At 71.8% G+C, this 53,966-nt stretch carries 61 protein-coding genes and 1 riboswitch (1 of these 62 running past the window's edge); of the genes, 41 read left to right on the top strand and 20 right to left on the bottom strand.

From position 1 onward, the window contains the following. From ACZYRU_RS24705 to ACZYRU_RS24665, 9 genes are all read left to right on the top strand, one after another. Positions 1-1,536 carry the end of a molybdopterin cofactor-binding domain-containing protein gene (locus tag ACZYRU_RS24705; protein WP_488959764.1) on the top strand. Its footprint begins 1,821 nt before the window's first position, so only the last 1,536 of its 3,357 coding nucleotides appear in the window; the start codon falls outside the window, past its left edge; the stop codon is at positions 1,534-1,536. Further along, complete coding sequence (locus tag ACZYRU_RS24700; RefSeq protein ID WP_488959763.1) at positions 1,533-2,039, top strand: (2Fe-2S)-binding protein; 507 nt, start codon at positions 1,533-1,535, stop codon at positions 2,037-2,039. The genes ACZYRU_RS24705 and ACZYRU_RS24700 overlap by 4 nt, the downstream gene beginning before the upstream one ends. Next, positions 2,029-2,868 (top strand): amino acid ABC transporter ATP-binding protein, encoded by an 840-nt coding sequence (locus ACZYRU_RS24695; RefSeq protein WP_488959762.1) that lies wholly within the window; start codon positions 2,029-2,031, stop codon positions 2,866-2,868. Before ACZYRU_RS24700 ends, ACZYRU_RS24695 begins: the two co-directional genes overlap by 11 nt. Continuing rightward, entirely contained in the window at positions 2,865-3,365 is a 501-nt protein-coding gene (locus ACZYRU_RS24690) for a MarR family winged helix-turn-helix transcriptional regulator (RefSeq protein ID WP_488959761.1), read from the top strand. Before ACZYRU_RS24695 ends, ACZYRU_RS24690 begins: the two co-directional genes overlap by 4 nt. Next, positions 3,365-4,516 (top strand): pyridoxal phosphate-dependent aminotransferase, encoded by a 1,152-nt coding sequence (locus ACZYRU_RS24685; protein WP_488959760.1) that lies wholly within the window; start codon positions 3,365-3,367, stop codon positions 4,514-4,516. Before ACZYRU_RS24690 ends, ACZYRU_RS24685 begins: the two co-directional genes overlap by 1 nt. Positions 4,517-4,548: 32 nt before the next feature. Then, positions 4,549-5,106 (top strand): thiamine pyrophosphate-binding protein, encoded by a 558-nt coding sequence (locus tag ACZYRU_RS24680; protein ID WP_488959759.1) that lies wholly within the window; start codon positions 4,549-4,551, stop codon positions 5,104-5,106. Then, positions 5,103-5,702 carry a thiamine pyrophosphate-dependent enzyme gene (locus ACZYRU_RS24675; RefSeq protein WP_488959758.1) on the top strand — a complete coding sequence of 200 codons (600 nt, stop codon included), beginning with the start codon at positions 5,103-5,105 and terminating at the stop codon, positions 5,700-5,702. The genes ACZYRU_RS24680 and ACZYRU_RS24675 overlap by 4 nt, the downstream gene beginning before the upstream one ends. Before the next feature lie 128 nt (positions 5,703-5,830). Next, positions 5,831-6,748: an ABC transporter substrate-binding protein gene (locus tag ACZYRU_RS24670; protein WP_488959757.1), complete on the top strand. Its 918-nt coding sequence runs from the start codon at positions 5,831-5,833 to the stop codon at positions 6,746-6,748. Between the two features lie 91 nt (positions 6,749-6,839). Next, positions 6,840-7,391, top strand: a complete 552-nt coding sequence (locus tag ACZYRU_RS24665) for a hypothetical protein (protein WP_488959756.1) — start codon at positions 6,840-6,842, stop codon at positions 7,389-7,391. Between the two features lie 14 nt (positions 7,392-7,405). Here the strand turns inward: ACZYRU_RS24665 and nthA are convergent, their stop codons facing one another. Together nthA and ACZYRU_RS24655 are read right to left on the bottom strand one after the other, a co-directional pair. Next, positions 7,406-8,059 (bottom strand): nitrile hydratase subunit alpha, encoded by a 654-nt coding sequence (nthA, locus tag ACZYRU_RS24660; RefSeq protein ID WP_488959755.1) that lies wholly within the window; start codon positions 8,057-8,059, stop codon positions 7,406-7,408. Beyond that, positions 8,052-8,702: an SH3-like domain-containing protein gene (locus tag ACZYRU_RS24655; RefSeq protein ID WP_488959754.1), complete on the bottom strand. Its 651-nt coding sequence runs from the start codon at positions 8,700-8,702 to the stop codon at positions 8,052-8,054. The genes nthA and ACZYRU_RS24655 overlap by 8 nt, the downstream gene beginning before the upstream one ends. A 44-nt stretch (positions 8,703-8,746) precedes the next feature. Here ACZYRU_RS24655 and ACZYRU_RS24650 point away from each other — a divergent pair, with 44 nt between their 5' ends. The 3 genes from ACZYRU_RS24650 (at position 8,747) to ACZYRU_RS24640 (ending at position 11,895) form a co-directional block, all read left to right on the top strand. Further along, positions 8,747-10,324 carry an asparaginase domain-containing protein gene (locus ACZYRU_RS24650; RefSeq protein WP_488959753.1) on the top strand — a complete coding sequence of 526 codons (1,578 nt, stop codon included), beginning with the start codon at positions 8,747-8,749 and terminating at the stop codon, positions 10,322-10,324. A gap of 25 nt (positions 10,325-10,349) precedes the next feature. After that, on the top strand, positions 10,350-10,754 hold the full coding sequence (locus ACZYRU_RS24645) for a RidA family protein (RefSeq protein ID WP_488959752.1): 405 nt from the start codon (positions 10,350-10,352) through the stop codon (positions 10,752-10,754). A 190-nt stretch (positions 10,755-10,944) separates the two neighbouring features. Further along, on the top strand, positions 10,945-11,895 hold the full coding sequence (locus tag ACZYRU_RS24640) for an amino acid ABC transporter permease (protein ID WP_488959751.1): 951 nt from the start codon (positions 10,945-10,947) through the stop codon (positions 11,893-11,895). Here the strand turns inward: ACZYRU_RS24640 and ACZYRU_RS24635 are convergent. Then, complete coding sequence (locus ACZYRU_RS24635; protein ID WP_488959750.1) at positions 11,846-12,325, bottom strand: MarR family winged helix-turn-helix transcriptional regulator; 480 nt, start codon at positions 12,323-12,325, stop codon at positions 11,846-11,848. The genes ACZYRU_RS24640 and ACZYRU_RS24635 overlap by 50 nt on opposite strands. A gap of 167 nt (positions 12,326-12,492) precedes the next feature. Between ACZYRU_RS24635 and ACZYRU_RS24630 the strand changes: the two genes are divergently transcribed. Further along, entirely contained in the window at positions 12,493-12,804 is a 312-nt protein-coding gene (locus tag ACZYRU_RS24630) for a GlsB/YeaQ/YmgE family stress response membrane protein (RefSeq protein ID WP_488959749.1), read from the top strand. Positions 12,805-12,820: 16 nt separating this feature from the next. Here ACZYRU_RS24630 and ACZYRU_RS24625 read toward each other — a convergent pair whose 3' ends face one another. Further along, entirely contained in the window at positions 12,821-14,212 is a 1,392-nt protein-coding gene (locus tag ACZYRU_RS24625) for a class II fumarate hydratase (protein ID WP_488959748.1), read from the bottom strand. A gap of 79 nt (positions 14,213-14,291) precedes the next feature. On the opposite strand from ACZYRU_RS24625, the gene ACZYRU_RS24620 reads away from it, so the two are divergent. Together ACZYRU_RS24620 and ACZYRU_RS24615 are read left to right on the top strand one after the other, a co-directional pair. Then, positions 14,292-14,654 carry a GntR family transcriptional regulator gene (locus ACZYRU_RS24620; protein ID WP_488959747.1) on the top strand — a complete coding sequence of 121 codons (363 nt, stop codon included), beginning with the start codon at positions 14,292-14,294 and terminating at the stop codon, positions 14,652-14,654. Further along, the gene (locus ACZYRU_RS24615; protein WP_488959746.1) at positions 14,651-15,601 is read left to right on the top strand and encodes a DUF1648 domain-containing protein; all 951 of its coding nucleotides are present in this window, start codon (positions 14,651-14,653) and stop codon (positions 15,599-15,601) included. The genes ACZYRU_RS24620 and ACZYRU_RS24615 overlap by 4 nt, the downstream gene beginning before the upstream one ends. Here ACZYRU_RS24615 and ACZYRU_RS24610 read toward each other — a convergent pair. The 3 genes from ACZYRU_RS24610 to ACZYRU_RS24600 all read right to left on the bottom strand — a co-directional run bounded on the left by ACZYRU_RS24610 (position 15,582) and on the right by ACZYRU_RS24600 (position 18,985). Then, on the bottom strand, positions 15,582-15,851 hold the full coding sequence (locus tag ACZYRU_RS24610; RefSeq protein ID WP_488959745.1) for a TFIIB-type zinc ribbon-containing protein: 270 nt from the start codon (positions 15,849-15,851) through the stop codon (positions 15,582-15,584). The genes ACZYRU_RS24615 and ACZYRU_RS24610 overlap by 20 nt on opposite strands. A gap of 45 nt (positions 15,852-15,896) precedes the next feature. Next, positions 15,897-17,585 (bottom strand): fumarate hydratase, encoded by a 1,689-nt coding sequence (locus ACZYRU_RS24605; RefSeq protein WP_488959744.1) that lies wholly within the window; start codon positions 17,583-17,585, stop codon positions 15,897-15,899. Between the two features lie 89 nt (positions 17,586-17,674). Then, entirely contained in the window at positions 17,675-18,985 is a 1,311-nt protein-coding gene (locus ACZYRU_RS24600; protein ID WP_488959743.1) for a choice-of-anchor P family protein, read from the bottom strand. Positions 18,986-19,164: 179 nt separating this feature from the next. Here ACZYRU_RS24600 and ACZYRU_RS24595 point away from each other — a divergent pair, with 179 nt between their 5' ends. From ACZYRU_RS24595 to ACZYRU_RS24555, 9 genes are all read left to right on the top strand, one after another. Further along, positions 19,165-20,274, top strand: a complete 1,110-nt coding sequence (locus ACZYRU_RS24595; RefSeq protein WP_488959742.1) for an NAD(P)-binding domain-containing protein — start codon at positions 19,165-19,167, stop codon at positions 20,272-20,274. Continuing rightward, positions 20,240-20,349: riboswitch (TPP riboswitch) on the top strand. (Overlaps the previous gene by 35 nt.) Continuing rightward, positions 20,340-20,930 carry a thiamine phosphate synthase gene (gene thiE, locus ACZYRU_RS24590; RefSeq protein ID WP_488959741.1) on the top strand — a complete coding sequence of 197 codons (591 nt, stop codon included), beginning with the start codon at positions 20,340-20,342 and terminating at the stop codon, positions 20,928-20,930. It overlaps the preceding riboswitch by 10 nt. 10 nt (positions 20,931-20,940) lie before the next feature. After that, positions 20,941-21,939, top strand: coding sequence for an FAD-dependent oxidoreductase (locus ACZYRU_RS24585; RefSeq protein ID WP_488959740.1), 999 nt, complete (start codon positions 20,941-20,943; stop codon positions 21,937-21,939). After that, the gene (gene thiS / locus ACZYRU_RS24580) at positions 21,936-22,133 is read left to right on the top strand and encodes a sulfur carrier protein ThiS (protein ID WP_488959739.1); all 198 of its coding nucleotides are present in this window, start codon (positions 21,936-21,938) and stop codon (positions 22,131-22,133) included. Before ACZYRU_RS24585 ends, thiS begins: the two co-directional genes overlap by 4 nt. Next, on the top strand, positions 22,130-22,894 hold the full coding sequence (locus ACZYRU_RS24575; RefSeq protein WP_488959738.1) for a thiazole synthase: 765 nt from the start codon (positions 22,130-22,132) through the stop codon (positions 22,892-22,894). Before thiS ends, ACZYRU_RS24575 begins: the two co-directional genes overlap by 4 nt. Continuing rightward, entirely contained in the window at positions 22,891-23,451 is a 561-nt protein-coding gene (locus ACZYRU_RS24570) for a thiamine phosphate synthase (protein ID WP_488959737.1), read from the top strand. The genes ACZYRU_RS24575 and ACZYRU_RS24570 overlap by 4 nt, the downstream gene beginning before the upstream one ends. Beyond that, the gene (locus ACZYRU_RS24565) at positions 23,448-24,131 is read left to right on the top strand and encodes a bifunctional hydroxymethylpyrimidine kinase/phosphomethylpyrimidine kinase (RefSeq protein ID WP_488959736.1); all 684 of its coding nucleotides are present in this window, start codon (positions 23,448-23,450) and stop codon (positions 24,129-24,131) included. The genes ACZYRU_RS24570 and ACZYRU_RS24565 overlap by 4 nt, the downstream gene beginning before the upstream one ends. Next, the gene (gene thiC, locus ACZYRU_RS24560) at positions 24,128-25,825 is read left to right on the top strand and encodes a phosphomethylpyrimidine synthase ThiC (RefSeq protein WP_488959735.1); all 1,698 of its coding nucleotides are present in this window, start codon (positions 24,128-24,130) and stop codon (positions 25,823-25,825) included. Before ACZYRU_RS24565 ends, thiC begins: the two co-directional genes overlap by 4 nt. Before the next feature lie 479 nt (positions 25,826-26,304). Further along, positions 26,305-27,606, top strand: a complete 1,302-nt coding sequence (locus ACZYRU_RS24555) for an HNH endonuclease signature motif containing protein (RefSeq protein ID WP_488959734.1) — start codon at positions 26,305-26,307, stop codon at positions 27,604-27,606. 50 nt (positions 27,607-27,656) lie between these two features. On the opposite strand, the gene ACZYRU_RS24550 is transcribed toward ACZYRU_RS24555, so the two are convergent. Beyond that, on the bottom strand, positions 27,657-28,133 hold the full coding sequence (locus ACZYRU_RS24550; RefSeq protein WP_488959733.1) for a DUF6194 family protein: 477 nt from the start codon (positions 28,131-28,133) through the stop codon (positions 27,657-27,659). A gap of 20 nt (positions 28,134-28,153) precedes the next feature. Between ACZYRU_RS24550 and ACZYRU_RS24545 the strand changes: the two genes are divergently transcribed. After that, the gene (locus ACZYRU_RS24545) at positions 28,154-28,930 is read left to right on the top strand and encodes a MerR family transcriptional regulator (protein ID WP_488959732.1); all 777 of its coding nucleotides are present in this window, start codon (positions 28,154-28,156) and stop codon (positions 28,928-28,930) included. Here the strand turns inward: ACZYRU_RS24545 and ACZYRU_RS24540 are convergent. After that, the gene (locus ACZYRU_RS24540) at positions 28,854-29,522 is read right to left on the bottom strand and encodes a YdeI/OmpD-associated family protein (RefSeq protein WP_488959731.1); all 669 of its coding nucleotides are present in this window, start codon (positions 29,520-29,522) and stop codon (positions 28,854-28,856) included. The genes ACZYRU_RS24545 and ACZYRU_RS24540 overlap by 77 nt on opposite strands. Positions 29,523-29,571: 49 nt before the next feature. Between ACZYRU_RS24540 and ACZYRU_RS24535 the strand changes: the two genes are divergently transcribed. The 6 genes from ACZYRU_RS24535 to ACZYRU_RS24510 all read left to right on the top strand — a co-directional run bounded on the left by ACZYRU_RS24535 (position 29,572) and on the right by ACZYRU_RS24510 (position 35,821). Continuing rightward, positions 29,572-30,573, top strand: coding sequence for an asparaginase (locus ACZYRU_RS24535; RefSeq protein ID WP_488959730.1), 1,002 nt, complete (start codon positions 29,572-29,574; stop codon positions 30,571-30,573). A gap of 195 nt (positions 30,574-30,768) precedes the next feature. Then, positions 30,769-31,875: an ABC transporter substrate-binding protein gene (locus ACZYRU_RS24530; RefSeq protein ID WP_488959729.1), complete on the top strand. Its 1,107-nt coding sequence runs from the start codon at positions 30,769-30,771 to the stop codon at positions 31,873-31,875. An 11-nt stretch (positions 31,876-31,886) separates the two neighbouring features. Next, a complete protein-coding gene (locus ACZYRU_RS24525; RefSeq protein WP_488959728.1) occupies positions 31,887-32,684 on the top strand; it encodes an ABC transporter ATP-binding protein in 798 nt (265 codons plus the stop codon). Then, positions 32,677-33,540 carry an ABC transporter permease gene (locus ACZYRU_RS24520; protein ID WP_488959727.1) on the top strand — a complete coding sequence of 288 codons (864 nt, stop codon included), beginning with the start codon at positions 32,677-32,679 and terminating at the stop codon, positions 33,538-33,540. Before ACZYRU_RS24525 ends, ACZYRU_RS24520 begins: the two co-directional genes overlap by 8 nt. A gap of 32 nt (positions 33,541-33,572) precedes the next feature. Then, positions 33,573-34,937: an NtaA/DmoA family FMN-dependent monooxygenase gene (locus ACZYRU_RS24515; RefSeq protein WP_488959726.1), complete on the top strand. Its 1,365-nt coding sequence runs from the start codon at positions 33,573-33,575 to the stop codon at positions 34,935-34,937. After that, the gene (locus ACZYRU_RS24510; protein ID WP_488959725.1) at positions 34,934-35,821 is read left to right on the top strand and encodes a ribokinase; all 888 of its coding nucleotides are present in this window, start codon (positions 34,934-34,936) and stop codon (positions 35,819-35,821) included. The genes ACZYRU_RS24515 and ACZYRU_RS24510 overlap by 4 nt, the downstream gene beginning before the upstream one ends. Here ACZYRU_RS24510 and ACZYRU_RS24505 read toward each other — a convergent pair. Then, positions 35,818-36,423 carry a PadR family transcriptional regulator gene (locus ACZYRU_RS24505; protein ID WP_488959724.1) on the bottom strand — a complete coding sequence of 202 codons (606 nt, stop codon included), beginning with the start codon at positions 36,421-36,423 and terminating at the stop codon, positions 35,818-35,820. The genes ACZYRU_RS24510 and ACZYRU_RS24505 overlap by 4 nt on opposite strands. Before the next feature lie 93 nt (positions 36,424-36,516). Here ACZYRU_RS24505 and ACZYRU_RS24500 point away from each other — a divergent pair, with 93 nt between their 5' ends. Together ACZYRU_RS24500 and ACZYRU_RS24495 are read left to right on the top strand one after the other, a co-directional pair. Then, positions 36,517-37,020 carry a flavin reductase family protein gene (locus ACZYRU_RS24500; protein WP_488959723.1) on the top strand — a complete coding sequence of 168 codons (504 nt, stop codon included), beginning with the start codon at positions 36,517-36,519 and terminating at the stop codon, positions 37,018-37,020. Between the two features lie 7 nt (positions 37,021-37,027). Next, a complete protein-coding gene (locus ACZYRU_RS24495; RefSeq protein ID WP_488959722.1) occupies positions 37,028-37,456 on the top strand; it encodes a riboflavin kinase in 429 nt (142 codons plus the stop codon). Here ACZYRU_RS24495 and ACZYRU_RS24490 read toward each other — a convergent pair. Next, the gene (locus tag ACZYRU_RS24490) at positions 37,408-38,601 is read right to left on the bottom strand and encodes a DUF4032 domain-containing protein (protein ID WP_488959721.1); all 1,194 of its coding nucleotides are present in this window, start codon (positions 38,599-38,601) and stop codon (positions 37,408-37,410) included. The two genes, ACZYRU_RS24495 and ACZYRU_RS24490, sit on opposite strands and share 49 nt — an antisense overlap. A gap of 163 nt (positions 38,602-38,764) precedes the next feature. On the opposite strand from ACZYRU_RS24490, the gene ACZYRU_RS24485 reads away from it, so the two are divergent. The 4 genes from ACZYRU_RS24485 to ACZYRU_RS24470 are packed head-to-tail and all read left to right on the top strand — an operon-like array spanning position 38,765 to position 43,079. Further along, a complete protein-coding gene (locus ACZYRU_RS24485) occupies positions 38,765-40,102 on the top strand; it encodes an extracellular solute-binding protein (protein WP_488959720.1) in 1,338 nt (445 codons plus the stop codon). 5 nt (positions 40,103-40,107) lie between these two features. Continuing rightward, on the top strand, positions 40,108-41,034 hold the full coding sequence (locus ACZYRU_RS24480) for a carbohydrate ABC transporter permease (protein ID WP_488959719.1): 927 nt from the start codon (positions 40,108-40,110) through the stop codon (positions 41,032-41,034). Position 41,035: 1 nt separating this feature from the next. Next, complete coding sequence (locus ACZYRU_RS24475; RefSeq protein WP_488959718.1) at positions 41,036-41,869, top strand: carbohydrate ABC transporter permease; 834 nt, start codon at positions 41,036-41,038, stop codon at positions 41,867-41,869. Between the two features lie 7 nt (positions 41,870-41,876). Continuing rightward, positions 41,877-43,079 carry an ABC transporter ATP-binding protein gene (locus tag ACZYRU_RS24470; protein WP_488959717.1) on the top strand — a complete coding sequence of 401 codons (1,203 nt, stop codon included), beginning with the start codon at positions 41,877-41,879 and terminating at the stop codon, positions 43,077-43,079. Here the strand turns inward: ACZYRU_RS24470 and ACZYRU_RS24465 are convergent. Further along, positions 43,076-43,981, bottom strand: coding sequence for an alpha/beta fold hydrolase (locus tag ACZYRU_RS24465; protein ID WP_488959716.1), 906 nt, complete (start codon positions 43,979-43,981; stop codon positions 43,076-43,078). The genes ACZYRU_RS24470 and ACZYRU_RS24465 overlap by 4 nt on opposite strands. Before the next feature lie 58 nt (positions 43,982-44,039). On the opposite strand from ACZYRU_RS24465, the gene ACZYRU_RS24460 reads away from it, so the two are divergent. Further along, the gene (locus ACZYRU_RS24460; RefSeq protein ID WP_488959715.1) at positions 44,040-44,870 is read left to right on the top strand and encodes an esterase/lipase family protein; all 831 of its coding nucleotides are present in this window, start codon (positions 44,040-44,042) and stop codon (positions 44,868-44,870) included. A gap of 46 nt (positions 44,871-44,916) precedes the next feature. On the opposite strand, the gene ACZYRU_RS24455 is transcribed toward ACZYRU_RS24460, so the two are convergent. After that, positions 44,917-45,648, bottom strand: a complete 732-nt coding sequence (locus ACZYRU_RS24455; RefSeq protein WP_488959714.1) for a DUF981 family protein — start codon at positions 45,646-45,648, stop codon at positions 44,917-44,919. Between the two features lie 109 nt (positions 45,649-45,757). Between ACZYRU_RS24455 and ACZYRU_RS24450 the strand changes: the two genes are divergently transcribed. Next, positions 45,758-46,396, top strand: coding sequence for a TetR family transcriptional regulator (locus ACZYRU_RS24450; protein ID WP_488959713.1), 639 nt, complete (start codon positions 45,758-45,760; stop codon positions 46,394-46,396). Positions 46,397-46,457: 61 nt separating this feature from the next. Here the strand turns inward: ACZYRU_RS24450 and glpX are convergent, their stop codons facing one another. From glpX to ACZYRU_RS24425, 5 genes are all read right to left on the bottom strand, one after another. Next, entirely contained in the window at positions 46,458-47,471 is a 1,014-nt protein-coding gene (gene glpX / locus ACZYRU_RS24445; RefSeq protein WP_488959712.1) for a class II fructose-bisphosphatase, read from the bottom strand. 25 nt (positions 47,472-47,496) lie between these two features. After that, positions 47,497-48,537 carry a sulfate/molybdate ABC transporter ATP-binding protein gene (locus tag ACZYRU_RS24440; protein ID WP_488959711.1) on the bottom strand — a complete coding sequence of 347 codons (1,041 nt, stop codon included), beginning with the start codon at positions 48,535-48,537 and terminating at the stop codon, positions 47,497-47,499. Next, the gene (locus ACZYRU_RS24435) at positions 48,534-49,319 is read right to left on the bottom strand and encodes an ABC transporter permease (protein WP_488959710.1); all 786 of its coding nucleotides are present in this window, start codon (positions 49,317-49,319) and stop codon (positions 48,534-48,536) included. Before ACZYRU_RS24435 ends, ACZYRU_RS24440 begins: the two co-directional genes overlap by 4 nt. A 176-nt stretch (positions 49,320-49,495) precedes the next feature. Then, complete coding sequence (gene modA / locus ACZYRU_RS24430) at positions 49,496-50,296, bottom strand: molybdate ABC transporter substrate-binding protein (RefSeq protein WP_488959709.1); 801 nt, start codon at positions 50,294-50,296, stop codon at positions 49,496-49,498. Positions 50,297-50,315: 19 nt separating this feature from the next. Next, a complete protein-coding gene (locus ACZYRU_RS24425; protein ID WP_488959708.1) occupies positions 50,316-50,729 on the bottom strand; it encodes a TOBE domain-containing protein in 414 nt (137 codons plus the stop codon). 110 nt (positions 50,730-50,839) lie between these two features. Here ACZYRU_RS24425 and ACZYRU_RS24420 point away from each other — a divergent pair, with 110 nt between their 5' ends. Beyond that, entirely contained in the window at positions 50,840-51,421 is a 582-nt protein-coding gene (locus tag ACZYRU_RS24420) for a DUF4245 family protein (protein WP_488959707.1), read from the top strand. Here ACZYRU_RS24420 and ACZYRU_RS24415 read toward each other — a convergent pair. Continuing rightward, positions 51,418-51,648, bottom strand: coding sequence for an exodeoxyribonuclease VII small subunit (locus ACZYRU_RS24415; protein WP_488959706.1), 231 nt, complete (start codon positions 51,646-51,648; stop codon positions 51,418-51,420). The two genes, ACZYRU_RS24420 and ACZYRU_RS24415, sit on opposite strands and share 4 nt — an antisense overlap. After that, on the bottom strand, positions 51,641-52,867 hold the full coding sequence (xseA, locus tag ACZYRU_RS24410) for an exodeoxyribonuclease VII large subunit (protein ID WP_488959705.1): 1,227 nt from the start codon (positions 52,865-52,867) through the stop codon (positions 51,641-51,643). Before xseA ends, ACZYRU_RS24415 begins: the two co-directional genes overlap by 8 nt. A 28-nt stretch (positions 52,868-52,895) precedes the next feature. Between xseA and ACZYRU_RS24405 the strand changes: the two genes are divergently transcribed. Continuing rightward, positions 52,896-53,807, top strand: a complete 912-nt coding sequence (locus tag ACZYRU_RS24405) for a PfkB family carbohydrate kinase (RefSeq protein WP_488959704.1) — start codon at positions 52,896-52,898, stop codon at positions 53,805-53,807. The last annotated feature ends 159 nt before the right edge of the window (positions 53,808-53,966 follow it).

The raw sequence follows: 53,966 nt of genomic DNA, 5'->3' as shown, positions 1-53,966 counted from the left end.
TTCGCCGCGCACGCCGTGGAGGTGGAGGTCGACCAGGCGACCGGCCTGGTCCGGGTGCTGAAGGTCGTCGCCGCCCACGACTCCGGCACCGTGCTCAACCCTCTCTCCGCCCGCGGCCAGGTCGAGGGCGGCGTGGTGATGGGCATGGGTGCGGTGCTGAGCGAGTCCCTCGTCAGCGAGGGCGGCCGGGTCGTCAACGGCAGCTACGTCGACTACGACGTGCCGCGTGCCGCCGAGTCGCCGGAGATCATCACCCGGTTCCTCGACAGCGATGACGAGGTCGGCCCGTTCGGCGCCAAGGGGCTGGGGGAGATCCCGCTCCTCGCCATCGGGCCGGCCGTGACCAACGCGATCAGCCACGCGATCGGTGTCCGGCTCGACGCGGCGCCGCACAGCCCGGACCAGGTGCTGGCGGCCATCCGTGAGCGGGACGGGCTCCCGCGTCGTACCGGATCGGTCGGGTGGTCGCCGCGGCGCTGGTGGATCCACGCGATGCGCTGGCTCTACCCCCGCGGCCTGCACCGGGCTCTGCGCACGTGGGGACCACTGCTGGCGCCCTCGGTCCCGGCGACCAGGATCCGTGAGGTGACGGTGCCCGCGTCGGAGACGGACGCGCTCGCCCGGCTCGGGGCGGCCGACGCCCGACCGCTGGGCGGCGGCACCGACCTGCTCGCCCGCGAGACCCAGGGCCTGCCCGTCCCGGAGGTGCTCGTCGACCTGACCGGGCTGCCCGGACTGACCCGGATCGTCGAGCAGGCCGACGGTGCACTGTCGATCGGCGGTGCGGTCACGCTCGCCGACCTCGCCCGCCACACGCTGGTCGACGAGGTGCTCCGGGCGAGCGCCGGATCGATCGCGACCGAGCAGGTCCGCAGCACCGCGACCGTCGCCGGCAACCTGTGCCAGGCCAAGCGCTGCTGGTTCTTCCGCAACGGCTTCGACTGCTACAAGCGGGGCGGCGCGACCCGCCCCTGCTACGCCGTCCTCGGCGACCACCGCTTCCACCACGCCGTCGACGACGGGCACCGTTGCCAGGCGGTCACGCCCTCCGACCTCGCCACGCCGCTGGTCGCCCTCGACGCGACGGCGACCCTCCGCTCGGCCCGCGGGGACCGGGTGATCGGTGTCGGCGAGCTCTACACCGGGCCGGGCGAGACCGTGCTGGCCGGCGACGAGCTGGTCGTGTCGGTCGACGTCCCGGCACCGGCGCGGGCCCGGACGACGCTCGCCCGACGCCTTGCGCTGTGGCAGGGCGCGTTCGCGGTCGCCAGCGTCGCGGTCTCCGCCCGCGCCCCCGAGTCCGGCGTCGCGGAGGACCTGCGCATCGTGCTCGGCGGCGTCGCGCCCACCCCGCGGCGGGTCCCGGTCCTCGAGCAGCTCCTCGACGGCCAGCGGTACGACGCCCGCCGGGTCGCGCGGGCCTGCGCGGAGTGGGAGCGCAGCACGCACCCGCTCCCCGGCAACCACTGGAAGGTCTTCGCCACCTCGGGACTCGTGCAACGCGCGGTCGACGAGCTGTTCGGGGGTGCCCGATGAGGGTGGGGCTGCGCGTCAACGGCGACCTGCACGAGCTGGACCTCGCCGGCTCCGAGCGGCTGCTCGACGTCCTGCGCGACCGGCTCGGGCTGACCGGGGCCAAGGCGGCCTGCCGTCTCGGTGAGTGCGGGGCGTGCACGGTGCTGGTCGACGGACGCCCCGTGCTCGCCTGCGTCACGCTGGCGGCCGTCGTACGCGGCGAGGTGAGGACGGTCGAGGGCCTGGCCGAGGACGCCGAGCCGCTGCGCCGGGCGTTCGCCGACGAGGGCGGGTTCCAGTGCGGCTTCTGCACGCCCGGCCAGGTCGTGCGTGCGCTGGCCCTGCTCGAGGGGGCCACGGCCGAGCAGCTGGCCGACGAGGCCTGGGTGCGCCGCGCCCTGGCCGGGAACGTGTGCCGGTGCACCGGCTATGCCGGCATCGTGCGGGCGCTGCAGGCGAGCGGATCGTCGTACCAACCCCATCGGAGTCGCGAGAAGGATCGGGAGGCAACCGATGTCCAGTGAGAGCACGACCCTGACCCAGCCCATGGTGTGTGCCGAGAACGTGCGCAAGGCGTTCGGCAGCCACGAGGTGCTCAAGGGCATCGACCTGACGGTGCAACCACGCGAGGTCGTCTGCCTGCTCGGGCCCTCGGGCTCGGGCAAGACCACACTGCTGCGCTGCATCAACCGGCTCGAACGCTTCGACAGCGGCCGGATCGCCGTCGACGGCGACCACGTCGGCTACCGGATGCGCGCCGACGGGCGACTGCAGGAGATCGCCGAGTCGGCGATCTGCAAGCAGCGTTCATCGATCGGCATGGTCTTCCAGCGCTTCAACCTCTTCCCCCACATGACGGCGCTGGAGAACGTCGTGAAGGCTCCGGTCGGCGTCCTGCGCCGCGACCGGCGTCAGGTGGCCGAGGAGGCCCGTGCGCTGCTCGCCCGGGTGGGCCTGGCCGACAAGGCCGACGCGTACCCGAACAGCCTCTCGGGCGGCCAGCAGCAGCGGGTCGCCATCGCCCGGGCCCTCGCGATGAAGCCGAAGCTGATGCTCTTCGACGAGCCGACCTCGGCGCTCGACCCCGAGCTGGTCGAGGAGGTGCTCGAGGTGATGCACGCGCTGGCGGAGGACGGGGTCACGATGGTGATCGTCACCCACGAGATCGGCTTCGCCCGTGAGGTCGCCGACCAGGTCGTCTTCATGGACGGCGGCGTGGTCGTCGAGCGTGGGACGCCCGAGGAGATCCTGGAGCACCCCCAGCACGTCCGCACCCAGCGCTTCCTCGCCAGCGTGCTCCGAGACCCCGACGCAGCCCGGTCGCCGCGCTCGAGGCGGGGCGCGGCCCGATGAACGAGCCCGAGGTCGCCGGACCGACCGGCTTCGACCTGAGCCACAACGTCAACTTCCTGCTGCGCCTGGCCCATGCGCGCGGTGACCTGCTGTTCAACGAGGCGATGGGCGATCTCGACCTGACCCCGCGCCAGGCCGCGCTCCTGCACGCCGTCGACCGCTGCGCGGGGGGCAACATCAGCGCCCTCACCGTCGCCACCGGGATGGACCGCGGCACGCTCTCGGAGATGACCCCGCGCCTGGTGAGGCGCGGGCTGATCGACCGTCGTCCCGCGCCCGGAGACGGTCGCGCGAAGGCGCTCTACCTCACCGACGAGGGCGTTGCGCTCCTCGCCCTCGCTCGCCAGCGCACCGAGAGCCTGCGCGAGCAGGTCCTCGGCACGATGCCGGCCGAGTACCACGACCTCTTCGTGAAGATGCTCGCCCAGCTGGTGGGCCTCGAGTCCGAGACCCGGATCGTCCACGACCTCCCCGTCGCCACCCGAAGGAGAACCTGATGAAGCTGACCGAGGCCGCCCTCAACCGTCCACAGTCCGGGGTGCGCAAGATGATGGAGCTGGCGTGGGGACGCGAGGACGTCGTCCACCTGGAGGTGGGGGAGCCGGGCTTCGAGACCGCCGACCACGTGCTCGAAGCGGCCCACCGCGCGGCCGCGATCGACCACCGCACCCGCTACTCGCCGACCCCGGGCCTGCCCGAGCTCCGCGCGGCGCTCGCGGACAAGGTCGGCCGGGTGAACGGCATCACCGCGTCGCCCGACCAGGTGCTGGTGACCAACGGCGGCGCCAACGCCCTGTTCGTCACGCTGGGCTCGTTGCTCGACGCCAGTACGTCGGTGCTGCTGCCGAATCCCGGCTGGTCGAACTTCACGATGATGACGCTCGCCTTCGGAGCGCGTCCGGTCTACTACGACCTCGACGCCACGAACGGCTATCTGCCCGATCTCGACCAGCTCGCCACCCTGGTCGACGACAGCACCCGTGCGATCGTGCTCAACTCGCCGTCCAACCCGCTCGGCAGCGTGATCGGCCGCGAGCTCTCCGAGCGACTCTTCGAGTTCGCTGCTGCTCACGACCTCTGGATCGTCTCCGACGAGTGCTACGACGGCGTGGACTTCTCCGGTGACTTCGTGAGCATGGGCTCGCTGGAGGGCGCGCCGGAGCGGGTGATCTCGGTGTACTCGTTCTCGAAGGTCTACGCGATGACCGGCTGGCGCGTCGGCTACCTCGTCGCGCCGCCACCGGTCGTGGCGCCCGTGCTCGGCCTTCTCCAGCCGAGCGTCATGTGCGTCAACACCCCCGCGCAGTACGCCGCGCTCGCGGCGGTCACCGGGCCGCAGGACTACCTCGTCGACTGGCGCGAGCAGTACCGCAGCAACCGCGACCTGGTGCTCGACGGCATTGCCGGATCGCGGTACGGCGCCCTGCGCCCGGACGGCGGCTTCTACATCTGGCTCGATGTGCGTGACTTCCGCACGACCAGCGAGGAGTTCGCCACGCGGCTGCTGCTCGACCACGGTGTCGCGACCACGCCCGGCACCGCCTTCGGCACGAACGGCGAGGGCTTCCTGCGGCTCTCGCTGGCCACCACCGCCGACCAGCTGACGACCGGTGTCGAGCGGCTGCTCGACATGGGCGCCTCGACCTGATCCAGCACCCCCGAGCAACAGGAGTCCCATCCGTGAACGTGAGAACCGCACCGCCGGGCCGAGCCGGCTTCGTGCATGACCCCGAGGCGATCGACGCCGTGCACCGCTCCCTGCGGCAGGCAGGCGTGGACTTCGCGGCCTACCTGCCGGAGACGATCCTCTACCCGGTCATGCGGGCCCTCGAGGAGGATCCCGAGGTGGTCAGCGTCTCGGTCGCGCGCGAGGACGAGGGGGTGGCCATCGCTGCCGGCGCCTTCCTCGGCGGCCGGTGGCCGGTCCTGCTGACCGAGGCCTCCGGGCTCGGGCTGAGCGGACTGATCCTCGCCCGCGCGATCGTGCAGCGCACCCCGCTGCTCATCCTCGCCGGGCACAACGAGGCACTGGGGGAGCGGCACGACTACACCGCCGCCGCCCGGCGGGTGAGCGAACCGCTGCTGCGCGCGCTCAACATCCCCTTCGTGGTCGTGCGCGACAAGCGCGAGATCCCGACCCTGGTCCGCGAGGCCCAGCTGACCGTCCGGGGCGACCGACGCCCGGTGGCCGTGCTGTTCCCGCGACACAGCCTGCACGTCGAGGAGGACCACGCATGAACAGGCGCGAGGCGCTGGAGGTCTTCGCCCGCTACCGGGGTGACGCCCCGGCGGTCACGGGACCGAGCTTCGGTGGTCGGGTGCTGCACGAGGTGGCGCACGAGCCGGCCACGATCTACAACATGGAGCTCGCGTACCCGACGGCGATGTGCCTCGGGCTGGCGCTCGCGCTCCCGGACCAGCACGTGTTCGCGATCGAGGGCGACGGCTCCATGGTCGCCGGGATGGCCACGCTGACCACGGTCGCGCGCTGTGCCCCGCCCAACCTCGTCGTGCTGGTCATCAACAATCGCTCCTTCGCCAGCACCGGCGGACAGCCGACGGCTGAGGCCGGTGCCACCGACCTCGTGCAGATCGCCCGTGGTTCGGGCATCGCGGAGGCCGTGCGGGTCGGGGACGTGTCGGGTGTCGACGCCGCGCTCCGGCACGCCACGACGGCGCCGGGCCCGCACTTCGTGGTCGTCGACGTCGAGGACGAGGACGTACGCACGGCGGGCACCTCGCAGGCCTACCCGTTCGACATCGTCGAGGCCGCCGTGGTCTTCCGCCGCGCGCTCGAGGACCGCGGGCTGGTGCCGACGATCTGGGCGGTATGAGCAGTATGCGACTCAATTTGGCATCCCGCTCTCCCGAAAGTTCGGGAGCCGTGCTGGACGAATACGAAGTACTATGCATGAATTTCGTGAGACCTGACATCCGGACACAGGTGGAAGTGGAGACTCGCGTGAACAAGCAACTCATCGGCCGCGGCCGACTGCGTGCGGCCCTGGCCGGCGTGGCCGTCGTCCTGGTGGCCACCTCGATGGCGGGGTGCTCCTCCGACGACGCGAAGGGCTCGAAGGGCAAGCAGGAGGCGGAGAACGCTGCGGCGGCCGACCTCCTGCCTGATGCCGTCAAGTCGGCGGGCGTCGTGCGCGTCGCCTCGACCTTCGGCTACCCGCCCGAGCAGTTCTACGAGGAGGACGGCAAGACGCCCACCGGCTTCTCCGTCGAGATCGGTGCTGCGCTCGGCAAGCAGCTGGGCGTCGACTTCAAGTTCGAGAACGTCAGCTTCGATGCGATCCTCCCGGGCATCGAGGCCAAGCGTTACGACATCGCCATCTCCTCGATGAGCATCACGCCCGAGCGCTCGCAGCAGGTGAACTTCGTGAAGTACATGGACGCGGGCGGCTCGCTGCTCGTCGCCGGCGACAACCCGAAGAGCATCGAGGGACTCGACGACCTGTGCGGCAAGACGGCGGCCAACACCACGGGCTCGCTGCACGGCGCCTACCTCGAGGACTACAGCAAGACGCACTGCGTCGCTGAGGGCAAGGATCCGATCAAGGTGGTCAACTTCTCCGACGCGGCCGCGCCCAACCAGGCGGTCGCGACCGGCCGGGCCGACGTCTGCTACCGCGACTTCACGGCGAACGCCTACATGGCGCAGAACTCCGACGGCCAGTTCAAGGTCGTCGGCGACATCGTGAAGACCAGTCCCTACGGCATCGCCGTCGGGAAGGATGACCTCGCTCTCGCCGAGGCCATCAACGAGGCGCTCAACGCCATCATCAAGGACGGCACGTACGACAAGATCCTCTCCAAGTGGGACGTGGACCAGGCTGCCGTCACCCAGTCCGAGGTCGTCAAGGTGACCTCCTGACCGACACCTCCCGGGCCACACCCGGGTGCCGTCGACTCCGTTGGGGCGACGGCACCCGGGTGGACCCGTCTCGGGGTGAGAGGAGCCACCCGTGCCTGACGAGGTCTGTTCGTGGGACGACGCAGAGCTGGTCTTCGCCGAGCCCTGGCAGGGGCGCGCGGCGGCACTGGCCCGGGCCTGGGTCGAGGCGGCGGACGTGCCGGGCGGCGACGGCTTCCGGGCGGGCCTTGCGGCCACGCTGTCCGCGGACCCGACGGCACGCTACTTCGAGTCGGTGATCGCAGCCCTGGAGGCGGCCCTCCTGGGCAGCGGGCGCGCGGACACCGACGACCTCGACCGGGCGCGGCTGACGGCGGCGACGTACGCCGTCACGGATCCCGCGCATGGCCCGATCCGGGTCCTGGCGCTCCAGGTCGATGACGGCAACCGGGTCTGGGCAACGCCGCTCTTCGGGCTGGTCGACTGGCGCCGCGTGCACCACCTGGAGGCCTACTGGTCCGACGACCCGTCGGTGCCCCAGGGCGGGGTACGGGCATTCGACCGGGGCGAGCGGCCGCTGGTCGACGTCCCGGTCGACCGGGTCAGGCTCGAGAACCTGCTCACCGACGTGCTGTTCCCCCCGCTGTTCCCCGCACTGGACTGACGGGGATCGGCGACTCAGGCCGACGCGGGGAGGGCGCGTCCCGCGCCGATCATCGCGTCGCGCGACACGAGCCCGGCAAGCGCTTCCTCGGTCCAGCCCTCGGTGCCCGTGGGCCGTTCGGGGAGCACGAGGTAGCGGGTCTCGGACGTCGAGTCCCAGACCTTGATCTCGACCTCCGGGGCCAGCTCCACGCCGAGCTCGCCCAGCACGGCGCGCGGCTCGGCCACTGCGCGGGAGCGGTAGGCGAAGCTCTTGTACCAGAGCGGCGGCGCCCCGAGGAGCGACCACGGGTAGCAGGAGCAGAGCGTGCAGACCACCAGGTTGTGGACGGTGGCGCTGTTCGCGACCACCCGGACCCGGGCGCCCTCGATCCCGCTGATGCCGAGCTCGGCCGCTGCAGCGGTGCCGTCGTCCAGCAGGCGGGACCGGAACTCGGGGTCGACCCAGGCCCGCGCCACGACCTGGGCGCCGTGGTGGGGGCCGAGCCGATTTTCGACGTACTCGACATAGTTGTCGATGGCATCGGTCGATGCGAGGCCGCGCTCCACGAGCAGCGCCTCGAGTGCCGTCGTGCGCAGCTCGAACTCGGAGCGGGCTCGTCGCGACCGTGGACTGGCGTAGTGGTCGTGCCCGTGCTGGTGGTCGTGCTGGTGGTCGTGCTCAGTCATGACCAGCTCCTGTCAGGTCGTGCTCGGTGAGGTCGACGTGCACGGTGAACACGGGCTCGTCGCCCGTGCCCCACAGCTCCGTGGACGTGAACGCGACGGTGTAGACGGTCTCGGCCGGACTGCCGTCGGTCCGGTCGAGGGGATGCTCTGCGCCGCAGATGCGCTCGACCCGGCCGACGGCTCCGCGCGCGTACCGGGGACAGCGCGAGATGCCCACCGTGGGACGATCGCGCACCACTCGCACGCGATCTCCCACCTGGAAGGCGGCGTCCGCGTGGTCCGGCAGGACCTGCGGCGAGGTCATGAGGGCGGTCATGGCGAGGCTCAGCTCGGCGGACCGCGCCGTCGGTACCGGGCGTCCGTCGCTCAGGTCGGCTCGCCATTGGGCGAGCTCCTCGCGGAGCACGGTTCCGCGCTCCACGAGCAGGTTCTCGGCCGCGAGCAGCCACCGTGCGAAGTAGGGCGTGGACAGGTAGGTGGCCGGCGGGAGGCGTTCGATCCACGGCCGCAGCGACTCGCCGGCAGCGAGGAGGGCCAGCGCGTGCGCACGCAGCTCCCACGGCTCGGTGGCCACCGCGTCGTCCCCGTCGTGGCGCACCGGACCGAAGCGACCGAGGCCGCCGAGATCGTGTACGCCGTCCACAAATGCATCGTACACTGCGTATATTGATCCGACGAGGAGATCGCATGACCAAGCCCCGCATCGCCGTGTTCACCGGCCCGATGCCCACGATCACCAACACGCCTCCCCTTGTCGCGGACCCGCGGGTGCTGCGCCCCCAGCGTCTGGCGGCGCCGGTCACGGTGCTCGTCGAGGCGTTCTCCGCGCACCCGCTCGAGGCGCAGGCCGCCCATCTCTACGGGCCGCCCGACGGCTGGCTCGACGGAGCCGGCCGGTTCGTCACGGACGAGCCGGGTGGCGGCGGCACCCCGGTGTTCGAGGTCGAGCTCGATCCTGCCGACGGCCTGTTCCTGCTGCCGTACGTCGCGCGGCGGGCGGACGGACAGCCGTGGGGGCCGTCCGCCGAAGCCGCGCCAGCGGCGGACACGCGCCAGACGTTCCTGCCCGATGCGCGGCGCCTCTACGAGGAGATCGAGCGTTTCGAGGTGGGGGGAGACGGGCGGCCCGTCGCGCTCTCCGCGTTGGCCGACTTCGACTTCTTCCGCACTGCGCCGGGCGGCGGATATCCCCACGGGACGGCCGACCTGCCTCCCGAGCAGCTCGGCATCGACTACTTCCCCTACGAGCCGCCGCACCTGGTCCGCGAACCCGACCTCGCGGCGCTCGCGAGGATCACCAACGAGGTGCAGGCGGCCGCCTCGAGTGGTCGGTACGACGCCATCCAGTGGCTGGAGAGCAGTGCCACCATCGAGGAGACCCTCTACTGGCTCAACCTGCTCATCGACACCACGTTGCCCATCGTCGGTCACGCAGCGCAGCGCAGCCACCGGGCCATCGGCGAGGACGGCGCGAAGAACGTCCTCGACGGCGTCCGTTTCATCCTCTCGGGCGTGTGGCGGGACGGCGACGGTGTCGATCGTCTCGGTGCCGTGCTGGTGGTCGACGAGATGGTGTTCGCCAGCCGCGAGGTGGCCAAGGTCGACGCCCGTCCGGGCGGGTACGTCGCCGTCGGCGGGCACGGTGGCGTGGTCGCCGACCTCGGTGCGCACTGGTCGCCTCGCGTGACCTTCGTCCCCGAGCGGTGCCACACGGCAACCTCGATGGTGCGGCTCGGGGAGATCCCGCACCAGGTGGCCGGTATGACGGGAGCGGTCACGACCCGCGACGACGACGGTCGGCTCCGGGGCGAGGCCGTGCCGACGGTCTGGATGGTGCCCTTCGGTCACTTCGCCGACACTGCGCTCGGCCCGGACGAGGAGGCCGTGCCCGATCCTGCCGTGCTGCAGCGGGTGGACCAGGCTCGCGCCCGGGGCGGCCTCGCCGGACTGGTCGTCGAGGGTCTCGTTCCCTACGGCTCGACGGATCCGGCGGTCGACCGGGCACTGCAGATCGCGACCTTCGCGGGGATCCCGGTCGTCCGCGTCGGACGAGGACATCCCGCCGGGATGGTCTTCCGGCGAGACCCCTGGGCGATCGCCGGCGACAACCTCACCGGCCCCAAGGCCCGGCTGCTGCTGACTGCCGCGCTGCTCCGGCACGGCGCGCTCCCGCCGGCGCTCGACCCCCTCGCTCCGACGGACGCCGAGCGTGAGGCGACCCGGGCACGGCTGCGTGACTTCCAGCAGATCTTCGACACGCACTGACCACCGACCATCCGAGGAGGCCGCCATGCCGGTCGAGCACGTCAACCCGCCGACCCTTGCCCCGCCGAACGGCTACAGCCACGTCACCGTCGCGACCGGGAGCCGGATCGCGTTCCTGGCCGGCAAGATCTCCGTCGATGTCGACGGGCGCCTCGTGGGCGCCGGCAACCACCGGACGCAGGGCCGGGTCGCGGCCGAGAACCTGGCGCTGGCACTCGCTGCCGTCGGCGGCCGACCGGAGCACCTCGCGCGGCTCAACATCTACATCGTCGACCTCACGCCGGCGCACGAGGACGAGGTGCTCGCCGGCGTGGCCGAGGCCGCGGTGGTGTCCGGGATCGGTCCGACGGCGGGGATCCTGATCGGCGTCTCGGCGGTGGGCATACCGGGTGCGCTGGTCGAGATCGATGCGGTGGCGGTCCTCGACTGACGGGCAGTTCCAACGTAGACGGCGCTTTGTCCGCGCGTCCTTCGTTCCATCTCCCGCAATGAGTGGGGGAACCCTTGACGCCCTCCGGCAACTATGTCGTACTAGTCATATCTGACCAAGGGCGAAGAAGAGGCGGACAGGGATGGGTGATCAGGCACCAGCAGCCGAGTCGGTCCCGGCGGTGTCGGCAGTGTCTGCCGACAGTGACGACCGGCCGGAGCTCCCGGCCCCGGTCCGGCTGAGGCACCCGTGGCGCTGGGTCGCGGTGCTCGTCCTCGGCTACGTCGCCGTGCGCATCGTGCTCGCCTTCGCCCGCAACGACAAGATGCACTGGGACGTCGTCGGCCACTACCTCTTTGCGCCCGCCGTGCTCCGGGGACTGCTGCTGACGGTCGAGCTGACCGCGGCCGCGATGGGGCTGGCGATCGCCATCGGCGTCACGATCGCGCTGATGCGGCTCTCGCCCAACCCGGTGCTGTCCAGCTTCGCCGCGGGCTACGTGTGGTTCGTGCGGGCCACGCCGGTCGTCGTCCAGCTGCTGTTCTGGTTCTTCCTCGCCGCCGTGTTCCCCACGGTCAGCGTCGACATCCCGTTCGGTCCCACGGTGATCGAGCTCGAGACCAACACCCTCATCGGTCAGTTCGTGGCCGGGATGCTGGGCCTCGGGGTGAGCGAGAGTGCCTACATCGCAGAGATCGTCAGGGCCGGCATCGGCTCGGTCGACCGCGGACAGACCGAGGCATCACAGAGCCTGGGCATGTCCCGGATGCGGATGATGCACTGGGTGATCCTGCCCCAGGCGATGCGGGTGATCATCCCGCCGGTCGGCAACGCGGTGATCAACATGACGAAGATGACCGCGGTGGTGCTGATCATCGGGCTGCCGGACCTGATGACCTCGGTGCAGCTGATCTACTCCCGCAACTTCTTCCAGATCCCGCTGCTGACCGTGGCCTGCGTCTGGTACGTGCTGCTGGTCACCGTGCTCACACTGCTGCAGCTGCGCCTCGAACGGCGGTTCGGACGCGGCACCCTGGGTGTGCCCACCACCCGGCGGGCCGGGCGTCTCCGCACGGCGCCGCAGCGGACGGTCAGGAGTCCGCGGGTCCCGTCCGCACTTCGGTCTCCATCCCGACCATGAGCGACAACATCTTCACGAACAGTGCGTGGTACTCGGTCGGAAGCGTCGAGAGCACTGCCTCGCGAACGCCGGCGGAGCGCTCGACGACCGCGTCGATGAGGGCCGCTCCCTCGGCGGTGATCGTCAGCGCCTTGGCGCGCCCGTCGTTGGCGGAGCGACTCTCGGCGATGAGCCCACGCCGGACCATTCGCGGCACCATCTCGGACGCCGTACCGCGGTCGATCCCGCCACGCTCGGTCACCTCCGCCAGGCTGGCCCCCGGGTGGTGCAGGACGACGTAGAGCAGCGTCGCCTGGCGCGGCGTCACGTCGAGGTCGGCCATCGCGTCGGTGAAGATCGCCTCGGCGCGCTGGTGGGCTCGGCGCAGCAGGTGGTTGACGTTGGCGAAGAGGTCGAACGGGTGCGATGTCGCCGGTTCTGCTCGCTTCACGGTCACCTCGAGTCGGGTCGGGCTGGGGGAGACGGCCCTAGGGTACGGCCAGCCGGTGCGCCACGCCGACGCACGGAGCACGCGGGTGCACGCTCACGTGCTCCGGCGGGTGCATGATGCCCTCAGTGACGGGACGCGGGTGTCCCGTGCGACGTGAGGAGCCCGCCATGCTGTGGACCATCATCGTGACGATCGTGGGTGGCGCGATCATCGGAGTCATCGGCAAGGCCGTGGCGCCGGGGGACCGCACGAAGTTCCCGTTCTGGCTGACCGTGCTGTGCGGCATCGTCGGCATGCTCGCCGGCAGCTTCCTCTACTGGGGCGTCGCGGGCCACAACAACGGTTCGTTCGACGGGCACGAGGCCGCGTGGGACAACGCGACCAACGGCGTCGACTGGATGCGGCACCTGTGGCAGGTCGTCGTCGCCGCGGTCGCCGTGATCGTCGCTGCGGGCGTCACGGGGCGCAAGCGGTCCTAGTGTCGAGGCCCCTTCCTCAGGGGTGGGTCATGGACGCCAGGTCCAGGGCGGCGTCCAGCTCCTCGAGGGTCAGCTCGCCGCGGTCGACGTAGCCCATCGCCAGCACGGTCTCCCGGATCGTGCTGCCGGTGGCGAGCGCCTGCTTGGCGACCTTGGCGGCCGCCTCGTAGCCGATGTGCTTGTTGAGCGGTGTGACGACCGACGGTGAGGACGCGGCGTAGCGCAGCATCCGGTCGGCGTCGGCGGTGATGCCGTCGATGCAGCGCTCGGCCAGCGTGACCGAGGCGTTCGCGAGCAGGCGGATCGACTCGAGCACGTTGCGGGCCAGGACCGGCATGGCGACGTTGAGCTCGAAGCTGCCGCTGGCGCCTGCGGCGGTGACGGCGGCGTCGTTGCCGATCACCTGCATGCAGACCATCAGTGTCGCCTCGGGCAGCACCGGGTTCACCTTGCCCGGCATGATCGACGAGCCCGGCTGCAGGTCGGGCAGGTGGATCTCGGCGAGGCCGGTGGTCGGCCCGGAGCCCATCCAGCGCAGGTCGTTGCAGATCTTGGTCAGGCCGACCGCGATCGTCTTCAGGACGCCGCTCAGCTCGACGAGCGAGTCCCGGGTGCCCTGGGCCTCGAAGTGGTTGCGGGCCTCGGTGAACACCTGCCCGGTCGCCACGCTGAGCGCCTCGATCGCCGCGTCGGCGAAGCCGTGGGGGGTGTTGATGCCGGTGCCGACTGCCGTGCCGCCGAGGGGAAGCTCCCGGACCCGGGGGAGTACGCCGCCGAGCCGCTCCACGCCGTACCGGACCGTCGCGGCGTAGCCACCCAGCTCCTGGCCGAGGGTGACGGGGGTGGCGTCCATCAGGTGGGTCCGGCCGGACTTCACCAGCCCGTGGAACTCCGCCGACTTCGTGGCCAGCGAGGCCGTGAGCCGCTCGAGGGCCGGTACCAGCTCGTCGGCGACGGCCAGCGCGGCGGCGACGTGGATCGCCGTCGGGAACGTGTCGTTGCTCGACTGGCTGGCGTTGACGTGGTCGTTGGGGTGCGCGGTCACGCCCTCGCGCGCGCACAGCGAGGCGATCACCTCGTTGGCGTTCATGTTGGAGCTGGTGCCCGACCCGGTCTGGAAGACGTCGATCGGGAACTGGTCGTCGTACCCGCCCGCGGCGACAGCTTCCGCTGCCGTCGTGATCGCGGTCGCCACCTCGGGGTCGAGGACGCCCAGGGCGAGGTTCGCGCGCGCCGCCGCCGCTTTGACGTGGCCCAGGGCGTGGATCAGCGCCGGCTCGATCGGCGTACCGCTGATGGGGAAGTTCTCGACCGCCCGCTGGGTCTGCGCCCGCCACAGGGCGGCGGCCGGGACGAGGACCTCGCCCATGGAGTCGTGCTCGGTGCGGAAGCCGTTGGGAGTACTCACGTGACCGACGCTACTCGGCGCCGGCGCAGGAAGCGCGGGCTGAATCGCCTTGATCGAATTGTTCTAGTACGATGCAAACATGTTGCTGAGAGTCGATCCCGCCAGCCCGCTCGGGCTCGCCGAGCAGATCGCCGCCCAGGTGCGGGCGGCGATCATCGACGGCAGCCTGCACGGCGGCGACAAGCTGCCGCCAGCGCGCGAGCTGGCGGCCGGGCTCGACGTCAACATGCACACCGTGCTCCGTGCCTATGCCGTGCTGCGCGACGAGGGGCTCGTCGAGCTGCGCCGCGGCCGCGGCGCACACGTGCGCAGCGACCTCGCCGAGCCCGACCGGGAGCGCGTCGCGCTGCGCGACGAGATCCGGGCGCTCGTCGAGCGCGCCGCCCGGATCGGCCTCACCCCCGACCAGCTCGCCGACGAGATCCGAAAGGCCACCCCATGACCGTCCGCCTCCGCCAGCTCCTCGCCGCCCTCGTGGTCCTGCAGGCACCCGTCTGGGCTGCCGCGGCCGCCCTGCTGCTGCGCGACGACGTGCCCGACCCGCTGCCGACCCACTGGGACCTGTCCGGAGACGTCGACGGCACCGTCGGGTTCGCCGCGTTCACCGCGGTCGTGCTGGCCGTGGTCGTGGTCGCCTCGGTCCTCGCGCTCGCCTGCGTCGCCCGCGCCGCCCGACGTACGACGCCCGCGGGGCTGGGGGCCGCGGCAGCGACCTGGGTCGCGGGCCTGCCCGCCTCGCTCTATGTCGCGACACTGATGGCCTCCGCAGGTGCCGGACACGCGGCAGAGGTGCGCCTGCCGCTCGCGGGCGTCGCCCTGGCGACCCTGCTGCCGCTCGTTGCGGCCTTCGTCGTGCTCCGCCTGCTGCCCGCGGAGCGTGCGGCCGGTCTGCAGCTCGCCCCGCCGGCGACGACCATGAGCCTCGCCGAGGGCGAGCGCGTGGTGTGGGTCGGACAGGCGTCGTCCCGGCGACTGCTCGTCGGGGGCGTGGTGCTCGCGCTGGGCGCGGTGCCGCTGTGGTTCGTCATGTGGCCGGCCGGGCTCGTCGTCGCGCTGTGCGCGATCCTGCTCGCATGGACGCACGTGGTCACGGTGCGGGTCGACGACGCCGGCATGGCGGTCTCGTGGGGACCGGCCCAGTGGCCGCGGATCCGGGTCGCGCTGTCCGACATCTCGGCCGCCGAGGCCGCCGAGATCGAGCCGCTGCGCTGGGGCGGGTGGGGCTACCGCCTCACCGCCCGCGGGCGGGCCGCCGTCGCCCGTCGAGGCCCGGGCATCGTGCTCACGCTGCGCAACGGCCGTCAGTTCGCCGCGACCGTCGACCGGCCGGAGCGGGCGGCCGACCTCGTCAACGCGCTCGTGGCGCGGCTCAGTCGAACAGCTCGCTGAGCCAGGACTCGCGCTTGCGCTTCTTGTCGTGCTTGTCGTCGTAGCGCCGGCGGTCGTCGTACGACTGCTGCGGGGCGCGGTACCCGTCGTACTGCGGGGCAGCCGGCGGGGGCATGCCGACGGAGCGGTCGATGATCTTGTCGAGCTCACCTCGGTCGAGCCACACGCCCCGGCACTGGGGGCAGTAGTCGATCTCGATGCCGTTCCGCTCGCTCATCACCAGCGTGGACTCGTCAACAGGGCAACGCATACCCCGACAACGGACCGTGCTGCGGCAGGGTTCCCTGCCCCCGGTTCACTCCGCCGAGCGGACCCGGATCCCGGAGACGGGCACGGTGACCGCGCCGCTCGGGTCGGTGAAGAAGTCGTTGCCCTTGTCGTCGACCACGATGAAGGCGGGGAAGTCCTCGACCTCGATCTTCCAGACCGCCTCCATGCCGAGCTCGGGGTACTCGATGACCTCCTGGCTCTTGATGCAGTCCTGGGCCAGGCGCGCGGCCGGGCCGCCGATCGAGCCGAGGTAGAAGCCGCCGTACTCGTTGCACGCCTCGGTGACCTGCTTGGAGCGGTTGCCCTTGGCGAGCATGACCATCGAGCCGCCGGCGGCCTGGAAGGACTTCACGTAGGAGTCCATCCGCCCGGCCGTGGTCGGGCCGAAGGAGCCGGAGGCCATGCCCTCGGGGGTCTTGGCCGGACCGGCGTAGTAGACCGGGTGGTTCTTGAGGTAGTCGGGCATCTCCTCGCCGGCGTCCAGGCGCTCCTGGATCTTGGCGTGCGCGATGTCGCGGGCCACCACCAGCGGACCGGTGAGGGAGAGCCGGGTCTTGACCGGGTACGACGACAGCTGGGCGAGGATCTCGCTCATCGGCTGGTTGAGGTCGACCTTGACGACCTCGCCACCCGAGATGTCCTCGGCGACGCCGGCGTCGGGCATGTACTGCGCCGGGTCGGTCTCGAGCTGCTCGAGGAAGACACCCTCGGACGTGATCTTGCCGAGCGCCTGGCGGTCGGCGGAGCAGGAGACCGCGATCGCGACGGGGCACGAGGCGCCGTGGCGGGGGAGACGGACCACGCGCACGTCGTGGCAGAAGTACTTGCCGCCGAACTGGGCGCCGATGCCGAAGGACTGGGTCAGCTTGAAGACCTCCTCCTCCAGTTCGAGGTCGCGGAAGCCGTGGGCGTCCATCGAGCCCTCGGTGGGGAGGTTGTCGAGGTAGTGGGCGCTGGCGTACTTCGCGGTCTTCAGTGCGAACTCCGCGCTGGTGCCGCCGATGACGACCGCCAGGTGGTACGGCGGGCAGGCGGCCGTGCCGAGCGAGCGGATCTTCTCGTCGAGGAACTCCAGCATCCGCTTCGGGTTGAGGATCGCCTTCGTCTCCTGGAACAGGAACGACTTGTTGGCAGAGCCGCCGCCCTTGGCCATGAAGAGGAACTTGTACTCCGGCTTCCCGTCCTTGCCGGGGGTGGAGTACAGCTCGATCTGGGCCGGCAGGTTGGAGCCGGTGTTCTTCTCGTCGTACGTCGTCAGCGGGGCGAGCTGGCTGTAGCGCAGGTTGAGCTTGGTGTAGGCGTCGTAGACGCCCTTGCTGATCCACTCGGCGTCGTCGGCGCCGGTGAGCACGCCCTCGGACTTCTTGCCCATCACGATCGCGGTGCCGGTGTCCTGGCACATCGGCAGCACGCCGCCGGCGGAGATGTTGACGTTCTTGAGGAGGTCGAGCGCGACGAAGCGGTCGTTGCCGGAGGCCTCGGGGTCGTCGATGATCTTGCGCAGCTGCTCGAGGTGCGCGGGCCGCAGGTAGTGGCTGATGTCGTGCATCGCCTCGGCGGTCAGCTGCTGGATCGCCTCGGGGGAGACCTTGAGGAAGGTGCGCCCGTCGGGGCCTTCGACGGTCTCGACGCCCTCCTTGGTGATCAACCGGTAGGGAGTGTCGTCCTTGCCGGTCGGGAGGAGGTCGGAGTAACGGAACTCAGCTTCAGCCACGGCTACCGAGGATATCCCGGTCCGGGAACGGCCGAGGGGCCGGCCCGCCTGCTGGCGGACCGGCCCCTCGGGCGGTGCTGCGTGCTGCGTCAGGCAGCCGGCGGGGCGATGGCCGTGTAGGCCATGCCCAGCTCGATGACCGCGCCGATCGGGAGACCGGCCTGTGCGGTGTCGAGCGTGACCCGGACCGCCGTGATGGCGTTCTGGAAGGCACCGGCCGTGCTGGTCTGCTGCAGGTTGAGTGCGACCTGGCCGAGACCGGCGATGTTGAGGATGGTGTTGGGCGCCACGTCGATCGGGATCGTCTGGCCCGCGATGACGAGGTTGACCAGCTCCATCTTCATGGTGCTGGTGTAGGCGCCGTCCTGCAGCTTGCCGGCGGCGGTGACCTTGACGGCCGTGGCCTTCACCAGACCGCCGAGCAGGTTGATGCCCGCGGTGCGGTTGGTGTTGGTGATCTCGCCGTTGCCGAAGGCGTCCTTCTTCGAGGTCGTGGTCGAGGTGATCGCGCCGGTGGTGAGGATGCCGGGCACCTTGACCGAGAGGGTCGAGTTGGTCAGCGTGCGGCCGTTGCTGCCGCCGACGGGCGTGCCGACGCGGGCGGTCGGGTCGCTGACCACGGTGATGTCGTCGCCGACGTGGGCCTGGATCCGCGAGCCGTAGGCGGTGCCGCCGAAGGAGGCGCCGGAGGACGGCGCGACCTCGGACAGGTACTGGTTGACCGGGTTGACCAGCAGGGTGACGCCGGCCGAGTAGCCGCCGAGCGGCTGCAGCAGGGTGACGCCGACGGCCCAGCCCATGGTGCCGATCAGGTCGCCCTCGGGCTGGTCGTACTTGCCGTGCAGCGTGTAGTTGAGGGTCACGCTGGCGACGCCGGGGATGGTGACGGCGTAGTTCTTGGGGATGTTCAGCGGCAGCTTGACGCCGGCGATCTTGATGTTCGCCAGCTTGCTGTTGGCGGTGTACGAGCCGTTGCCGTCGGCGCGACCGGTGGTCGTCACGTTGGTCTCGAGCGCGTCCGCGGTGATCAGGCCGCCGAGCAGGCTGACGTTGGCGACCCGCGCCCACGACTTCAGCGTGGTCTGCGGCTGCCCCAGGACCTGCGACACGACGGCGTCGGTCTTGGTCTCCACCGCACCGACCTGGGCGAGGTTGAGCACGTTGACCGCAGCGGTGCTGTTCTTGGAGCTGCTGGACTTCGCGCCGCCGGTGACGCCCGACTGGGCGGTCAGGTCGGACTGGACGACACCGTCCAGGACCTTGATGTACGTCGCGCCGGTGCTGGCCGAGTAGGACCAGTAGACCGGGTCCGCAGCCTGGGCTGCGGGTGCCGGAACGGCGACAAGACCTGCACCCGCCAGGGTGAAGGCGACAAAGGAGACGAACTTCCGCACGTTCACGGGACCCCATTCCCATCCGTGTGTTGACTGCTTATGAATGTGTCGATCCCCCCAAGCAAACCATCACCAAGGCACGCCAAGCGAGCCGAGGCAGGGTTTTGCGCGAGGTTTTAACGAAGAATCACTCACAATGTCACGTCACGGGGCATATCCGGGCCGGAACGGCTGTTTTGCCCGCCGTGCACGTGTACGACGCAGTGGTCATCGGGGCCGGCCAGGCCGGCCTCTCGGCGTCCTTCCACCTGACCCGGCTCAGCATCGACCACGTCGTGCTCGACGCGAACGAGCGACCGGGCGGCGCGTGGCAGCACCGGTGGGACTCGCTGTCGATGCACGACGTGCACGGCGTGGCCGACCTGCCCGACGCCCCGGCCCCCGGCCACTCGCGGGAACGGGCCAATGCCGTGGTGCCGGCGTGGTTCGGCCGCTACGAGGACGACCACCGGCTGCCCGTCGTACGCCCGGTGCGGGTGGACCGGGTGACCGACGACGGCGAACTGCTGGTGGTCCACGCCGGGGAGCGGTCCTGGGCCACGCGGACCCTGGTCAACGCCACCGGAACCTGGACGCAGCCGTTCGTGCCGTCCTACCCCGGCGCCGAGACCTTCCTCGGCGAGCAGCTGCACACCGCCGACTACCCGGGCCCGGAGCACTTCCGCGGCAAGCGGGTGGTCGTGGTCGGTGGCGGTGCCTCGGCAGTCCAGTTCCTCGGCGAGCTGGCGCCACGGACCGACGTGCTGTGGGTGACCCGGCGCCCGCCGGTGTGGCGCGACGACTTCGACGAGAACGTCGGCCGACACGCGATCGGCCTGGTCCAGGAGCGGGTCCGCGCGGGCCTGCCGCCCGCGAGCGTCGTCAGTGTCACCGGGCTGGCGCTGCGTCCGCAGGAGCAGCAGGCGGCGCGGCTCGGCGTCTACGAGCAGCGCCGCGACATGTTCGCGCGGATCGAGCCGGACGGCGTGCGCTGGGCCGACGGCTCCTTCGAGCGTGCCGACGTGATCCTGTGGGCCACGGGGTTCCGGCCAGCCGTCGGCCACCTCGCGCCGCTCCACCTGCGCAGCGAGCGCGGCGGGATCGCCCTGCTGCAGAGCGGGGCCGACGTGCAGACCGCGACCACCGCCGCCCGCGACCCGCGGGTGCAGCTGGTCGGCTACGGCCCGTCCGCGAGCACGATCGGCGGCAACCGGGCGGGGCGGGCGGCTGCATTGGCGGTACGCCGGTTCCTCTCGTCGCACGATGCTGCTAACGTCGCCGGCGACAACCCACGGGAGTCCGCGGCAGCGGGCTGAGAGGGAGCTGGAGCCGCTCCGACCGTCACACCTGATCCGGATCATGCCGGCGAAGGAACGGAACGATGACGCCTCACCTTTTCTGCCTGGTCTCCGATTGCGACGACCTCTCCCTGCTGCCTGCCCTGGCTGACGCCGGGGTGGACGGCTTCCAGGTCCGGGCCAAGTCCCTGGCCACCGGCGCGCTGGTCGCGCTCACCCGGGCCGTGGTGACCGCGGTGCGCCCGGCGGGCGCGCTGGTCGTGGTCAACGACCGGCTCGACGTGGCGCTGGCCGCGGACGCCGACGGCGTGCACCTGGGGGCGGACGACCTCGCCGTCGCCGACGCCCGGCGGCTGGCCCCCGGCCTGGTGCTCGGCGCGACCTGCCGGTCGCGGGCCGAGGTCGTGGCGGCGACCACCGCGGGCGCGGACTACGCCGGCTTCGGGCCGGTCTTCGCATCGGCCTCGAAGGCCGGTCTGCCCCTGCCGCTGGGCGTTCCTGGCGTCGCCGAGGCGGCCGGCGTGCTGCCGCTGGTCGCGATCGGCGGGATCACCGCAGCGACCGCGGGCGAGGTCCGGGCCGCCGGAGCCACCGGCGTCGCCGTGATCGGCGCGATCTGGCGACATCCCGATCCCGTGGGTGCAGCGAAGGAGCTCATCGCGGCAGTGGCCTGAGGTGGCCGGGATGCGGGTCGACGTGCTGGGCGCGGGGATCGTCGGGCTGACGGTCGCCGAGGAGCTGGCACGACGCGGCCACTGCGTTGCCGTGGTCGATCGACGGCCGGCCGGCGGGGCGTCGTACGCCGCCGCGGGGATGCTCAGTCCGGCGGCCGAGGTCTGGCACGGCGAGGAGGAGATACTCCGGCTGGGCGTGGCGTCGCTGGCGATGTGGCCGGCATTGGCCGGTCGTCTGGGGGTGGCGCTGCGGCGCAGCGGCACCCTCCTCGTCGGGTACGACGCCGGCGACCTCCAGCAGGTCGAGCGGCAGGCCGCGCTCCTGCACCGGCACGGGCACCCGGTCGAGCTGCTCGGCCGCGCCGGGGTCCGGTCTGCCGAGCCCGCCCTGGCCCGGATCTGCGGCGGTGCGCTGCTGCCGTCCGAGGCGAGCGTCGACCCGCGGGCGGTCTGCGACGCCCTGCTGGACCGGGTGGTGCTGCGCGGCACGCCGCGACCGGACGCCGAGGTCACCGTCGTGGCGACCGGCTCAGCACTGCCGGAACCCTGGTCCGGCCTGGTCTCCGGCGTCCGCGGCGAGATCCTGCGGCTGCGCTCGGACGACCCGCCCCGTCGTACCGTCCGCGGCTGGGTGGGCGGCGAGGCCGTCTACCTGGTGCCGCGCGGCGACGGCCGGGTGGTGCTCGGCGCGACGTCGGAGGCGCACGCGGCTCCGCCCGTGGTGACCGCCGGCGGGGCGCTCCGGCTGCTGGCGGCCGCGCGGGCGCTGTGGCCCGCCCTCGACCGGGCCGAGCTCGTCGAGGGCACCGCCCGCGACCGCCCGGCCACCGTCGACGGTCTGCCGCTCGTCGGTCCCAGCGGCGTCGACGGCGTCGTCCTCGCTGCGGGCCACTACCGGCACGGCGTGCTGCTGGCGCCGCTCACCGCGCAGCTCGTGGCCGACCACCTCCAGACCGGACGGGTCGACCCCGTCCTCGACCCCCGCCGCACGATGGAAGGAGCACGATGATCACCTGCAACGGGGAGACGGTCACCGACACGGCGACCGTCGCCGACCTGCTGGAGCGCCGTCTCGGCGACGCCCGCCCCCACGGCGTCGCGGTCGCGGTCAACGAGGAGGTCGTGCCGCGCGGCGAGTGGGCGTCGTGGCGGTTGGCCGACGGTGACGTCGTCGAGGTCGTGACGGCGGTGCAGGGCGGATGACCACCCTCTCGATCGCCGGCGTGCAGCTGTCGTCGCGGCTGTTCCTCGGCACGGGCGGCCTGCCCCGGACCTCCCTCGTCGCGCCGGTTCTCGAGGCCGCGCGGCCGGGACTGGTGACGGTCTCGATCCGGCGTACGTCGACCCTCGCGGACGGCGGCCTGCTCGCGGCGCTCCGCGTCGCCGGCGTCCGGCTGCTGCCCAACACCGCCGGCTGCCTGTCCGCCCGGGAGGCGGTGCTGACCGCCGAGCTGGCCCGCGAGGCGCTCGGCACCGACTGGGTGAAGCTCGAGGTGATCGGCGACGAGCGCTCGTTGCTGCCCGACGCGATCGAGCTCCTCGACGCCGCGGAACAGCTGGTGCGGCGCGGGTTCGTGGTGCTGCCCTACACGACCGACGACCCCGTCCTCGCGCGTCGACTGGTCGACGCCGGGTGCGCGGCGGTGATGCCGCTCGGCTCGCCGATCGGCTCGGGCCTGGGTGTCCTCAACCCCCATGCGATCGCCGCGGTCCGCGCCGCGGTCGACGTACCCGTGGTCCTCGACGCCGGCGTGGGTACGGCGAGCGACGCCGCCCTGGCCATGGAGCTCGGGTGCGACGCGGTCCTCGCCGCGACCGCGGTGACGCGGGCCGACGACCCGGTCGCGATGGCCGCTGCGCTGCGGATGGCGGTCGAGGCCGGTCGCCTGGCGTACGGCGCCGGCCGGGTCCCGCGCCGCACCGAGGCCCGCGCCTCCAGCCCGGTCCTGGGGCTGATCTCGTGAGCCGCCGGGTCGTGGTGCTGACCGACCGCATCCAGGTGCCCGACGGCCGTTCGCTGCGCGACGTGCTGGCCGCGGCCGCCGACGGCGGGCTGACCACCGTGCTGCTGCGCGAGGTGGACCTGCCCGACGACGAGCGCGCCAAGATCGCCGACCACGCGCGGACCTGCGGGTTGGAGGTGATCGCCGCCCACCGCGCCGTTCCTGGCTGCAGCGGTGTGCACCTGCCGGCCGACGCGTCGCTCCCCGAGGTGGCCACCCGGTGGGGACGCTCCTGCCACGACCGGGCCGACCTGCTCCGCGCCGCGGCCGACGGCGCGTGGTGGGCCACGCTGTCGCCGTACGCGACGACGGCGAGCAAGCCCGGCCACGGCCCGCCGCTCCCGGAATCGGCCTTCGCGCAGGCACCGCTGCCGGTCTTCGCGCTCGGCGGGATCACGCCGGACAACGCTGCCGCGGCGCGGGCGGCGGGCGCGTGGGGCGTCGCGGTGATGGGTGCGGTGATGCGTGCGCCCGACCCGGCGGCGACGGTCGCCGCACTGCTGCGAGCAGTCGGATGACCCCGCCCGTCGTCGTCACCGTCGCCGGCACCGACTCCAGCGGAGGCGCGGGCATCGCCGCCGACCTCGCCACCTTCGCGGCCCTCGGCGTGCACGGCGCGTGCGTCGTCACCGCGGTCACCGCCCAGGACACCACCGGGGTGCGGGCCGTCCACCCGGTCCCGTACGACGTCGTGGCCGCCCAGCTCGACGCGGTGCTCGAGGACCTCGACCCGGTCGCGGTGAAGACCGGGATGCTGGCGACGCCGGAGGTGGTCCGGCTGGTCGCGGACAGGTGTGCGGATCGGCTGCTGGTGGTCGATCCCGTCCAGGTGGCGACCTCCGGCGCGGTGCTGGCCGGCGACGACGTGCGGCAGGCCTACCGCGAGCACCTGCTCCCCGTCGCCACCGTCGCCACCCCCAACGAGGAGGAGGCACGGGCGCTCGACCTGGCCGACGGGCCGGGCGTGATCGTCACCCGCGGCGGCGCCATCGCGACCACCAACGACCACGGCACCGGCTGCACGTTCAGCAGTGCTCTCGCCGCCCACCTCGCCCACGGCGCCGACGTCGCGACGGCGGCGGCCCGCGCGGCGTCGTACGTCACCGGACAGCTGACCCTCGGCAACGACTGGACCCTCGGCCGCGGCCGCGGACCGGTCGCCCACATCCACGCCCCCACGCAAGGAGAGATCGCATGACCGTCCACCCCGCCCACACCCGCATCCTCAAGACGGACGGGGCCGGCGACCTGGCCGTCCCCTTCACCCGGGTCGCGCTGACCAACGGCGAGACCTTCGACCGCTACTGCACCGAGGGCCCCGGCTCGGACCCCGAGGTCGGCCTGGCGCCGCTGCGGGCGGGCTGGGTCGAGGGGCGTGGCGACGTGTCGTCGTACGACGGCCGCGAGACGCAGCTCCTCGACAACGGCCGTTCGGCGGTCCGCCGCGGCGCGGCCCAGGGGGAGTGGCGCGGCGAACGGCGTCGCCCGCTGCGCGGGAAGAACGTCACGCAGATGGCGTACGCGCGGGCGGGGATCGTCACCGAGGAGATGCGGTACGTCGCAGTCCGCGAGGGCTGCGACGTCGAGCTGGTGCGCAGCGAGGTCGCCGCCGGGCGCGCGATCATCCCGGTCAACGTGAACCACCCCGAGTCCGAGCCGATGATCATCGGCCGCCGGTTCCTGGTGAAGGTCAACGCCAACATCGGCAACTCCGCCGTCACGTCCTCGATCGCCGAGGAGGTCGACAAGCTCACCCACGCGATCACGTGGGGCGCCGACACCGTGATGGACCTCAGCACCGGCGAGGACATCCACACCACGCGCGAGTGGATCATCCGCAACTCGCCGGTCCCGATCGGCACCGTGCCGATCTACCAGGCACTCGAGAAGGTCAACGGCGAGGCGGACAAGCTGTCGTGGGAGGTGTTCCGCGACACCGTCATCGAGCAGTGCGAGCAGGGCGTCGACTACATGACCATCCACGCCGGCGTCCTGCTGCGCTACGTGCCGCTCACGGCTCAGCGAGTGACGGGAATCGTCAGCCGCGGCGGGTCGATCATGGCCGGCTGGTGCCTGGCCCACCACGAGGAGAACTTCCTCTACACGCACTTCGACGAGCTGTGCGAGATCTTCCGCCAGTACGACGTCTCGTTCTCGCTCGGCGACGGCCTGCGCCCGGGCGCCACCGCCGACGCCAACGACGAGGCCCAGCTCTCCGAGCTGCGCACGCTCGCCGAGTTGACCTCGCGTGCCTGGGAGTACGACGTCCAGGTGATGGTCGAGGGGCCCGGGCACGTGCCGCTCAACCTGGTCGAGGAGAACGTCCGGCTGCAGCAGGAGTGGTGCCACGGCGCGCCGTTCTACACGCTCGGGCCGCTGGCGACCGACATCGCACCGGGCTACGACCACATCACCTCGGCCATCGGTGCGGCCACGATCGCGATGCACGGCACCGCCATGCTCTGCTACGTCACGCCCAAGGAGCACCTCGGCCTGCCCAACCGGGACGACGTGAAGACCGGCGTCATCACCTACAAGCTCGCCGCCCACTCCGCCGACGTCGCCAAGGGCCACCCCGGTGCGCGGGACTGGGACGACGCGCTGTCGAAGGCCCGCTTCGAGTTCCGCTGGCACGACCAGTTCGCGCTGTCCCTCGACCCGGTCACGGCCGAGTCCTTCCATGACGAGACGCTGCCGGCCGAGAACGCCAAGACCGCGCACTTCTGCTCGATGTGCGGCCCGAAGTTCTGCTCGATGCGGATCAGCCAGGACGTGCGGGAGCGGTTCGGGTCGGAGCTCTCGACCGAGGACGCCGTGCTCGGGATGAAGGAGAAGTCGGCCGAGTTCCTCGAGCTGGGAGCGTCGGTGTACGTCGAGCCGCCCGCCGGCTGAGGCGACCGGAGGTCGAGGAGGTCGCGCAGGACCCCGGAGGTCGAGGAGGTCGCGCAGGACCCCGGAGGTCGAGGAGGTCGCGCAGCGACCGTCACGAGACCACCCGGGATGCTGCCGGAACTGTCGGTTGGCTTCGGTCGCGTCGTGGGTGGGTTCGGAAGGCGCTGACGAGGAAAGGCCGTAGGTGGCTGGGTTCGGCGCTCCGGAGGTCGAGGAGGTCGCGCAGCGACCGTCACGAGACCACCCGAGATGCTGCCGGAACTGTCCGCACGCTTCGGTCGCGTCGTGGTTGGGTTCGGAAAGGCGCTGGCGAGGAAGGGCCGTAGGTGGCTGGGTTCGGCGGTCGGGCTACGGCCCGCGACGACACTTGAGATGCACCGGGTGACGTCGATTCTCCACACCCAATGATCGAGTTTCCCCTGTCCACAGGCGGGTTTCCGGCGTTCGGTTGCGTCGGAGGCGGGTGGGAGAATCCAGTCATGGATCTCGGAACCCGGCCCCGTTCGACAGCAGCACTGCTGTCCGGGCTGCGCGCCGAGGTCGAAGGCCGACAGGCCTCCCTGGTCCGCGAATGGGCAGCGATCGTGGAGTGGGCCAGCGAGCACATCGTGTCGTCGCCTGAGGGTGCCGCGACGATCACCGAGGGCTACCTGGACACCGGTATCCCGATCGCCGGTCCCGGCGCCCCGCTCGTGTCGGAGTTCGCGTTGATGGAGCTCGTCGCCGTCCTCGGCCGCACCCCCGATGGCGGCAAGGCCTATGTCGGGCGAGTGATCGAGTGCGCCTGGCGGCTCCCCAACGTCTACGACGCTGTGGTCGCCGGGCGGTTGGCGCCATGGCGGGCGGAGCGGATCGCAGGCCTCACCCACGGGTTGAACGCGGAGGCGGCGGGTTTCGTCGACCAGCAGCTGTTCAACGCCTCCGGTGTCGGCTGGGCCCAGCTCGAGCGGCTCGTCGCCGAGGCAGTGCTGCGGTTCGACCCCGAACGCGCGGAGGCCGAACGCAAGAACGCCGCCGACCAGCGGTACTTCGACATCGGGGAGGTCGACGACCACGGGCTGGTCCACCTCGACGGGATCCTGGATGCGGCCGACGGGCACGACCTCGACCAGGCCGTCGCCCGACGGGCCGAGGTCCTCGGCCGGCTCGGCGACGAGTCCTCCCTCGACGTACGCCGGTCCAAGGCCGCCGCCGAGCTCGCCCGCCAGGACCTCTCACTCGACCTGTTGATCCCCGACCGCGACACCGGCGAGGTCGTCGCGACCGTCCCGGGCCGCAAGGTGGTGTTGAACGTCCACGTCACCGACACCACCCTGACCGGCCAGAACCCGGTCGGCCGGTGGGAAGAGGGCCGCTGCCCTATCACCAGCGCCCAGATCCGGGAGTGGCTGCAGTCGAAGGACACCGCCATCATCGTGCGCCCGGTCATCGACCTCGCCGATCACGTCCCCGTCGACTCCTACGAGATCCCCGACCGCCACAGGACCCGGGTCCAGCTGCGGGACCACACCTGCCGGTTCCCGCACTGCACCCGCCCCGCCACCAGGTGCGACATCGACCACCACCAACCCCACGGTGACGGTGGTCCGACCTGCCCGTGCAACCTCGTCCCACTGTGTCGGCGCCACCACCGCGCCAAGACCCACTCGACCTGGCACTACGCGATCCCGATGCCCGCGACCTACCTGTGGACCAGCCCCACCGGGTTCCGGTTCCGCGTCGACCACCGCGGCACCCACCCCATCCACGCCACCGGCGACCTGAGCCCGCCCGACCGGTAGCGATCCCGCCCCACCCCGCAGGACCCTGCAGGACCCTGCACGGCGGGGCTTCAGGCGCGTCGTCGAGCCCGGCGTCGTCGTGCAGCCTCGTGCGCCTCGCGGAGCAGGAGCAGCGCCGGTGCAAGGGTCTCCGGTCCGGGACTGACGATCGCGATCCAGCCCTGGGCGCGGTGCACGGGGTGGGGGAGCACCGCGTCGGTGGCGGCGAGGTCGACGTCCGCGCCGGTCCGTGCTCCGGGTTCCTCGCCGAGCAGATCGACGTACCGCGCCCTCCCGACGTGGATGTTGAGCCGCCATCGTCCCGGTGCGTCCAGGTGGCTGGCGGTGTCGTCGGGGTAGTTCTTGGTCACGATGGTGGCGTACGGCTGCTCGTTTCCCGGCACCTCGCCGTCGGGTGCGTAGTAGAAGAAGTGGTCGCCCCAGGCGATCTCGGGGTAGGCGCTGCCGGCGGTCGGCGCGAGCTCCAGCACGTCGGGGAACGACCGGATCGTGGCGAGGACCTGCTCCATACTCGGGTCTGTGGTCATGGTTCGAGTGTGGAGTTGAAGTGCTTGTGGAGGGTTCGACCGCGGACGTCGCTGCTGCGACCGGCTACTCGTCCCAGCAGGTGCGCAACCTGGAGGCGCTCGGGGTGATCCCGCCGGCGGCCCGGACCGCCAGTGGCTACCGGCAGTTCTCCGCCGTCCACGTGCGCGACCTCGTCGCCTACCGCGACCTGGCGCTGGCCGTCGGACCGGTCGTCGCCCGGCGGGTGATGCGCGACCTGCGCACGCTGACGGTCGAGGACGCCACGGCGATGGTGGGCTCGCTGCACGCCGGGCTCGGTGCTGAGAGGGAGCAGGTGCTCGCGGCCCGCGCAGCCCTGGTCGCGGTCAGCGCCGAGGCCGGCACCGACGCCCCGGCGGTCGCGGCCGACACCATGACGATCACAGAGCTGTCCGACGCCCTGGGCGTCCGCGCGTCGACCTTGCGGTTCTGGGAGAAGGCCGGGTTGCTTGCTCCCGAGCGGATCGCGACGCGGGCCGGCACCGCCCGTCGCTACCAGGTGAGCGCCGTACGCGAGGCGCGGATCGTCGTCGCCCTGCGCGCCGCCGGCTACCGGGTCCCGGAGGTGCGGTCCGCCATCGGGGCGGTGCGCGACCTCGGCGACACCGCCCGATCGCTGGAGGCGCTGGACGTGCGGTTGGCCACGATCGCCCAACGGGTGCTGGCCCTGTTGCGCGCCGGAGCCGTGCTCGCGGAGATCGTCAGCGCGCCGCGGCCGCCGCAGCGGCGGCCCGCTCGACCCACTTCGGGATCTCGCCGTAGCGCTGGCTCGGGATGAGCCGGCCGGCGGCCGAGTCGTCGACCAGCTGGGCCATCCGCCGGTCGCGGGTCGCCTCCTGCTTGGCGGTGATCACCCAGTTCATGCAGATCCGGCGGTAGGTGTTGGTCGCGGCCTCCCAGAACGCGGTCGCGGCGGGGGAGGCGGCGAGCTGCGCGGCATAGGCCGGCGGCAGCGCCAGCCCGGGGTCGGCCTCGTGGGTGTAGGGGGCGACGTCGCGGCGTCGCGCCTCCCAGATCGCCAGGCCCGAGGGCTGCATCCGGCCCTCGGCACGCAGCCGTTCGACGAGGTCGATGTTGACCTTGCTCCAGTTGCTGGTCTTCTTGCGCGGGGTCCACCGCTGACGGGTGGCGTCCTCGTCGATGCGCTGGGCGACCGAGTCGATCCATCCCCAGCAGAGCGCCTCGGAGACGGCCTCCGCCCAGGTCAGGCCGCGCTCGGGGACGTGCTTCTTGTACAGGCCCATCCACAGCTCGGTCTCCGTGTCGTGGTGCACCGCCAGCCACGCGCCGAACTCGGCGGCGTCGGCGAAGAAGCGGGCCGGCCGCTCGGGGCTGCCGCCCATCCGCCCCGGGGTCATGTCACGTGCCATGCGACGAGCCTGCCACCACCGTCCGACAGTGGTGCGGAATGCTGGGCACATGACCCTCCCCACCGTGGCGATCGGCGCGCTCGGCGGCACGATCGCGTCCACCTCGAAGGACGGCACCGAGGTGGTGCCGACGCTGTCCGCGGCGGCCCTCGCCGCCGCAGTGCCCGGGCTCGAGGACACGGCCACGGTGCGTGCGGAGACGCTCGCCTCGCTGCCGAGCCCGTCGCTCGACGAGCCGACCATCGTCCGCACGCTGGCCTGGGCGCAGGCCGCGGTCGACGCCGGCGCGCGGGGTGTCGTCATCACCCAGGGCACCGACACCCTCGAGGAGTCGGCGTACCTGCTCGACCTGTTCTGGGACCGCCCCGAGCCGCTCGTGGTCACCGGCGCGATGCGCTCGCCCCAGGCCGCGGGCGCCGACGGCCCCGCCAACCTGCTCACCGCCGTGCGCTGCGCCCTCGCGTCGGACTCGCGTGAGCGCGGCGTGCTCGTCGCCTTCGACGACGAGCTGCACCAGGCCCGCTGGGTCGCCAAGACCGACTCGATGTCGACCAGCGCCTTCCGCTCGGCGGTGTTCGGCCCGATCGGACGCTGCGTCGAGGGCGAGGTCGTGTACGGCGTCCCGCCGGGCCGGGTGCCCGCGCTGCGGCTCTCGCCGGGGCAGGAGGCCGGGGACCCGCGGGTGCCGCTCGTGGCGACGTACCTCGGCGACGACGGGTACGTCCTCGACGCGATCCGCGCCGAGGACGTCGACGGCGTCGTGATCGCCGGCTTCGGCGCCGGGCACGTGTCCGCGCGGATGGCCGAGGCGGTCGGCCGCCTGGCCCGACAGGTCCCCGTCGTCTTCGCCTCCCGCACCGGCTCCGGCCCGACCGGGCGGGCGATGTACGGCTACCCGGGCTCCGAGATCGACCTGCTCGCCCGGGGCGCCGTCGGCGCCGGCTGGCTCTCGCCGGTCAAGGCGCGGCTGCTGCTGTGGGCGCTCGCTCTGCGGGGCCCGGTCGCGCGGGCGGACGTCGCGAGCGAGTTCGAGCTCCGCGGGCGGCCCTAGCCCGGAGCGCCCTCGCCCGGACCCGTCGCCCAAGGGGGTGGCCGGGCCCGTCGGCGACCCCTGGCCGGCGCCCGTGAAGGCCGGGCCATCACGAGACCTGCGTCACAAATTGGTGGCCTTCAACCCTTGTTCAGTCAATTTTGATCATGCTAACTTGAGGAAAAATCTCGCCCATTTCCCGAGGGGGTCCCCACGATGCAAGCTCTTTCCGCGAGAGGCGCGCGACGCCACCTGGCTGCCGCGCTCGGCGTGCTCGTCGCGACGACCGCACTGGCGGCCTGTGGGTCGGACGGCTCTGCCACCGACTCCGGCGCGAAGGCCAAGGTGCTGATCGACGACGCGGCGTGCGCCCGCAATCGCGACGCCGGCACGATCAACTACATCTCGGGATACGGGTACGGGGCCAGCGCCGGCCAGATGGATGTCTTCATCGCCCAGCAGCTGGGCTACTTCAAGGCGCTGTGCCTCGACGTGCAGATCAACGCGTCGGGCGCGAACGGGCAGCAGCTCGTCGCCTCCGGGCAGGCGCAGGCGACCGCCCTGGGCTCCGCCTCGGACGTGATGCTCGCCGCCGCGAACAGTCACAACCTGACGGCTGTCGCGACGTATGGCAACGTGTCGCCGTTCTCGATCTTCGCCAACGAGGACATCAAGAGCCTCAAGGACCTCGAGGGCGGCACCCTCGGCTACTTCATCAACCTCACGCCCGTCGCGTCGGCCATGCTCGAGGCCGCCGACGTCGACGTCTCCAAGGTGAAGCTGGTCAAGATGACCAACTACGACCCGACCGTGGTGACCCGCGGACAGGTCGACGCGATCGTCGGCTATGCGTCGAACCAGCCGGAGAAGCTGCGGTCCCTCGAGCTGCCGTTCAACGAGTTCCTGCCGTCCGACTTCGACCTCGGCGGCACGTACAACGTGATGGAGCTGAACTCCGACTTCCTCGCCAAGCACCCTGAGACGGCAGCGGACTTCATGCGGGCGGACCTGAAGGCGCTCGAGTACTGCCTGCAGAACGAGCAGAAGTGCGTCGAGATGGTCTCCGCGCTGGCTGCGAAGAACGGCCAGGGCGAGGCCTTCCCCGAGGACCAGCAGGCCCGCACCTGGGGCGTGGAGTCCGACTGGGTGCGCGAGAGCGGTGCCGAGCCGGGCGCGATCAACCTCGATGCCTGGCAGTCGGAGTACGACCTGGTGCAGAAGTACGGCGGCCTCGACAACCCGCCCGCGCTCGAGGACATGATGGACGCGGAGCTCGTCCCGAGCCTCTACCAGGACGGCAAGCTCGTGTGGCCGGGCGAGTGAGGGCGGCGAGCATGGCGCAGGACGCGACCGCCGGCGTACGGGTCGAGGGCATCACCAAGTCCTTCGGCTGGAACGGCTCCCGGGTCACGGTGCTCGACGACGTCAGCCTGACCATCGGCATGGGCGAGTTCGTCTCGGTGATCGGCCCGAGCGGCTGCGGCAAGTCCACGCTGCTCAAGGTGGTGGCCGGCCTCGTCGAGGCCGACGAGGGCACGGTGTCGATCGACGGGCGCAGCGTGAAGTCCGCTGCGCGCGACAAGCTGATCGGCCTGGTGCCCCAGTCGCCGGCGCTGCTGCCGTGGCGCACCGTGCTGGACAACGTGCGGCTGCCGATCGGCGTCAACCGTCGCGCGAACGCCGGGCGCACCATGCGCGACGCGGAGGAGCTGCTGTCGTCGTTCGGCCTCGCCGGCGCCATGGGCAAGTACCCCGGCCAGCTCTCGGGCGGGATGCAGCAGCGCGCCGCGATCGCGCGGGCCTTCGTCTTCGACCCGAGCATCCTGCTGATGGACGAGCCGTTCTCGGCGCTCGACGAGATGAACCGCGACCAGCAGCGCCTCGGCCTGCTCGACTTCTGGCAGTCCAACCGCAAGGCCGTCCTGTTCGTCACGCACTCGGTCCCGGAGGCGATCATGCTGTCCGACCGGATCGTGGTGATGGCGGCGCACCCCGGCCGGATCGCCGAGGTGATCGACGTCGACCTGCCCCGGCCGCGCGCCGAGGCGTCGTACGCCACCGACGAGTTCCGCGACCTGGAGCGGGTCGTGCGCGAGGCGCTGCACCGAGTGATGGAGAAGTCGCATGTCTGAGCGCAGCGTCCCCGGTACGGCGGCCGTCGCGAGCGGCGCCCGTTCCCGCAAGCAGGCCAGGACGCGCCAGGGCCGGCGGAGTCCGCTGCCGGCCTGGACGTCATGGCGGGTCTGGCTCCCCACGGTGATCTCGTTCAGCGTGGTGGCGGTCCTGTGGGAGGTGGTGGCGAAGTCGAACCCGTACGTCCTGCCGCGCCTCGGCGACATCTGGGCCAGCCTGAAGCTCGCGCCGGACATGTACTGGAGCAACTTCCTGGTCACCTTCAAGGAGGTCGGGGTCGGCGCGACGAGCGGGATCCTGGCCGGTTTCCTGCTCGCGGTCGTCATGGCCGAGTTCCAGATCGTGGAGCGGATGGTGATGCCGCTGGTGGTGGTCCTCATGGTCACCCCGATCGTGGCGATCGCGCCGGCCCTGGTCGTCGCGTTCGGGTTCGGGATGCTGCCGAAGTACTTCGTCACCGCGCTCGTGGTCTTCTTCCCGATGCTCGTGAACTCGCTCGCCGGCCTCCGCGACGTGGACGTCAGGACGCTCGACGTGCTCCGCACCCTGCACGCCAGCAGGTGGGAGGTCTTCCGCCACCTGCGGCTGCCCGGCTGCATGCCCTACGTCTTCGCGGGCCTGCGGATCGCGTTGCCGCTCGCCGTCGTGGGTGCGGCCGTCGCCGAGTTCGTCGCGGCCGGCACTCAGGCCGGCCTCGGCTCGCTCGTGACCACCTCCGCCGCCCAGGCGAACCTGCCCGTGACCTGGGCGAGCATCTCGCTCCTGTGCGCGATGGGCGTGCTGCTGGTCGCCGTCCTGGCCGTCGTACGCAAGCGCGTCCTGTGGTGGAGCGACGGCGACGTCGTGGCCCGTTGACGCAACCAAGACTCCTTTCGAAAGGCATCGACATGAAGCAGCTCCGGATCGGTCTGTTCGAGAACGCCCAGGCGAACGACTCCGGCACCGCCACCTGGCGGCACCCCGAGAACCGCCGGCTCGACTTCGACAAGCTCGGCTACTGGCGCGACCTGGCCAGGATCTGCGAGGACGCACGCCTGGACTTCCTCTTCCTCGCGGACGCCTGGGGATGGGCCGACGTCAACAGCCAGCGTCCCGACATCTGCTCGATCGAGGGCCTGGACCTGCCCCGGCTCGACCCCGCGATCGTGGCCGCCTCGCTGCTGCCCGAGACCGAGCACCTCGGCCTCGTGCTGACCGGCTCGACGTTGCTGGAGCAGCCCTACGCCTTCGCTCGCCGGATGGCCAGCCTCGACCAGCTCTCCGGCGGCCGGATCGGGTGGAACGTCGTCACCACCGGTACGGCGGAGACCGCGGTCGCTGCCTTCGGCGTGCCGATGGTCGCCCACGACGAGCGCTACCGCATGGCCGACGACTTCATGGAGGTCGTCTACAAGCTGTGGGAGGGCGCGTGGGAGCCCGATGCCCTGGAGAAGGACAAGGCCGGGCGCTTCGCCGATCCCGCGAAGGTGCACCGGATCGCCCACGAGGGTCCGTACTTCCGCTCGCACGGCTACGGCAACACCGCCTACTCGCCGCAGGGCACGCCGGTCCTCTTCCAGGCCGGCGCCTCGCCCGCGGGTCGCCAGTTCGGTGGCCGCCACGGTGAGTGCATGTTCATCGGCAGCGGCCCGGTGGAGCAGCTCGCGGGGCACACCCGCGCGATCCGCGAGGCGGCCGTCGCCGCCGGACGGACGGCGGACGCGGTGAAGGTCATGTCGGCCTTCTCCTGCGTCGTCGGCAGGACCACCCAGGACGCCGAGCGGAAGTACCAGCGGGTCCTCGACTCGCAGAGCCCCGAGGTCGCCGTGGCGTCGTACGCCTGGTTCACCGGACTCGACCTGTCGTCGTACGCGAGCGACACCCCGATGACCGAGCTCGGCACCGAGATGTCCCAGACGCAGGTCGCCCGGTTCGCCGGGCTGACGGTGGGGGACGTGCTCAAGGACTGGCACGCCCACGGCGTCGGCGCCCTGCCGGTCGTCGGGACGCCCGAGGAGATCGCCGACCGGATGTGCGCGCTGGCCGAGGGGGCCGACCTCGACGGGTTCCTGCTGTCGCCGGTCGTCCAGCCCGGATCCACGACCGACTTCGTCGAGCACGTCCTGCCGATCCTGCGGGCGCGCGGCGTCGCACCGCGTGAGTACGACGCCCCGACCCTGCGTGAGCGCCTCCTCGGGACGCCCTCGGCCACGCTCCCCGACGACCACCCGGGTGCCTCGCACCGGATCCCGTCGACCGTGAACGTGGCGTGATCGAGGCCGCGAGCCGCGGGGTGAGCGTCGTGGGGAGCATCAACCTCGACGTCACCACGCGGGTCGACCGGCTGCCCGCCCCGGGGGAGACCCTGGGCGGTGAGGCGATCGGCCGCTACCCGGGCGGCAAGGGCTTCAACCAGGCGATCGCCGCCCTGCGGTGCGGCGCGCAGACCCGGTTCTGCGGGGCTGTCGGCGGCGACGCCGAGGGCGCCTTCCTCCGCGGCGCCGCGGTCGACGCGGGCCTCGACGTCACGCACCTCGACACGCTGGCCGGCGAGTCCACGGGCGTCGCGCACGTCTTCGCCCTGCCCCGCGCGGAGAACAGCATCGTCGTCGTACCCGGGGCGAACGCGGCGGTGTCGCGGGCCGCGGCCGAGGCCGCCGTCGAGGGTGCGGGGGTGGTGCTCGTCCAGCTCGAGATCCCGCTCGCCGTCGCGGGGGCCGCGCTCACGGCGGCGCGGCGCGCCGGCGCCGTCACGATCCTCAACGCCGCGCCGGCAGCGCCGGAGGCGATCACGCTGCTCGACCGCGTCGACGTCCTCGTCGTCAACGAGGCCGAGGCCGAGACGCTCGGCGGCCCTGCTCGCTGCCTGCGCTCGGGAGCCGGTGCCGTCGTGGTGACGCTCGGTGCCCGCGGGTGCGAGCTGCACCGCGAGGGCTCCCGGATGCTGCGCTTCAGCGCGTTCCCGGCCGACGCGGTCGACACCACCGGTGCGGGCGATGCCTTCTGCGGTGCGCTCGCCGCCGCGCTCAACCAGGGCGCGAGCCTGCAGCTCGCCCTCACCCGCGCTGCCGCGGCCGGGGCGATCGTCGTCGGGGTCGTCGGCGCGCAGACCGAGCGGCTGAGCTCCGTCGCGATCGATCGACTGGTCGTCGGTTAGCGCGGGTCCCCGTGCGCGTCGGGCGTGAGAGCCGGCACGTCGTCGTTGAAGGAGTACTCACCCTCGCGAAGGCGCTGGACCAGCTCGCGGGCCCACGCCTGCTCGGCGCGCAGGCGCCCGCTGCACAGCTCGAAGATCTCGCGCACGTACTTGGGCGTCGTGGGGGACTGCAGCGTGTCCTGGATGTGGAACTCGTTCGCCTTCACGATCGCGTCGATCTCGCTCGCCCGGTGGTCGAGCCCCGCGATGACCTCCTGCCGGCTCAGGATGAACATGAACGACGCGATCACGTTCACCGCCTGGGCGTCGAAGGGCTCGACGGTCCACAGCGTCTCGCGCAGCATCCGCAGGAGCGCGACCTCGCCGGTCGGCGTGATGCGGTACGTCGTCCGCGCGGGGCGCTTGCCGTTGGTCTCGGTGCCGCTCTCGGCGACGTAGCCGTCCTGCTCGAGCGAGCGCAGCGCGTTGTAGATCGAGCCCGGCTGGATGTTGGCCCACTCGTCGACCAGCCAGGTCATCAGCTCGCGACGCAGGAAGTATCCGTGCACCGGCTGGAACTGGTAGACGGCGCCGAGCACGACCAGGCGGGTGGGAGATGACATGGGGACATGCTATGGCACTTGTTTGCATGTTCAACGGCGTATATTATCTCTGTAATAGACAAGTTTGACTATATCTCGGAGGGAGTCGAGCCCATGGTGGTCCCGGATCAGGGTGCGGCGGCGCCGACGCCGCTCGAGCTCCGCAGCGCGTTCTCGGCGTTCCCCACCGGGGTGGTCGCCGTGTGCGGGCTGGTCGACGGCCAGCCGGTCGGCATGGCCGTGAACTCGTTCAGCTCGACCTCGCTCGAACCGCCCCTCGTCGCCATCAGCGTGGCGCGCACCTCGACCACCTGGCCCCGCCTCGCGGGCAGCCGGCTCGGCCTGAGCGTGCTGTCCGTCGGGCAGGACGCCGTGTGCCGGCGGCTGGCCGCCCGGGTGGGCGACCGGTTCGCCGGCACCGCGTGGGAGGCGAGCGACGACGGCGCGGTGTTCATCGCCGGCGCCGCCCTCTGGCTCGATTGCGAGGTCCGCGCGGCCCACGACGGCGGCGACCACGAGATCGTGGTCCTGAGCGTCCTCGGGGTCGACGCCTTCCCCGACGTCGACCCGCTGGTGTTCCACCAGAGCCGGTTCCACGTCATCCAGGGCGCGAGCTGAGGGCGTCGTGCCCGACGCCACCTTCAGCGGTGTCGTGGTCCCCGGCAACGGGCGTGGGCACGGTCTGGGCTTCCCGACCGCCAACGTCGCGGTGACGATCGGCGAGGTGCCGCCCGACGGCGTGTACGCGTGCCGGGTCCGGGTGCCCGTCGATCCGCTGACGTACGGCGCGACGCTCAGCGTCGGCACCAACCCGACCTTCGACGACGTCGAGGGCCGCCGGGTCGAGGCCTACCTGCACGGCTTCGCCGGCGACCTCTACGGCCGCACGATCGAGGTGCGTCTCGTGCGGCTGCTGCGACCGACCCGCCGGTTCCCGACGGTCGCCGGGCTCGTCGCGCAGACCGCGGACGACGTACGCCGTGCGCGTGCGGTGCTGGGCGAGACTCAGACCGAGGAGTCCGGCGGCCGGTGGGGGAGCACGTCGGCGACGTAGTCCCGCGCGGAGTCGAAGATGTCGACCTCGTGCCCGGCCTCGTCGGACAGCGCCCAGCGGTGCTCCATCACCTCGTGGAAGAACTCGGGCGCGGAGATCGTGCGGCGCAGCTCGGGCGGCAGCAGGTCGACGATCGGGGTGTAGACGGTCGCCAGCCAGCGCCGGGCGACGGCCTCGCGGTCCTGGTCGTCGTACCCGCCGTGGGCGGTGAAGGCCGCGAGGTCGTTGAGCAGCTTGCGGGCCTGGCTGTCCTCGGCGACCAGGCCGGTCAGCTCGCGCAGCTCGCGGCGGTGGTGTCCGGCCTCGACGACCTTGGGCTGGATCCGGACCCGGTCCGACTCGGTGCGCACGTCGAGCTCGTCGACGTCGAAGCCGAGGTCGTTGAGGCGCGCGATCCGCTGCTCGACCCGGTACCACTCGTCAGTGCCGAACTCCTCGGCTGCGGTGAGCTCGTCCCACAGCGCGTGGTAGTGGTCGGCGAGCTGGGCGACGATCGCGAACCCGTCGACCTCGATGTCCGTGTCGCCGCTGGCCTGGAGGTCCATCAGCTCGGCGAAGATGTTCTCGACGCCGACGGTGACGTCCTGCTCGCGCATCGCGTCCGAGATCGACGACCGCAGCTCGCCGGTCTCGGCGTCGACGAGGAAGGCCGCGAAACCCCCGGCGCTACGGCGGAAAAGGGCGTTCGACAGCGACACGTCGCCCCAGAAGAAGCCGGCCAGGTGCAGTCGCACGAGCAGCACGACGAGGGCGTCGACCAGGGCCGGGACCTGCTCGGCACGCAGTCCGTGCTGGAAGACGGCGCGGTAGGGGAGCGAGTAGTGCAGGTGCTCGGTGAGCAGCGCCGCCGGCAGCGGTTCACCACCGGCATCCGTGCGCCCGGTCACCACGCCCCGCGGTACGACGGCCGGCTGGTCGAGGCGCTGCAGGTCCCGCAGCAGGTCGTACTCCCGCAGCGCGATCGCCTCCTCGGTCTCCTTCACCGCGAGGAACTGCCGGTTCACCTGGACCACCCGGACGACGTGGCGGGACAACCCGAGCGGAAGCGGTACGACGTACCAGTCGTCCCAGTCCGCCAAGGGTCGCGACCACGGCAGCCGGAACAGGGCCGGGTCGGTGCGGGCGGCGACGACGTGCAGCGCCATGGTCGAAACCTACGCCAACCCGGGGCGTCTGAACTCGCCGGCCGCGGGCACTGGATCGGTGCCGCGTGGGCATCGGGGCAGCACGTGGGCGTGGACAAAGTCCGCGACGTAGAGGTAGGACTGAGTGACGCACGCCACATCCTCGGGAGGGGTGATCAGGGCGATGAGATCGATCAGCGGCCCGTCGGGACAACGAATCCGGCGCCGACGACGAGCTGCGCTCGTTGCGGTCGCCGCGCTCGCGGCCGGCAGCCTGACGGCGTGCGGCGGATCCGGGAAGCCGACGCTCAACTGGTACGTCAACCCCGACGGGGTCGACACCTTCCAGAAGTACGCGAAGCAGTGCGGCACCGACCAGTACGACATCGAGGTGCAGCTGCTGCCCAACGGCGCCACCGACCAGCGCACCCAGCTCGCCCGCCGGCTCGCCGCGGAGGACTCCTCCACCGACCTGATGAACCTCGACCCGGTCTTCGTCGCCGAGTTCGCCAACGCCGGCTGGCTGCAGCGGGTCGAGGGCGACCTCGCGGACTCGATCACCAGCAGCGTCGCCGGTGACGGCGACTACCTCTCCGGCGCGGCCGAGACGGTCACCTGGGACGACAAGGTCTACGCGATCCCGTTGTGGGCCAACACCCAGGTGCTCTGGTTCCGCAAGTCCCTCGCCCAGGCCGCCGGCCTCGACATGACCCAGCCGGTCACGTGGGACCAGGTCATCAAGGCGGCGGCCGACAACGACGGCACGGTCGGCGTCCAGGCCAACAAGTACGAGGCGTACGTCGTGTGGATCAACGCGCTCGTCCAGGGAGCCGGCGGCGACATCGTCTCCGACACCGAGGCCGGCCGCGACGCCAAGGTCGACATCGGCTCCGACGCCGGGCGCAAGGCGGCCGAGATCATCAAGGAGCTCGCCGACTCGAAGGCGGCCCAGCCGGACCTCACGGTCTCCAACGAGGGCACCAGCCTCGGGCAGATGTTCCCCGAGAGCGGGGCCGGTGAGTTCATGGTCAACTGGACGTTCGTCTACAAGAACTACGAGGGCCAGGTCGGATCCGGCCTCACCGACGAGCAGTTCGCCGACCTGGGCTGGGCCCGTTACCCCGCGACGGTCGAGGGCGAGGCGTCGAAGCCGCCGGTCGGCGGCATCGACATCGGGGTCGGCGCCTACAGCAAGCACCCCGACTTCGCGATGGAGGCGGCTCGCTGCATCACCTCCGAGCAGGCGCAGGTCGACCTCGCGCTCGACAACGGCCTGATGCCGTCGACCAACGCGGCGTACGACAAGGTCGCGGCGAGCGGGGACTACCCGGCCGACCTGATCGAGCTGTTCCGCACCAGCGTCGACGAGGGCGGGCCGCGGCCCAAGAGCGCCTTCTACGCGATGATCTCCGGCGCCATCCAGGCCAAGTGGCACTCGCCCACCTCGGTCGAACCCGGCAGCACGCCGAAGGACTCGGCGACGTACCTGAAGGACGTGCTGGAAGGGAAGTCGTTGCTGTGAGCACCGTGACCGCACCCGTGAAGCCCGCGAGGGGCAAGCCCGTCGCCAGTGACCGCGCCCGCGCGGAGACCCGCCTCGGCCAGAAGCTGGTGGCGCCGGCCATCGTGCTGATGCTGCTGGTGACGGCGTTCCCGATGCTGCGGGCCCTCTACCTGTCGACCTTCGACTACGCCCTGACCGCACCCGACGAGCGCGACTTCGTGGGGATCGGCAACTACCTCACGGCGCTGACCGACCCGCTGTTCTGGCAGACCACCGGCGTGACGGTGCTCTACATGGTGGTCACGGTGGCGATCGAGCTGGTCATCGGTTTCGCGTTCGCCCTGGTGATGCACCGCGTGATCTTCGCGCGCGGCGTCATCCGTACGTCGATCCTGATCCCCTACGGCATCATCACCGTGGTCTCGGGCTTCGCGTGGCAGTTCGCGTTCTCGTTCCAGAACGGCTTCGTCAACGGCTGGCTGCCGTTCGTCGGTGACGACTTCAACTGGTTCGGCCACACCGGGTCGGCCGTCGCGGCGATCATGGTCTCCGAGATCTGGAAGACCACGCCGTTCATGTCGCTGCTCCTGCTGGCCGGTCTGGCCCAGGTCAGCGAGGACATGATCGAGGCAGCCAAGGTCGACGGCGCCACCTGGTGGCAGCGGCTGTTCAAGGTGATCCTCCCGAACATGCGTGCCGCGATCATGGTCGCCGTCCTGTTCCGGGCGCTCGACGCCTACCGGATCTTCGACAACATCTTCGTGATGACGGCAGGAGCGGTGAAGACCGAGTCGATCAGCTTCCTCACCTACCGCCAGACCATCGAGCAGTTCCAGCTCGGCCTGGGCTCGGCCCTGTCGGTGCTGCTGTTCCTGTCCGTGCTCGTGGTGGCGTTCGCGATCGTCAAGGTCTTCCGCGTCGACCTGGCGCAGGCCCGGCAGGAGGCATGACATGAAGAACCGGATCGGTCTCGTCGTCGGGTGTCTCCTGATCATGATCTGGTGCCTGCTGCCGGTCGCCTGGATCATCTCGCTGTCCTTCAAGTCCGAGGCCGCGATCACCAACGGCAGTCCGGGCTTCTTCCCCTCCGACGGAGGGGGAGCGGGCTGGGACAACTACCGCGCGGTGTGGGACAACGAGCAGTTCCGTCGCGCGATCGTCAACTCGATCGGCATCAGCCTGATCGCCACGCTGCTCTCGGTGGTCGTCGCGACGCTGGCGGCGTACGCCATCGCCCGGCTCGAGTTCCGCGGCAAGAAGGCGGTGCTCACGATCGCGCTGGCGATCGCCATGTTCCCGGTGGTCTCGCTGGTCGGCCCGCTCTTCGACATGTGGCGGGCGATCGGGCTCTACGACACCTGGCCGGGCCTGATCATCCCCTACATGTCCTTCACGCTGCCGCTGGCGATCTGGACCCTGTCGGCGTTCTTCCGCGAGATCCCGTGGGAGATGGAGCAGGCGGCGCAGGTCGACGGCGCGACGTCGTGGCAGGCGTTCCGCAAGGTGATCGTGCCGCTGGCCGCGCCCGGCGTCTTCACGGCGGCGATCCTCACCTTCTTCTTCGCGTGGAACGACTTCGTGTTCGGGATCTCGCTCACCTCCACCGAGAACGCCCGCCCGATCCCGGCGTCGCTGTCCTTCTTCGTCGGCTCCGACCCGTTCAACCGGCCGGCCTCGCTGCTCGCCGCGGGAGCGGTCATCGCGACCATCCCGATCGTCGTCATCGTCCTGATCTTCCAGCGCAAGATCGTCGCCGGCCTGACCTCCGGCGCCGTGAAGGGGTGAACCACTGATGGCTGCCATCACGATGAACCACATCGTCAAGCAGTACGGCGACGGCTTCCCGGCCGTCAACGACGTCTCGATCGACGTCGCGGACGGGGAGTTCATGATCCTCGTCGGCCCCTCGGGCTGCGGGAAGTCCACGCTGCTGCGGATGATCGTGGGCCTGGAGGACATCACGTCGGGCGACATGGTGATCGGGGAGAAGCGGGTCAACGACCTCGCGCCGCGCGACCGGAACCTCGCGATGGTGTTCCAGAACTACGCGCTCTACCCGCACCTCACGGTCTACGAGAACATCGCGTTCCCGCTGCGCCTGGCCAAGAAGCCGGACGCCGAGGTCGACAAGCTGGTGCGTGAGGCGTCGGCGACCCTCGAGCTCGACGAGCACCTCCAGCGCAAGCCCGGCAACCTGTCCGGCGGCCAGCGGCAGCGCGTCGCGATGGGACGCGCGATCGTCCGGCAGGCCGATGCCTTCCTCTTCGACGAGCCGCTGTCCAACCTCGACGCCAAGCTGCGCGGGCAGATGCGCACCGAGATCGCTCGGCTGCAGAAGCGCCTCGGCATCACCACGGTCTACGTCACCCACGACCAGACCGAGGCGATGACGCTCGGCGACCGGGTCGCCGTGCTCAAGCGCGGTGTGCTCCAGCAGCTCGCGACCCCGCGCGAGCTCTACGAGAACCCCGGCAACCTCTTCGTCGCCGGCTTCATCGGCTCCCCGCCGATGAACTTCCTCCCCGCGACCGTCGAGGGCGGCCGGGTGAAGCTGCCGTTCGGCAGCGTCGAGATCCCCGCCGACAAGGCCGAGCGCGCCGCCGGACGGGGCCTGCTGATCGCCGGCATCCGCCCCGAGCACTTCGAGGACGCCTCGCTCGCCGCCGCCGAGGGCCGCAGCGGGTCGACGTTCTCGGCGAACGTGGACGCGGTGGAGTGGCTCGGCAACGAGACCTACGCCTACATCCCGTTCGAGGCGCCCGACGCGGTCAAGCAGCAGCTGCAGCAGCTGGAGAAGGACCTCGACGGCGAGGCCATGCGCACCCAGCTCGTCGTGTCCCTCGACGGCGCGAGCCGGATCGCCGAGGGCCGGGACGCCGAGATCTGGGTCGACGGGCGCCGGATCCACCTGTTCGACCCGGCGAGCGGTGAGAACCTCACCGTGGACCGGGAGCGGGCCGGACGGATCCCCGGCGCGGAGGTGACCGCCGGCTAGCGGCGACCCGCCGTCGCGCGGTCCGCGTTGCGGCGGATCGCGATCGTGAACGTCGGGAACAGGGCGGCCGGCAGGTCGTGCCCCCAGCCCTCGATGAGGGTCACCCGCGCGCCGGGAATCGCAGCCGCGGTCGCCCGACCGCCCGACACGTTGACCATCCGGTCGGCGAGGCCGTGCATCACCAGCGTGGGCGCGGTGACCTGCGCGAGCGCCCGGGTGCGGTCGGGCTGGGTGAGCACGGCCAACATCTGGCGCAGCACGCCGGCGCGGGTGACCCCGCGGTCCCAGGTCTCGCCGGCGCGCTTGCGCAGCTTCTCCTCGGTCTGCGGGAACCGCGGCGAGCCGATGATCTTCCAGACCGCGAGGCTGCCCCGGATGTAGTCCTCGCGCTCCGGGCCGCGCCCGGCGATCAGCGTCGGCAGCAGGCTGGGGTGCTGGCGGCCGACCGTGCGCCGACCGGTGGTCGACATGATGCTGCTCAGGCTGAGCACTCGCTCCGGTGCGGTCAGCGCCATGGTCTGCGCGATCATCCCGCCCATCGACACGCCGGCGACGTGCGCGGACTCGATGCCGAGGTGGTCGAGGAGGCCGAAGGCGTCGCCGGCCAGGTCCGCGATCGAGTACGGCGCCCGGGTGGGCGCCCCGACGAAGGCGCGGAGCAGGTCGGCACGGCGTACCCGACCGGGGGAGCGGGAGGAGCGCCCGGTGTCGCGGTTGTCGTACCGGATCACGTGGAAGCCGGCCTCGGCCAGCTGCACGCACAGGTCGGCGTCCCACCAGGTCATCGGGCCGCCGAGGCCCATCACCAGCAGCATCGGCTCGGCGCTGGGGTCGCCGAAGGTCTGGTAGCAGAGCTCGATGTCGGGGGAGACCGGGGCGAGCAGCTCGTCGGAGGCGGACATGACACCCAGTTTGACAAGTTGCGAGTAGTTGTCGATTCAACTGGGTAACGTTTGTGACGTGAGCAACACGTTGGCGCCCTGGCTGCTGCCCGACGGCTACGGCCGTCCGGCGCTGGCCGCGCTGCTGCGCGAGGGCAGTCTGGTGACCGAGGCGGGCCGCTTCGCGGCTCGTCGTGGCGCGACCCGACGCGTGCGTCGTCGTACGCCGGTCGCGAGTCGATCAGCGGCCCGGGTCGCCGAGCCGGTGCTGCTCATCCCCGGCTTCCTCGCCGGCGACTGGACCCTCACCGCGATGGCCGCCGAGCTGCGTGGGCGCGGCTTCCGGACCTACCGCTCCCACATCCACGCCAACGTCGGCTGCACCCTCGGCTCCGCGCTCGCGCTCGAGGCGCGCCTGGAGCAGATCGCCGAGCGTCGCGACGCCCGGGTCCAGATCGTCGGGCACAGCCTCGGCGGCATGATCGCCCGTGGCCTCGCCGCCCGCCGCCCGGACCTCGTCGCGGGCATCGTCACCATGGGCAGTCCGATGCGTGCCCCGGCCGCCCACCACGCCCTGCTGACCCGCGGCGTACGCGTGCTCAACCGGCTCTCCGAGGCCGGCGTCCCCGGCCTGATGAGCGAGGACTGCGTCGCCGGCGAGTGCGCCCACCTCAGCTTCACCGAGTCCCAGGAGCCGCTGCGCGCCGATGTCGCGATGACCAACGTCTACTCGCGCCGCGACGGCATCGTCGACTGGAAGGCCTGCATCGACCCCGCCGGCCGGGCCGTCGAGGTGCGGGCCTCGCACATCGGGATGGCTGTCGACCCGCGGGTGATCGACGTGGTCGTGGAGGCGCTGCGGGTTCCGGACGTGCGTCGTACCCGGCACCTGGGTCGCGATTCCGCCTGAACCACGACCCGATTGCCGGGTACGACGGGGAGACCCGGCCCGCGGATCACATCGTGTTGACGATGAGCCCGATGTGGGTGAAGAAGTTCATCGCGCCGAACAGCAGGAACAGCACGCCCGACACGCCCCAGAGCCAGCCGGTGATCCGGCCCCAGGCGCCCGGCGTACCGGTGCTGCGGACCCGGTTGACCAGGGCGGCGAAGGCGAGGGCGCCGAGGCCGACGATCGCGATGAGCAGCGACATGAACGTCGCCTCGACCATCGGGTGGTTGGCGAACTCGCCCGAGATCGGCTCCTCGGCGGGGGCGGCGAACAGCTGGTACTTGATGCCCGCCACCGCGATCGCGACCAGGCTCAGGCCGAGGCCACCGACGAAGACCGTGATGGGCTGGGCGACCCGGGCGAGTGCCTGGAGCGGCCTGCTGGCGGCCAGAGCGACCGCGCCACGCTTCCACAGGTAGAGCGCGGCTGCGAGCAGGAGGACACCGAAGCCCAGGCTGGTCTCACCGAAGATGATGTTGTCGAACGGGAAGCCCCCGGCGGCGAGCGGCCAGGTCAGGGTCATGTGCAGGCCGGTCGTGGTGAGGACGGTGCCGAGCACGCCGAACGTCAGCGCCCAGCCGTCCGGCTCGACCTCCTCCGGCGCGCGCAGGAGCTCGCGGCCGAGCATGACGAGCGTGATCAGGCCCGCGCCGACGGCGACGGCCATGATCGTGTTGTAGGTGGGCATGTTCGCCCAGTCGATCTTCAGGCCCTCCTGGGCCACAAGGCTGCTCATGGTGGTGCACCTCTGGTGATCCGTGGGACCGGATCTCGGTCCTCGCCCACCAGAACCTATACGCATGTATAGATATTCCGGACGAATGGTCCTGCGTAGGGTGGACCTCGTGCCCGCCGCCTCCCGCCGCCCCGTCCAGGAGCGCAGCGCCCAGCGCACCCGCGCGATGACGGAGGCGGCGGCGCGGCTGCTCATCGAGGAGGGGCCCGACGCCGTCACCCACCGAAGAGTGGCCGCGGCGGCCGGGGTGCCGGCGGGATCCGCCGGCTACTACTTCGCGACGCGTCAGGAGCTGTACGCCGCCGCGGTGGCTGCCGCGGAGGAGGTCCGCACGGCAGGGGCGGCCGAGCGCGCGCGGTCGATCACGCGCCGGGCCCGGTCCGCCCGGCGTACCGCGGAGCTCCTGCTCGAGGTGCTCTACGCGCCCGCCCTGGACCCGGCGGTGGTCAGCCGCCGGCTGCAGCCGATGCTCGCGGCCACGGCCGACCCCGAGCTGCGCCCGATCATGGCCGCATCACGCCCCGCGCTGCTCGCCGCCCTGCGCGAGGCCCTGGACCGGTGCGGCTGGACGGTGGTCGCCGAGAGCCCGGACTTCGACCTGGTGGTGCGGATGCTCGACGCGGCGCTGCTGTACGGCGCCGCCGCGGGTGACGAGGACCCGATCGCCGATGCGGTGGCGGACGTGGCCAGGTTGCTGGAGCTGGTGCGGGGTGCCGGAAATGCGTCGTACCCGGCATCTGGGTCGTGATTCGGTCCGAACCGCGACCCGAATGCCGGGTACGACGAGGAAACTGGCCCCGGACGGAGGCTCAGTCGAAGTCGATCGCGGAGAACCCGCGCAGCTTGGACAGCTGGTGCTCGGAGGTGATCGTGCGGATCGTGCCGCTGCGCGAGCGCATGACCAGCGACTGGGTGACCGCGCCGCCCGCGCGGTAGCGGACGCCGCGGACCAGCTCGCCGTCGGTGATGCCGGTGGCGACGAAGAAGCAGTCGTCACCGGTGACCAGGGTGTCGGTGGTGAGGATGTGGTCGGGGTCGAGGTTGTGGCCGGCGTCGATGGCGCGCTGGCGCTCCTCGTCGTCGGTCGGCCACAGCCGGCCCTGGATGGTGCCGCCCATGGCCTTCATCGCGCAGGCGGCGATGATGCCCTCGGGGGTGCCGCCGATGCCGAGCAGCAGGTCGATGCCGGTGTCGGCGCGGGCGGCCATGATCGCGCCGGCGACGTCGCCGTCGGTGATGAACTTGATCCGGGCGCCGGTGGCGCGGATCTCGTCGACGAGCTGCGCGTGGCGCGGCCGGTCGAGGAGGACCACGGTGACGTCGGAGGGGTTGGAGCCCTTGGCCTTGGCGACCTGGTGGATGTTCTCGGCGACGGGGTAGCGGATGTCGACGACCTCGGCGGCCTCGGGGCCGGTGACCAGCTTCTCCATGTAGAAGACGGCGGACGGGTCGTACATCGTGCCGCGCGGGGCGACGGCGAGGACGGCGACCGCGTTGGCCATGCCCTTCGCGGTCAGGGTGGTGCCGTCGATCGGGTCGACGGCGACGTCGCACTCGGGGCCGGTGCCGTCGCCGACGCTCTCGCCGTTGTAGAGCATGGGCGCGTTGTCCTTCTCGCCCTCGCCGATCACGACGGTGCCGTTCATGCCGATCGTCGAGATCATCACGCGCATCGCCTGCACGGCGACGCCGTCGGCGCCGTTCTTGTCGCCACGGCCGACCCAACGTCCGGCTGCCATCGCGGCCGCCTCGGTGACGCGCACCAGCTCGAGGGCGAGGTTGCGGTCGGGGGCGGGCGGCTCCACGATGAGGGCGTCGTTCATAGGGCGAACCCTATCGGTCCTCGAACTACCTGGCGTACACGTCGACCTCGGTGGCCTTCACGACGAAGGTCACGGCCGCGCCCGGGGCCAGGCCCAGCTCGGCGACCGAGGCCACGGTCACGTCGGCCGCGAGCTCACCCGCGCGGACCCGGACCAGGTCGCCCAGCGGCTCGAGCTCGGTGACCACGACGGGCAGCACGTTGCGCGGGCTGCCGCCCGGTGGTTGGGCGTGGACGGCGACCGCCGAGGGGCGGAAGACGGCCACCGCGTCGGCGCCGTCGACGGGCCCGGGATCGCCGGGGGTGCCGTGCAGGAGCAGGCCGTCCGGGCGTCGTACGCCGTCAGGGGTGGCGGTGCCCGCGACCAGGTTGAGTCCCGCGAACCGGGCGGCGAAGGCGCTGCGCGGGCGGGAGAGCACGTCGGCGGTCGCACCCTGCTCGACCACGCGACCGCCGTCGAGGACGACGACCCGGTCGGCGAGCAGCAGCGCGTCGAGGACGTGGTGGGTGACGATCACGGTGGTGCGGTCGGCCAGGACCCGACGGAACAGCGTGCGCAGCGCCGGCGCGACCGCCACGTCGAGGGCCGCCATCGGCTCGTCGAGCAGCAACAGCCGCGGCTCGGCGGCGAGCGCCCGGGCGACCGCGACCCGCTGCGCCTGGCCGCCGGACAGCTGGGCCGGACGGCGCTCGGCGAGCTCGGCGGCGTCGACCTCGGCCAGCCAGTGCCCGGCGCTCGCGCGGGCGGCGCGGCGACCGGAGCCGGTGCTGCGTGGGCCGAAGGCGACGTTCTCGAGGACCGACAGGTGCGGGAAGAGGAGCGGGTCCTGTGCCAGGAGTGCGGTACGACGCGCGTGCGGCGCGACCCATCGCCCCGGCCCGGTCAGCTCCTCGCCGTCGAGCACCACCCGGCCCGCGTCGGGGCGCAGCAGACCGCCCAGGACCGCGAGGGTGGTCGACTTGCCGGCGCCGTTGGGTCCGAGCAGCGCAACCGTCTCGCCGTCGGCGACCTCGAAGGCGACGTCGACCCCGCGCTCGGCGACGACGACCTCCACCCGGGCGCTCACAAGGCCCCCTTGGGACGGACCAAACCGATCACCAGGACCGCGACCACGACCAGGACGAGGGACATCGCGACCGCTGCGTCGGCGTCGGTGACCCGGAGGTTGTAGATCAGCAGCGGCAGGGTCCGGGTGGTGCCCTCGAGGCTCCCGGCGAAGGTGATCGTGGCGCCGAACTCCCCGAGGGAGCGGGCGAACGCCAACACCGCGCCCGATGCCAGGCCCGGCAGCACGAGCGGCAGGGTGACCCGGCGCAGGACCGTGGTCGGTCGCGCGCCGAGGGAGGCCGCGACGACGTCGTACCTCTCCCCGGCGGTGCGCAGCGCGCCCTCCAGGCTGACGACGAGGAACGGCAGCGACACGAACGTCTGGGCGAGCACGACCGCGATCGAGGTGAACGCGATCCGGATCCCGAGCGCCTCGAGCTCGCCGCCGAGCAGGCCCTGACGGCCGAAGGTCGAGAGCAGCGCGATGCCGCCGACGACGGGCGGCAGGACGAGGGGGAGCAGCACGAGCGAGCGCAGCACGCCGAGCCAGCGGGCCTCGCTGCGCGCGAGGACCGTCGCCAGCGGGATGCCGAGGAGCAGGCAGAGCACCGTGCTCGCGGTCGACGTCTTCAGGCTCAGGACCAGCGCGGAGCGGGCGGCCTCGGAGGTGACCAGCGAGGGGAACTCGCCCCAGTCGATGCGGGTCGTCATCGAGGCGACGGGGAGCACCACGAACACGCCGGCCAGCAGCGCGGGCGCGAGGAGCCAGCGCGGCAGGCCGACGTGCCGGGTGTGCGTCATGCGGCGAGCCTAGGGAAGCGCTGACCAATGGCGCCTGCTGCGCGCCGAGATGCACGCACGTTGGCGGCGTTGCAGACGCTCGACGTGCGCCCAGCATGCCTTCGCGCCTGCGCCTTGCCACCGCACGTGCCTCTCGACGCTCGCGACGCCGCCATTGATCAGCGCTTCCCTGGGACCTACGAGGCCGCGGGGGCTCCGAACCCGGCGTCCTGCAGCACCTTCTGGCCCTCGCCCGTGACCAGGTCGATCCACTGCTGGGCGAGGTCGGCGTGCTTCGAGCCCTCGACGGCGACGATCGGGTAGTGGTTGACCACGCCGGCCGCCTCCGGGAAGTCGATCCCCTCCAGGTCGGCGCCCGCGGCGGCCACGTCGGTGACGTAGACCAGGCCGGCGTCGGCCTCGCCGTCCTCGACCTTGGTCAGCACGCCGGAGACGGACTCCTCCTCGCTGACCGGCTTGAAGGTCAGGCCGGCGGCCTCGCCGACCTTCAGGGCTGCGCTGCCGCACGGGACCTCCGGCTGGCACAGCACCAGCTTGACGTCCTTCTTCGTGAGGTCCGCCAGGCTGGTGATCTTGGCCGGGTTGCCCGGCGGTACGGCGATCATCAGGGTGTTGGTCGCGAACTCCCGCGGGTCGCCGGAGGTCAGCTTCGCTGCGACCAGCTTGTCCATGTTGGCGGTGTCGGCGGAGGCGAACACGTCCGCCTCCGCGCCCTCGGTGATCTGGGCGACCAGGTCCGAGGAGCCGCCGAAGGACAGCTTCACGTCGACGCCCGGGTGGGCGTCCTCGAACTGGCCCTCGAGCTCCTCGAAGGTCTTCGTCAGGGACGCGGCCGCGAAGACGGTCAGCGTCTGGTCGCCCTTGCCGCCGCTGGAGCCGCCGTCGCCGTTGTCGCCGTTGTCGCCGCAGGCGGCGAGGGGGAGGGCGAGCAGGACGGCGGCGCTGGTCGCGCCGAGCCGGAGCCAGGTCTTCTTCATCGGGGCCTCAGGCCTTCCTTCATCGGTGCTGTCTCGGGACGGGTCGTTCGACGACGACGGTGGTGGACTTGACCGACGCGATCGCGCGTACGCCGGGCGCCAGGCCCAGCTCCGTGGCCGCCTCGGCGCTCATCAGGGACACGACCCGGTACGGGCCGCAGACCATCTCGACCTGGGCCATCACCGTGTCGGCGAGGACTCGGGTGACGATCCCGGTCATCCGGTTGCGCGCGCTGACGTCACCGGCCCGCGTGCGATCCCGGTCGGCCTCGTCGACCAGCGAAGCCGCCAGGCTGGCGAGGTCGACCCCCGGGATCACCGTGCGCCCGTCGACCGTGCTGCTGGGCACCCGCCCGGCATCGATCCACCGGCGGACGGTGTCGGTGGAGACGCCGAGCAGCTCGGCGGCCTCGGACACCCGGTAGTCGGTCATGGCGTCACTCTGGCGCATCTGCGGCTGTTTTGCCATTCGATCAACGCATCTGCGTCTCTCGGTGGGGCTGGGGATGGCGGCTGGGACCGTGCTGGGACACTGGACCCGTCATGAGCACCCAGCAGTCGCAGCCGTCAGAGCGCCCGGGCCGCTACCAGCGATCCGCGGTCGGCCTCGTGACGTCGCTGGTCGTCACCGTCGTCGCGATCGGCGCGCTCCTCTACTTCATGGGCGCCTTCCGCCCGGACTTCGAGGTCAAGCCCGAGGCGGTCGACTACGTCGAGATCGTCCAGTCCGCCCAGCAGGCCGGCCTCACGCCGATCTACCCGGACGCCCTCCCGAAGGGCTGGATCTCCACCGGCGTCGACGTCGTACCCGGCGACCGCCCGGTGACCATGGTCCGGCTGCTCACCGACGACGGGAAGTTCCTCGCGGTCCGCCAGGAGGACGCTTCGCTCACCGCGATGCTGTCCCAGTGGGTCGACGAGAACACCGAGACCCGCCCGGGCTACACCGTCCCGGCCGGCGTCGCCCAGCCGGTGGCCCGTGACTGGAAGGGGTACGCCGACGCGGGTGGCGACTCCGCCTACGCCGCCGAGGTCGGCGGACAGACCGTGCTGGTGTTCGGTTCCGCGCCCGCCAAGGACCTCCGGACGATCGTCGACTCGCTGGTCACCACGCCGATCGGCTAGTCCTCGTCGGTGTCGTCGTCGCCCAGCACCGACTCCAGCCGTGCCCGGGCGCCGTCGAGCCAGCCCTGGCAGGTCGTGGCGAGCGCCTCGCCGCGCTCCCAGAGCGCGAGGGACTCCTCGAGCGTCGTACCGCCGGCCTCGAGCTGACGAACCACCTCGACCAGCTCGGCGCGCGCGTCCTCGTAGGAGAGCTCCTCGCTCGGCTCCGTGGGCGTGGTGTCAGTCATGGATCTCCTCGGTCGTGGTGGCGGTGACGTGGATGCGGCCGTCGGCGACGCGGACCGACAGCGAGGCGTCGGGGGAGACGTCGCCGACGGAGGTGACGACGTGGCCGTCGGCGTCCTGGAGGACGGCGTACCCGCGGCGCAGGGTGGCCAGCGGCGACAGGGCGCGGACCCGGGCGCGGCGGTGGTCGAGGTCGTCGGCGGCGCGGTCGACCTGCCACTCGAGCTGGCGGCGGATCCGCGAGCGCCAGTCGTCGAGCTCGTCGAGGCGCGCATCGATCATGGTGCCGGGGTGGGCGAGCGCGGGGCGCGAGCGCAGGGCGTCGAGCTGGGACTGCTCGCGGTCGAGGCGGTGGCGTACGGCGCGGCGCAGCGCGTCGCGCGCGCGGTCGACCATCATCCGCTCCTGCGCCATGTCGGGCACGATCAGCTTGGCAGCGTCGGTGGGCGTGGAGGCCCGCACGTCGGCGACCAGGTCGAGCAGCGGGGAGTCCGGCTCGTGGCCGATCGCGGACACGACGGGGGTGCGGGCAGCGGCGACCACGCGGATCAGGCCCTCGTCGGAGAACGGCAGCAGGTCCTCGACCGAGCCGCCGCCCCGGGCCACGACGATGACGTCGACCTCGGGGTCCGCGTCGAGGCGGCGTACGGCCTCGATCACCTCCTCGGCCGAGCGCTGGCCCTGCATGGCGGCGTACGCGGTGGTGAAGGCGACCGCCGGCCAGCGGCGGGTGGCGTTCTCGAGGACGTCGCGCTCGGCGGCCGAGCTGGGCGCGGTGACCAGACCGACGCGACGGGGTACGGCGGGCAGCCGGCGCTTGCGTTCCTGGGCGAACAGACCCTCGGCCGCCAGCAGCTGGCGGCGCCGCTCGAGCCGGGCGAGCAGCTCGCCGAGCCCGACCATCCGGATCTCGCGGGCGTTGAGGGACAGGCTGCCGCGGTTGGCGTAGTAGGACGGCCGCGCGTGGATGACCACGCTGGCGCCCTCGGTCACCGGGGTGGGCAGGCCGTCGAACATCACGCGCGAGCAGGTGACCGGGACCGAGATGTCGGCGACCGAGTCGCGCAGCGTCATGAACACCGTCGCCAGGCCGGGGCGCCGGCTGATCTGGGTGACCTGGCCCTCGACCCACACCGCGCCGAGCCGGTCGATCCAGCCGGCGAGCGCGTTCGCGATCGCCCGGACCGGAGCCGGTTTCTCCAGCGACGTCTCGAGAGCCACGGCCGCGAGCCTATGGGACAGTGTCGACATGACGGCGACGGCGCTCGTGATCGGTGAATCCGTGCTCGACGTGGTCGACGGCGACGAGCGGCCCGGTGGCTCCGCGGTCAACGCCGCCGTCGCGCTGGCCCGGTTGGGGAGACCGGTTCGCCTCGCCACGGCGTACGCCGACGACGCGGCCGGTGCGCTGATCGCCGGCCACCTCCGCTCGGCCGGTGTCGAGCTGGCCGGCCATCCCTGCGTGCTGACGTCCACGCCCCGCGCGGAGGCGGTGATCGACGCGACCGGCGCGGCGTCGTACACCTTCGACATCGGGTGGCAGCTGCCGGCGCTGGACGACGGGCCCGCGCACGTCGTGCACGTGACCTCGCTGGCACCGCTGCTCGACCCGGGCGCCGCGGACGTGCTCGCGCTGGTCGAGCGGATCGCGCCCACCACCTGCGTGACGTACGACGTCAACCTGCGCCCCGCGATCGCTGGCACCCGTGCTCAGGTGCTCGACCGGGTGCTGCGGACCGCGTCGTACGCGACGCTCGTCAAGGCGTCCGACGAGGACCTCGTCGCGCTCTGGCCGGACCGGTCGGCGGGGGAGTCGGCCTCGGCGCTGCTCGCCCTGCCCGGCGGGCCCGTCGCCGTGATCGTCACCCACGGCGCGGAGGGCGCCTCCTGGCACGCCTGCTCCGGCCCGGACTGGTCCACCGGCGGCGTGCACGCCGAGCCGGTCGAGGTCGTCGACACCATCGGCGCCGGGGACACCTTCGCCGCAGCACTCATCGACCACCTGTGGCCGCTCCTCGGCGCCGGCTCCCGGGACCGGTTGGCCGCGCTCGGGCCGGAGGAGTGGAGGGCCGCGCTGACGTACGCCGCCCGCGTCGCCGCCGTCACCGTCGGGCGGCTGGGTGCTGACCCGCCCACTCGCGAGGAACTTGCGCGGGACTGATGCGTCTCGTTCAGGACTCACGGTGTTGGTTTGGCGCTCGCTCCGCTGTGAGGGTTTTCGTGGCCGGCCTGAGGTTGGCTGGCAGGGTGGCCTTGGTTCTGCTGCTGTGGTCGTGACTCTTCGCTTCGGTGACCCGCTGCCGTTGTGGTGACGGTTCGG

Source organism: Nocardioides sp. F233 (assembly GCF_057813895.1).
Note: the sequence above shows the minus strand (reverse complement) of the source record. Positions and strands in the feature narration are given on the sequence as shown.

Bases quoted from the DNA above. Each gene is read 5' to 3' on its own strand.
- ACZYRU_RS24700 (WP_488959763.1), top strand. From the start codon at position 1,533: ATGAGGGTGGGGCTGCGCGTCAACGGCGACCTGCACGAGCTGGACCTC.
- ACZYRU_RS24425 (WP_488959708.1), bottom strand. From the start codon at position 50,729: ATGACCGACTACCGGGTGTCCGAGGCCGCCGAGCTGCTCGGCGTCTCC.
- ACZYRU_RS24405 (WP_488959704.1), top strand. From the start codon at position 52,896: ATGACGGCGACGGCGCTCGTGATCGGTGAATCCGTGCTCGACGTGGTC.
- ACZYRU_RS24690 (WP_488959761.1), top strand. From the start codon at position 2,865: ATGAACGAGCCCGAGGTCGCCGGACCGACCGGCTTCGACCTGAGCCAC.
- ACZYRU_RS24540 (WP_488959731.1), bottom strand. From the start codon at position 29,522: ATGGCACGTGACATGACCCCGGGGCGGATGGGCGGCAGCCCCGAGCGG.
- ACZYRU_RS24565 (WP_488959736.1), top strand. From the start codon at position 23,448: ATGACCCCGCCCGTCGTCGTCACCGTCGCCGGCACCGACTCCAGCGGA.
- ACZYRU_RS24525 (WP_488959728.1), top strand. From the start codon at position 31,887: ATGGCGCAGGACGCGACCGCCGGCGTACGGGTCGAGGGCATCACCAAG.
- modA (WP_488959709.1), bottom strand. From the start codon at position 50,296: ATGAAGAAGACCTGGCTCCGGCTCGGCGCGACCAGCGCCGCCGTCCTG.
- ACZYRU_RS24420 (WP_488959707.1), top strand. From the start codon at position 50,840: ATGAGCACCCAGCAGTCGCAGCCGTCAGAGCGCCCGGGCCGCTACCAG.
- glpX (WP_488959712.1), bottom strand. From the start codon at position 47,471: ATGAACGACGCCCTCATCGTGGAGCCGCCCGCCCCCGACCGCAACCTC.
- ACZYRU_RS24535 (WP_488959730.1), top strand. From the start codon at position 29,572: ATGACCCTCCCCACCGTGGCGATCGGCGCGCTCGGCGGCACGATCGCG.
- ACZYRU_RS24415 (WP_488959706.1), bottom strand. From the start codon at position 51,648: ATGACTGACACCACGCCCACGGAGCCGAGCGAGGAGCTCTCCTACGAG.
- thiE (WP_488959741.1), top strand. From the start codon at position 20,340: ATGACGCCTCACCTTTTCTGCCTGGTCTCCGATTGCGACGACCTCTCC.
- thiC (WP_488959735.1), top strand. From the start codon at position 24,128: ATGACCGTCCACCCCGCCCACACCCGCATCCTCAAGACGGACGGGGCC.
- ACZYRU_RS24485 (WP_488959720.1), top strand. From the start codon at position 38,765: ATGAGATCGATCAGCGGCCCGTCGGGACAACGAATCCGGCGCCGACGA.
- ACZYRU_RS24630 (WP_488959749.1), top strand. From the start codon at position 12,493: ATGCTGTGGACCATCATCGTGACGATCGTGGGTGGCGCGATCATCGGA.
- ACZYRU_RS24530 (WP_488959729.1), top strand. From the start codon at position 30,769: ATGCAAGCTCTTTCCGCGAGAGGCGCGCGACGCCACCTGGCTGCCGCG.
- ACZYRU_RS24475 (WP_488959718.1), top strand. From the start codon at position 41,036: ATGAAGAACCGGATCGGTCTCGTCGTCGGGTGTCTCCTGATCATGATC.
- ACZYRU_RS24470 (WP_488959717.1), top strand. From the start codon at position 41,877: ATGGCTGCCATCACGATGAACCACATCGTCAAGCAGTACGGCGACGGC.
- ACZYRU_RS24645 (WP_488959752.1), top strand. From the start codon at position 10,350: ATGCCGGTCGAGCACGTCAACCCGCCGACCCTTGCCCCGCCGAACGGC.
- nthA (WP_488959755.1), bottom strand. From the start codon at position 8,059: ATGACTGAGCACGACCACCAGCACGACCACCAGCACGGGCACGACCAC.
- ACZYRU_RS24585 (WP_488959740.1), top strand. From the start codon at position 20,941: ATGCGGGTCGACGTGCTGGGCGCGGGGATCGTCGGGCTGACGGTCGCC.
- ACZYRU_RS24675 (WP_488959758.1), top strand. From the start codon at position 5,103: ATGAACAGGCGCGAGGCGCTGGAGGTCTTCGCCCGCTACCGGGGTGAC.
- ACZYRU_RS24685 (WP_488959760.1), top strand. From the start codon at position 3,365: ATGAAGCTGACCGAGGCCGCCCTCAACCGTCCACAGTCCGGGGTGCGC.
- ACZYRU_RS24575 (WP_488959738.1), top strand. From the start codon at position 22,130: ATGACCACCCTCTCGATCGCCGGCGTGCAGCTGTCGTCGCGGCTGTTC.
- ACZYRU_RS24455 (WP_488959714.1), bottom strand. From the start codon at position 45,648: ATGAGCAGCCTTGTGGCCCAGGAGGGCCTGAAGATCGACTGGGCGAAC.
- ACZYRU_RS24650 (WP_488959753.1), top strand. From the start codon at position 8,747: ATGACCAAGCCCCGCATCGCCGTGTTCACCGGCCCGATGCCCACGATC.
- ACZYRU_RS24555 (WP_488959734.1), top strand. From the start codon at position 26,305: ATGGATCTCGGAACCCGGCCCCGTTCGACAGCAGCACTGCTGTCCGGG.
- ACZYRU_RS24465 (WP_488959716.1), bottom strand. From the start codon at position 43,981: ATGTCCGCCTCCGACGAGCTGCTCGCCCCGGTCTCCCCCGACATCGAG.
- ACZYRU_RS24695 (WP_488959762.1), top strand. From the start codon at position 2,029: ATGTCCAGTGAGAGCACGACCCTGACCCAGCCCATGGTGTGTGCCGAG.
- ACZYRU_RS24500 (WP_488959723.1), top strand. From the start codon at position 36,517: ATGGTGGTCCCGGATCAGGGTGCGGCGGCGCCGACGCCGCTCGAGCTC.
- thiS (WP_488959739.1), top strand. From the start codon at position 21,936: ATGATCACCTGCAACGGGGAGACGGTCACCGACACGGCGACCGTCGCC.
- ACZYRU_RS24490 (WP_488959721.1), bottom strand. From the start codon at position 38,601: ATGGCGCTGCACGTCGTCGCCGCCCGCACCGACCCGGCCCTGTTCCGG.
- ACZYRU_RS24615 (WP_488959746.1), top strand. From the start codon at position 14,651: ATGACCGTCCGCCTCCGCCAGCTCCTCGCCGCCCTCGTGGTCCTGCAG.
- ACZYRU_RS24550 (WP_488959733.1), bottom strand. From the start codon at position 28,133: ATGACCACAGACCCGAGTATGGAGCAGGTCCTCGCCACGATCCGGTCG.
- ACZYRU_RS24520 (WP_488959727.1), top strand. From the start codon at position 32,677: ATGTCTGAGCGCAGCGTCCCCGGTACGGCGGCCGTCGCGAGCGGCGCC.
- ACZYRU_RS24435 (WP_488959710.1), bottom strand. From the start codon at position 49,319: ATGACGCACACCCGGCACGTCGGCCTGCCGCGCTGGCTCCTCGCGCCC.
- ACZYRU_RS24505 (WP_488959724.1), bottom strand. From the start codon at position 36,423: ATGTCATCTCCCACCCGCCTGGTCGTGCTCGGCGCCGTCTACCAGTTC.
- ACZYRU_RS24515 (WP_488959726.1), top strand. From the start codon at position 33,573: ATGAAGCAGCTCCGGATCGGTCTGTTCGAGAACGCCCAGGCGAACGAC.
- ACZYRU_RS24620 (WP_488959747.1), top strand. From the start codon at position 14,292: ATGTTGCTGAGAGTCGATCCCGCCAGCCCGCTCGGGCTCGCCGAGCAG.
- ACZYRU_RS24610 (WP_488959745.1), bottom strand. From the start codon at position 15,851: ATGCGTTGCCCTGTTGACGAGTCCACGCTGGTGATGAGCGAGCGGAAC.